This is a genomic window from Amycolatopsis sp. NPDC001319 (assembly GCF_042896185.1).
Classification (GTDB): Bacteria; Actinomycetota; Actinomycetes; order Mycobacteriales; family Pseudonocardiaceae; genus Amycolatopsis.
Genome location: NZ_JBIAWY010000001.1, coordinates 836,941 through 894,107 on the forward strand (window position 1 = coordinate 836,941; position 57,167 = coordinate 894,107).

The window sequence follows — 57,167 nt, forward strand, 5'->3', positions numbered from 1 at the left end:
AACGCCAGCCAGAACACGAACGCCAGCCAGAACACGAACGCCAGCCAGAACACGAACGCCAGCCAGAACACGAACGCCAGCCAGAACACGAACGCCAGCCAGAACACGAACGCCAACCAGAACACGAACGCCAACACCAGCCCGAACCCGAAGACCAGCCATACCCCCGCCCCGAAATCCGCTGGCCGCCACACTCCCGCGCAGGCGCCGAAGCCGAAGCGGGGCACCCCGGCGGCCCTCGCGAGCACCAGTGCCAACGCCAGCAACACCGGCACCGGCCCTGGCCCGAACGTCGGCAAGGTCCCGCCCGTCACCGGCGGCAAGGACGATTTCAAGCAGGCGCAGAAGAACTTCCAATTCAAGACTGTCCATGAGACCGGCATCATCGGCACGGTCGGCAACCGCAACGCCGGCAATCAGAACAGTGTGGGCGTGGTCGCGACCGTCGCGGCGACCACCGGCGATGATCTCATCGATCTCGCGAAGAAGTACTCCGGCGGCTTCGACGGGGATTCCCACGAGGGCCGTTTCGGGTTGGTCATCGGCCTGAACGGCGTTGGCAACGATGCGGCGATCTCGCAGAAGATCCAGGATTTCACGCAGAACTGGGACAACCGCTTCCCGGTGGCGGTGGTCGGGTTCACGTGGAAGAACCCGACGACCGACATCATCGATCAGAAGTCGATCCCCTACGGCGGGATCCGGGAAACGATCGTCCGCAACCCCGTCACGGAGAGCCTGGTCCAGCAGATCCGCGAAAACGGCGGCGACAACGAGGTTTACCTGCACATCGGCGACGCCGACGTCAACTCGCTGAACACCAAGAACGGTCCGCTGTTCGATGCGGTGAACACCACCGTCAGCAACAACCCCGAGGGCCCGCCGGAGGTGATCAGCGGCGGCTACGGTGTCCGTCCCGGCGATGGCGTCAATGCCAACAATGCCGCGCGGCTCGACCTCGACGTCCGCAACGCGATGGCGAAGGTCGACTCGCGCAGCGTCTACTTCCCGGAGCCGAACACCTTTGTGCGGCTCAACGGCGGCCGCCTGGAGAACGACGCGACGTTCGGCACGAAGAACCCGAACACGGGCAACTTCGACTACGGGGCCAAGGAAGGCCAGGGTCTGGTCGATTCCGTTCTGGCCCAGCGCAAAGCGGGTTGGGACTACGACGGTCACCTCACCGACATGGCGAAGTTCGACTCCGATCTGGCCGTCGAGACCGACGGCACGCGCATCGCGGGAAAGGTCGGTACGAACCCGGCGAACGTCACCAAGCTGACGCAGAGCCACGCCAACGAGACGACGTGGGCGGACCAGGTCGGTCACTACCTGGAAAACCACACCAGCCTCGACCCGAACCTCGCGAAGACCGCCGCGAAGGTGGCGTTCGACGGCATCAACCCACCCGGGCCCATGCCGAAGGCGCCCACGAAGTTCGGCGACCTCGGAGCCAACCTGCCGCCGGCGGAGCGCAAGGCGTTCATGAAGGGCGTGCAGCAGAACGCCGAAGACGGCAAGAAGCTGCTCGGCCTCACCCTGGGCACCCGCCAGGCCCTCATCCGGAACCTCGGCGGGCACCCCGGTCAGACCTCGTCCGAGGCGCCGCCGAACCGCACGACGACCGACACGCAACACCAGGCCAACACGTCCACGAAGAACCTTCCTGGTCCGAAGGAATGGGGTGGTCGACGCGACACCGCCCCGCCGTCGCGATTGGTGTCGGAGCGGTTCGACCCCAAGAAGGCCATCGCGAACCAGTTCGACGGTGACCGCGAAGGACTCAAGGGTGGCCAGCTCGAAGGCGCCGTCACGCACATCCGCTATGACGTCCGGCGGTTCGAGACGTCGCCGGGCAACTGGGTGCGCGAGTTCACCGTGCCGCTGGACCTCACGTCCTCGACGGGTTCCGTCTCGCTCGACACCCGCAACCAGCTCGCGCAGAACCTGCAGAACCACCTCGACGAGACCGTCAACCAGCAGTACACCCTCCCGAACGGCGACCAGTTCCACGTCACGGTCGACGCGCACGCGAACGACAACGTCGACCCGAACGACGACAGCTGGACCGCGGATCCGAAACGCGGAGTCCCCGTCAACGTCCACGATTCCACTGTGGACAAGAACCCGCCGTCGACCAACCAGACGAATTGGGACGTCCACGACGAGAACACGGGGCTGACCCACGAGGTCATGCACTTCCTCGGCCTGGGGGAGGGCTACCGGAACAGCGACCTCCTCTTCAACCGTCAAGACCAGCCCGGCGTGATGGGGCCCGACGCCTGGACCGATTCGACGCTGACGAAGGACAACCTGGCCAAGATCGAGGAGATCTCCAACCAGGCGAACATCCGCGACCACCACCTCGGCGCCGAGCGCGGCCCGACCCCGAACGACAGCCGGTCGGACATCGGGCAGCACACCGCCGTGGGCCAGAACCGCCACACCCCGGCCGCGGCCCCGAAGCCGAAGAACACGCCGGCTCCCGGCCCGGGTTCGGGGAACAACGCCGGCAAGGTCCCGCCCACCACCGGCGGCAAGGACGATTTCAAGCAGGCGCAGAAGAACTTCCAGTTCAAGACCGTTCACGAGTCCGGCATCATCGGCACGGTCGGCAACCGCAACGCCGGTAACCAGCACAGCGTGGGCGTGGTCGCGACCGTCGCGGCGACCACCGGCGACGACCTCAACGCCCTCGCGAAGAAGTACTCCGAAGGCTTCGACGGTAACTCCCATGAGGGCCGCTTCGGCCTGGTCATCGGCATCAACGGCGTCGCCGGCCACGATGCGACGATCACGCAGAAGATCCAGGACTTCCAGCAGAACTGGGACAATCGCTTCCCGGTCGCAGTGGTCGGTTTCACCTGGAAGAACCCGACCACTGACGTCATCGATCAGAAGTCGATCCCCTACGGCGGGATCCGCGAGACGATCGTCCGCAACCCCGTGACCACCGACCTCATCACGCAGATCCGCGGCAAGGGCGGCGACAACGAGGTCTACCTCCACACCGGCGACGCCGACGTCGACTCCCTGAACACCGACAACGGGCCGCTCTTCGACGCGGTGAACACGACCGTCAAGAACAACCCCGAAGGCCCGCCGGAAGTGATCAGCGGCGGCTACCGCGTGCGCGACAACGACACCGCGCTCGCGAAGTCCGCGGCCGAGCTCGACCTCGACATCCGGAAGGCGCTGGCCGACGTCGACTCGCGCAGCGTCTACTTCCCCGAACCCAACACGTTCGTCCGGGTCAACGGCGACAAGCTGGAGAACGATGCCACGTTCGGCACCGAGAACCCGAACACCGGCCGGTTCGACTACGGCGCCAAGGAGGGGCAGGGCCTGGTCGACTCCGTCCTCAAGCAACGCAAGGCCGCCTGGGACTACGACGGCCACGTTCGCGACATGGCGAAGTTCGATTCGAGCCTGGCGATCAAGACCGACGGCACCCGGATCGCGGCCAAGGTCGGCGCGAATCCGGCGAATGTCACCAAACTGACCCAGAGCCACGCGAACGAGACGACGTGGGCCGACCAGGTCGGGCACTACCTCGGCAACCACACCGATCTCGACCCGAACCTCGCGAAGATCGCCGCCAAGGCCGCGTTCCACGGCCTCGACCCGGCGGGCCCATTGCCGGCGAAACCGAAGAACATGTCCGACGTCGCCGCGAACCTCTCGAGCGACGAGCAGAAAGCCCTCGTCAAGGGGATGCGGACGAACCCCGAGCAGGGCAAGAAGCTCGCGGCCATGACGGTGGGCACCCGCACCGCCCTCATCGACGGTCTCGGCCGGATGAACACCCGCACCTCGGTCCAGGGCACCGCGCAGGCACCGCCGCGCAACCTCCACACCCCGGCCCAGGCGCCGGCCAGGAACACCGACACCGGCTCGAACACCATGCCCGGCACGTTCACGAACTCGAACACCGACCAGAACGTCCGCGGCCCCGAAGTCCACCTGCCGAACGTGGGCGAGGTCGGGCTCGTCGAGGCGGCGCTGCGCAGTTCACGGTTCCAGGGCGTCGACGTCGACAGCGCGAAACCGTTCCTCACCAAGGCCGAGGTGAAGACCGCCACTGACGCGGTGGTCGCCGAAGTCGAGGCGAACCCCGGCGGTTTCGAATTCACCTCACTCACCGACAAGGGCCTCGGTGACTGGGCGGCGAAGCAGCTCACACCGAGCCAGCTCAAGGACGTCGCCCCCGAACTCGAACCCGAGCGCGGTGACAACGACGACGCCGGCCACGTCCGCAACTGGCGCAAGGCGCTCGCGAACCAGCTGGCGAGCCCGTCACCGCAGCACTGGCAGAGCGTCCGCGCGGCGCTCGACACCGATGCGTCCACTGTGAACACCGGCGACCGCCAGGTCCTCGACCACATCGTCGACGAGGTCACGGGGAAGGGTGCTCTCCCGACCTCGGCCGAGCTGGTGACGAAGGGCCTGCAGACGCCGTCGTGGCAGGACTCCCACGTCGGGAAGCGGCTGCCGGACACCGTCGCGCGAGCCCTCGACGTGCGTCTGATCGTGGAGCGCGGCGGGCCGGGCCGGCGATCGGAATACGGGCCGGCGGGGCGTCCCGAGGTGCGGGTCCGCACGCAGAACGGGCAGTACGGCGCACTCGGCGGTCCGTCGCGCCAGGACTTCGTGAGCGGGTTCGAGGCCTCGCTGAGCGACCTGAACGTGGACCAGGTCCGCGACGTCGTCGTCGACCTCAACACCAGTCGGCAGGACCAGGAGCTCGCGAGCATCGCGGACCGGGCGCTGCGGCTCAAGCAGGCGGTGGCGCACGAGGGCGGGCCGGAGGCGTTCGCGAAGGAGCTGCGCGACAAGTACAACGACGTCCGCACCCGGCTGCAGCAGGCGCGGGCCGAGGGCACCATCGTGCCGAAGATCCTCCAGAACAAGGAACAGCAGCAGCGGGAACACCTACGCCGGCAGCACATCAAGAGCCTGGAGACGGTGCAGCAGGACCTCGGTGAGCGGATCACGGCGCTCGCCAAGGACGCGAACGCCCTCGCCACGATGCACCTGCTCGACAACCACGTCGCCGGGCCGAACGCCGACAACCTCGCCAAGCTGACCACCGACCAGCTCAACCGCCTTGACACCCACCTGCAGCAGCGGATCGCCGCCGCGGACAAGGCCGGGTTCGACACCACGCACTTGAAGATGCTGCAACAGCGCGTGCAGAACGAGCCGGAGGTGCGCCGGCTGGCCGGCCTGGTCGCGGCCAAGGGCGTCGACCAGTTCGAGCAGATGATGACCAGCCTCGACGAATCGCTCTCGGAGATGCGCCAGGTCCAGGCCGACGTCGCGCTGCCGACAGGGGTGTGGAGCTTCCTCGGCTACTTCGACTCCACCGGGAACGCCGAGTTCCGCGCCGACCTCGACACCAAGATCCACGAGGGCGAGCAGCACCTGGCCGATGTCCAGCGCAAGATCGGGCTGATCACGCACTCCGATTACCGCGACCGGTTCCACCGGGCCGCGCGGATCTTCACGAACATGCAGAGCCTGGAGGGCAAGACCACCGCCGGCAAGGCTGCGCGGGCGGCGGCCGAGCAGGCGCACGACGGCGGACCGCGCCCCGACCCCGGGCCTTCGCGCACCGGCCACGACTCGGACCCGACACCGGACACCGATACCTCGCCGGACACTGAGACTTCGCCGGACATCGGGACGTCGCCGACTCCCACCCCGGCGCCGAATCTGACTCCGCGCCAGGAGCACGACGCGTTCGTGGCCTCGCTCTACGGCATGGACCAGTCCGGGCTGGAGGCGCTGAAGATCATCCACGGCGATGATCCCGACCGCCTGTCCGCCGTGAACAAGATGCTGGACCTCGACCGGATCGCGCTCACCGGCGGCTTCGACCAGCGCCGCGACGACCTGTCGACCATGATCCACGAGGCGGCCCGCAACCTGCAGGAGCTCACGAGCATCTCGGACTACCTGCCCAAGAGCTTCAAGACCGGCTCGATGGTGCACGACCAGGAGATCCGCGAGTCGAAGCAGGACTTCCTGACTCGCCGGCTGCGCCGCCTCCAGGACCAGGTCAGCCAGCTGGAACAGGACAAGGCCGCAGCGCTCACCGTCTACGGGCTGCACGTGGGCAACGACCCCCAGGCGCACGGCTGGACCTCGGTCACGCCCCACGACCTGCTGTCCATCGAGAGCCACCTCGAGCAGCAGATCCACAACGCCCGGCTCGGCGGCCACCCGACGGAGCACCTGACGAACCTGCTGAACACCGCGAAGAGCATGCGCGTCAGCGACGTCGGCCCCGCACCGCACTCACCGACGGACCCGACACCGGCGCAGCGCAACCGCCACACCCCCGCAGCCGCTCCGACACACAACTGGGACCCCGGCTACGGCGGGTACCACTCGCCGTACGTCACACCTCAGACCTCCTACGGCCCGCCGCCCAGCCAGTACGCGCCGCAACAGCAGCCACCGGGGTGGGTGCAGCCGCAGCAGCAACCGCCCGCGTGGCTGACGCAGAACCACCTGCCGCCGCCGCATTCGTGGGGCCAGCAGACGCCCGCGCCGCCGGCGTGGCACGGGCAGCAGAACCGGTTCCAGCACTACAAGCCCCACCAGAGCACGGAATCGGACGACGAGTACTCGCCGAACGCACAGCCGCTGCCGTTGCCGCCGGTCGTGGACCCGAACCCGATCCCGTACCTCGGCCCGGGCAAGAACAAGCTGTACCACAAGGCGATTGCGATGCCGGGCGCTCCGGGGTCGCAGCGGCTGAGCCCGCACCTGCGAGTCCGCCCGCTCGACTACGACCCGTTCGACGTGCAGACGCAGGCGAACTTCGAAGCCTCCGGAAGCCTGAACAAGAAGGGCCGCCACCACGCGACGGCCCAGGTGTTCGACGACGCCACCCGCCAGGCGGTGACGCCGCAGACCATGTGGCGCAGCGGTGACGACCCGACGTCGTTGGGGATGTCGCAGTCCGAGCGGCGCAACATCAGCCACACCGAGGCGAAGATCATCCGCGACCCCGACGTCCGCGCGACGTTCGGGCGCGGACGGACGTTGGTGATCAGCGGCGAATCGGAACCGTGCACCTCGTGCCGGACCTTGATGACGAACTTCGCCGCGCAGAACGGCGGCCGCATCGACTACGTCTACCGCGACAAGGTGACCGGGGAGAACCGGCGCTGGAGCTCGGCCGACTACATCTCCACACCCGCGCAGTTCAAGGACTACTACGGATACCGGCCCGGCCAGTACCCCGGCGGTCACGCGTCGGCGCCGGATCGCGACTCGACGACGACGTCGCAGACCACCCGGCCCGCAGATCTGCCCGGGCCACAGACCTGGGGCGAGCGCCGAGACACGGCCCGGCCGTCGCGGTTCGTGTCGGAGCGGTTCGACCCGAAGAAGGCGATCGCGGACCAATTCGACGGCAACCGCGAGGGCCTGCGCGGAGGCCAGCTCGAGGGCGCCGTCACACACATCCGCTACGACGTGCGCCGGTTCGAGACGTCGCCGGGCAAGTGGGTGCGTGAGTTCACCGTGCCCGTGGACCTCACTTCCGCTTCAGGCTCTGTCTCGGTCGACGCACGCCACAACCTCGCGCAGGACCTGCAGGAGCACCTGGACCGCACGGTCAACCAGCGCTACACGCTGCCGAACGGCGACCAGCTCCACGTGCGGATCGACGCGCACGCGAACGAGTCCGTGGATCCCGACGACGACCGCTGGACCGCGGAGCCTTCCCGCAGCGTCCCGGTCGACGTCCACGATTCCACTGTGGACGATGGCCCGAAGGACTCCCACGGCTGGCTGCCCACGAACCAGCTGAACTGGGACGTGCGCGACCCGCGCGGAGGCCTGACCCACGAGGTCATGCACTTCCTCGGTCTGGGCGAGGGTTATAAGGACGGCGCCCTGCTGTTCAACCGCGAGAACCAGCCCGGGGTGATGGGCAAGAACGCCTGGTCGGACTCGTCGCTGACCCCGGACAACCTGGCGAAGATCCACGACGTCTCCACGGGCGCCCTGATCCACGACCACGGGCTGGCCGCCCAGGGCCACGATTCGGACGGGCCGGCCCGTGACACCGCCGGGCCGTCGACTCGCACTCCGGAATCCGGCAAAGGGCCGGGCCTGCACACGCCGTCGTCCGCGCCGGCGCACGGCTGGGGCACCGACCCGTACGGGAATCCCTACGGCCCGCCTCCCGCGTGGGCGCAGCAGGGGCCGCCGCCTCCGGCGTGGGCACAGCAAGGCCCGCCGCCGCCCGCATGGCACAGCCAGTCGGACCCGTTCTACTACTACAAGCCCGACCACAGCTCGCTCAACAGCGCCAAGTACTCGCCGAACCCGCAGCCGCCACTGCCGTTGCCGCCCTCGCCGGACCTGAACCCGATCCGGTACCAGGGGCCGTCGAGCAGCGACCTGTACAACCAGGCGCGGATCATGAACCCGGCGCCGTCGTCGGCGCGCCTGAGCCCGCACACGCGGATCCGGCCGCTCGACGACGACCCGTTCGACGTCCAGCTGCCCGTGAACTTCGAAGGCGGGGGCGGTGGCAACAAGGCGGGCCGCCACCACGCGACGGCCCAGGTGGTCGACTCCTACTCCGGTCAGGCCCTGACACCCGCCACCACGTGGCGAAGCGGCGAGGACCCGACCTCGCACCACCTGCCCGACCACATGCGGCGCAAGATCAGCCACACCGAGGCGAAGATCATCCGGGATCCGTCGGTGCGCGCGCTGATGGGCAACGGCCGCACGCTGCGGATCAGCGGCGAGTCGGAGCCGTGCGTGTCGTGCCAGTCACTGATGATGGCGTTCGCCGCGGAGACGGGCGGGCGGATCGAGTACCTCTACCGGGACAAGTACACGAACGAGAATCGGAAGTGGTCGTCCGACTCGCACATCACGGCGCCGAAGCAGTTCGAGAGCTACTACGGCTACCGGCCGTCGAACGCGCGCCCGCGCGGCAGCCGGCACACACCCGCGTCGGCCCCGAGCCGACCGACCGGCGCCACCACCGGGCCCGCGAATCACGCCACGCTCGTTCCGCGATCGGCGCTTTCCCCGGCGCAGAACACCCAGCTGAACAGCCACGGGCTCGAGAGCGTGCTCGTCGGTGGCGCGCACGGCCCGGAGAACTTCCGGCTCGCCGTGGCCGAGAGCATCTCGCAGGACGCGCCGGACGAGCACGCGCGGATCACCACCGCGCTCGAAAACGCGTCGGCTCTCACCGACCCCGACGCGATCGCGACGGCAGGTGGCGTTCGCGTCCACGTGCTCGGCTCCGACGGTACGTGGACGAGCCACGGCCCTGAAACCGGTCGCCCGGTCCACGTCGTCAAGACCGAAGTGGACGGTCGCGAGACCTATGTCGGTACCAGGAAAACCGTCGAGACGTTCGGCGAGAAGCCGGGCTTGGAGGGGACCGCGGAGCAGGAGCGTGTCGTCACCGTCGCCGACGACGATCCGGCGCCCGACACCCGCTCGCTCACCGACCGGCTGCCCGAGTACGCCAAGAAGGGCCAGGCCCTCGGCTCGCTCGTGCCGGTGAACCCGCAGGGCGTGAAGCAGGTCGGCGACACCATCAAGCGCCTGGTCACCTCGCTGGACTCCCGCCGGAACCCGCCGGATCCGGTGGGCATCGACGCCATCACCGGCACGCTCGACAGCGCCGCCTTCGAGTCGTTCCTCGGGCCGGGGCGCAAGTCCATGGTGCGCGTCGGCGAGAAGTGGTACGAGGTCCACGTGCGGGCCGAGCTCGACCTGGACGCGGTGCCGGCCGACGCGATCGCGAAGCAGCCGCACGCCACGATCAGCGACGTCAACGACCAGACGCAGGCCACGCACGCCCAAGGCCAGAACGACACGATCGCGCGGACCGTCGGCACGTCGTACTTCGCGCTGATCCCGCCCGGCGCCTACGTGTCCGTCGCGCCCACGGTTCAGCTCGCGACGGCGGCGCAGACGCACACGTCCACCGTCACCGGTACCGAGCAGCGGGTGGTGCGCTCGGCGGGCGACGTGGACGGCGCCGACGTCAACGTGAAGTACTCGATCACCGTCACCGACCAGGTCGGCGGGCTCACCGGCTCCACTGTGGACGGCAAGGTCTCGCTGCTCTGGTCGCAGGACCTCGGCAACCTCAAGCCGGACGCCGAGGCCAAGGGCGACCCGAAGCCGGACTGGGCCGAGAACATCGAGCTGCTCGCGCCCGAGGCCGTGCTGCTCGACGAGCAGGCGCTGTTCGACAAGGTGGCCAAGCGGCTGCACCCGTCGGTCACCAAGTTCGGCGCGCCGGGGCGGCAGGCGTTGCGCGAGTTCGTCAGCGGCGGCGGCATCCGCGGTGTGCTGGGCACCGCGCTGCAGGGTGGCCCGGTCGTGTCCAGCGACTTGCTCAGCCCCCACGGCAGCCACCGCGACGCCGTGCAGCTGCAGGCGCGGCCGAAGGACGTCGACCTCGTCGGCGTGGTGCCGGGCGACAGCGAGCTGCGGTTCAACGACTCGTCGGTGAACGGCGGGGCCACGGCGGCGGCGTCGAAGTCCGGAATGGACCTGGCCGTGACGGTCGGCGGTGGCTCCTACCTGCCGGGCACGGTCAGTGGGCTCGTCGGCGTCAGCGGGACGGTGTCCTCGAAGGTCACCGAGACGGCGACGGGCGGCACCGGCGTCACGGCGAAGAACACGGTCGAGGCCAAGGGCGACATCGGGATCTACAAGGTGAAGGTGGACGTCGACGTCGTCACCTCGGCCGGCGAGGTCGAGACCGTCGAGGCCACCGCGTACGTCCGCATGGGCCTGCCCGAGGCGAAGGCCCAGGGCCTGCCCGTGCCGGGCGACACCCGCGACAAGCTCACCGACGTCGGCAAGCGGTACGAGCCGCCCTACCTCGCCGCGGCCGCCGCCGCGGGCCACGTGCGCACGGGCTCGTTCAGCCCGGCCGCGAAGGTGCAGCCGCAGATCGAAAGCGCGCTGCGCGACCGGCCCGGGATGGAGAAGTTCCTGCCGCGCTGGGACAAGTTCCAGGCCGACGACAAGAGCTCCAGCCGCGACATCGCCGAGCGCTTCGCCAACCTGCGCAAGCTCACGGCCACGTTCTCGCCGGCCGCGCTCAAGGCCAAAATGGACACTCTGCTGGGTCCGGGTGTGTCCGTGCAGCTCAAGCGGCGCGGCCTGTTCACCGACGAGTACATCAGCGTCACGGTGAAGGCCAAGCTGTCGCCGGGCCGGCACCTCGGGCAGGCCACCGGACGCTCGGTCAAGGGCTCGGTCGCCACGGCGCCGTCGCTGAGCAGCGCGACCACTGTGGACAAGAGCTGGTCGGTCGGGCTGGAAGGCCGCATGGTCATCCCGCAGCCCACGTCGATCGCGACCTCCAGCCTCAGCCCCGCGGTCGTGCCGATCCAGTACTCCGACGCGTACACCTGGAAGAACTCCGGCGGCCCCACGGTCACGACCACCACGAGCCTTTCCGGCAGCCCCGACGCGCAGGTGTTCGAGCACGACGTGGAGTTCGACGTCGAGATCACCAGCTACACCCGCAACCGCCCGTGGGTGAAGCGCCTGACGCCCGGCTCGCCGTTCCGCGCGACGCCCAAGGTGTCCACTGTGGCCAAAACCGGCGACCCGGCGCTGCCGAAGATCTCCGGCAAGGTCGACCTGTGGGTCAACGACGGCTCCGCGCTGAAGAAGGACCCCGGCGACTTCCTGCCCGGCAAGCCCGGCACCACCGTGCTCAACAAGAACGACACCCCGACCATCGACGACCTGCTGGCCGGTCCCAAGCCCGACCAGCCGAAGTTCCTGCACGTCGAGGCGTTCACCAACACCGAGGCCCTCCGTGACGAGGCCCTGCGGCAGCTGGAACGCGCGTCCGACGGCGACGGCGTGCTCGGCCTGTCCGGCGGCGAGGCCCGCAAGCGCGTGGACCGCATGTTCTCGCCCGAGACGTTCCGCGGCGGGCTGCCGAAGTTCCTGCGCCAGGGCGCGCGGGCCGGCGGGTTCCGCTACGAACGGCGCGTGGCCGACCGCGTCGGCGGGCTCGGCATGAACGTGGCGCTCAGCAACCCGAAGGTCGTCGTGGCGTCCGACGCGGGCGGCAGCGAGACCACGTTCGCCGGTGGCGCGAAGGCCGCGTTCGAGCAGACGCACAAGCAGGCGCTCGAGGGCAACGTGCAGCTCGGTGTCACCATCCGGCCGGACGGCAGTATGGCCACGGCCCACGGTCAGGGCCAGGTCTACGCGTCGGCCAAGTGGAGCCCGTGGACGCGCACGTCGGGCAGCTCCACGGAGGTCAGCGCGAGCGTCGACCACCTCAACCGCGCCAACGCCAAGGGCCGCACCGTGCTTGTGCAGTACGACGCCGACGTGCGGCTGGTCGCCGAGACCCGCCAGGAGAGCCTGGTCAACGGCTCGACCTCGCGGGCCGGCGCCGACGTGAAGCTGCCCGGCGCGGTGTACGTGCGCATGTCCGAGGACCAGGCCCGCGAGCAGGGCCTGCTGCCGGAGGTCGAGCCGCGCACCGCGCCGCCGGGCAAGATGGCGCCGCCCGCGCTCGTCGGCCGCGAGTCCAGCGCGCTGGGCGCCGCCGTGATCGAGGACGCGCCCGACCTGTCGCAGCTGGTGCGCGACGCCCGCACCGCGCTGGGCCGCACCGGCGACAAGCTGCTGCCGAAGTCGGTGCTCGACGACTCGATGACCAACCTGCAGCGCACGCTCGACCTCGCCTCACCCGACGCCGTCACGTCCCTTGTGGACAGTGCGCTCGACGGTGGCGCGCCGCTGCTGCTGCACGACGCCGGCGTCTTGTCCACCGACACCTACCAGGTGCTGCTCAAGGCGACGATCACCGACACCGAGTTCCTCGACGTCGTCCACGACGGTGGCGAGATCGACCACGTCGTGAGCGCCGCCGAGACGGACAAGGAGAACGCCGGCCACGGCTCGTCCTACGGCGGCCAGTTCCGCGGCGCCGGGCGCGGCCTGTTCAGCGACACCAAGCCGGACGTGAGCGGCTACGAAGGGCTCACGCTCGGCGTTTCCGGTTCCAAGACGAAGACCGACCAGACGGTGTCGGCCACCGCGACGACCAAGGGCAGCAAGGCTTCGCAGAGCGGCCCGGCCGTGCGTTACCGCCACCAGCTGAAGTTCGAGCTCGTGGTGCAGCGCGGCGGCAAGACGTACCCGGTCACCGAGCAGAACGCGAACGTGACCGTGCGCTCGGCGGCCGACGACCACCAGATCAGCACCGAGGGCCAGGCCCCGAAGGCGTACGCGCCGCGAACCACCGAGCTCACCGCCGCCGACACGACGCCCGAGAAGCTCGCCGAATGGCAGGCGCAGGGCGTGGGCAAGCTGCCGCCGTCGGCGCACACCGAGGGCGTACGCGGGTCGGCTGCCGTGCAGGCCGGGGCTGTGCGTGCGTTGCGGCTCGCGGGCGCCGGCAGCGGCCTCACCGGCCCGGGCACCGGCGCGAACAACACGCTGGTCACGTCGCTGACCAACGAGGTCCTCCAGGGGCACCTGCCGGCCATGCTCGACGGCCCGCTCGCCTCGCCCGACCTGCACGAAGCGTCGCTGATCAAGAACGGCCACGGCAGCGTGAAGGTCTACTCGCGCCTGGTCAACCCGGACCTCACGGCACTGAGCGACACCGTGAAGCTGGAGCGCACCGACCAGACCACGGCCACGTTCACGGGCGAGGCGAAGGAAGCGCTCAGCGGCGAGAACCAGTACATGCCCGGCGTCGGCGGCATCACCGACCCGAAGGACAACTCGCATTCGTGGAGCGGCGCGGACATCCGCAACCCGGCGGCGATGAGCGATCCGACGGCGACTGTCGCGGGTGGACAGCGGTCCACCGTCGCGAAGCCGAAGGGCCGCAGCGGGCTCGTCGGGTTCGACGTGGAGTACCGCGTGGTCGCCGACCTCGGCCGCGGCCGCACGGCGGCGGTCGAGGTGAAGGTGCCGGCGTCGGCGCTCGTGCGAATGTCCGATGTGGACCTCGAGAAGCTGCTCGGCGAGGCGCTGCCGGACGCGATCACCAAGGCGCAGGACGCGGTGAAGGACGCGGCCGCGAGCTGGCGCAAGGCCGAGGAAGCGGTGGAGACGGCCCAGCACGAGGCCGACGACCGCTGGCTCGACGGGCGCGACCGCGTCAAGACGTTGGCCGAGGACGCGAACGGCCTGGCCGTGGAGACCGACGCCGACCCCGCGCGTGAGCTGCGTCAGGCCCTGACCGACGCGGAGAACGACGCCAAGGACGCCGGCCGTGAGCTGCGCGAGGGCAATGCGGAGATCACGCGGCTGCAGGACGTCTCCGAGCAGGCGCTGGCCCTGGCGGCGGTCACCGACGAGGGCTCGCCCGAGCGGCAGCAGCTGCTGGACCAGGTCGCGCGTGCCGAGCAGGGCGTGCGCGACATCCGCACCGCGCAACCCGCGCTCGTGCAGCGTCGCCAGGACGCGCAGGACCGTGCGGAGCAGCTGGCCGACGTCCTCGACGCTTACCGCAACGACAATTCCGACTTCACCTCCCGCCGCGAAGACGCCCTGCGCGACGTGCGCGAAGCGCGGGAGAAGGCCGACGAGGCGCGCAAGAAGTGGTGGCAGGCCAAGGAAGAGGTCGACTGGCGCCTCGCCACGCACGTGTGGCCGGCCAAGAAGGTCGAGTCCCGCTTCGACCCGCGCTCGGCCGAGCACGTCGTCGAGGCCCCGGACACCGCACCCGACACCGAGCCCGCGACGATCTCGGGCTGGGACGTCAACGCGGACCGGCCGTACGACTTCGACGTCGACGAGGTCCAGCTGCACCAGGTCACGGACCGCTCGGGCAAGGTCGTCGCCGTGTCGTTCCTGCCGGCCGCCGAGCAGACGTCCGCGGTCGAGCACGACTGGGTCGCCGACAACTCCGGTGAGGTCTCCTCGCTCGACGAGGGCGTGACGTCCAAGACGCTCGACCCGGTGGTCGCCGAGGCACGCCGCAACGGCACCACGCCTGACCTGGGCGGACGGAGCTTCGGCGACTGGGCGGCGAAGTCCGCGGCGCCGTGGGGCAGCGACACCGGCGACACGTTCTTCGTCTTCGCCCACGGCAAGCCGCAGTCGGTGAAGCTGACGCTGCTCGGCGGGCAGACCGTTCGGGTGGACGGCAAGACGTTCGCGCGGATCGTCGCGAGCTCGGCGCCGTTCGCGCAGGCCGGGCCGAAGTCGTCGGTCACGCTCATCGCCTGCAGCACCGGCCAGACCGACGGACCCGGCGGCGTCGCCCACGACTTCCAGCGCGCGCTGAGCGACCTCGGCGGGCCGACGACGGTGCACGCGCCCACGAAACCCACCCTGTTCGGCCGCGACACCACAACGCTCGGCAAGGCGCTCGGCTCCACCGGCGCGTTCACGGCGGTCACGGACGGCGGGCACTTCCGGACGTTCGGCGGCCGCCCGGGTGACGAGACGATCGTCGACCTCGTCCGCGAGCTCGACACCAGCCCCCGCACCGAACCACCGGCCGGGCCGATCTCGCCGGCCGACCACGACGGCACGTTGGCGCTGGCGTCCACTGTGGAGCGCCAGCTGGCAGACACCGCCGCCCGCACCGGTGAGCTGCGGCTCACCGACGTCCACGACCTCGTGGCCCGCCACGAACGGCCCGATGTCGTCTACTCGGCCGTGCTCACCCACCTGGCCTCGGGTGACACACCGGTGCACGCCGTGGTCGACGTCCGCCGCGACCCGGACACCGGCGAGTGGACGCGCGTGCCGCTGCCGCCGATGGCGCGGGGCCTGATCACGGTGACCGGCAAGGGCACCTGGAGCGCCGACGAGCTGGCCCGGCCCGCGCGGCTGATCCCCGCGTGGACCGAAGGCCCGGCGCGCGAGACCACGCACACGCGGCCCGACGCCACCCACTACGCCGAGACGCTCGCCGAGCACCACCTCGACGGCGAGCCACTGCCGCCGGTCACCGTGCCCGCGGACCGCGTGGACCAGTTCAACGCCGACGTCACGCGCCTGCTGGGCGAGCGCGGCTTCGGGGACCTGGCGTTCGGCCACCTGGTGCGCGCCGACCACACGCGCCTGACCGGCGAGGTCGTCGGCGAACCCGGCGTGACCGTCGACTTCGCGCCCGGTGCTGTCACCACGACCGTGCTTTCCGACCACACCGGCACCGCGCGCGGGCTGACGTTCCTCGACCCCGCCGAGGCCACGAAGGTGCAGACCTGGCTGCAGCAGACCCGGGGCGAGAACCTCGTGGTCGAAGCCGACCCGGACGAGATGCGGGCCTTCGCCACCGGCGCGACCAACGACCTGCGCGGCCGTGGCCCTGGCGACGGCGGCATTCCCGTGCGCACGCCGTGGGCCGACGAGCTGGCCGAGGGCCGCACGTTCCTCGTCACGGGCCACGGCGAGGAAACCCGGGTGAAGGTCGCCGTGACCGGCCCGGACGGCACGCGGCGCGAGGTCTACGTCGACGGCGAGACGCTCGCGCGGATCGTCACCGCGTCGCCCGAGTTCGCCGATGCGCAGCCGGAGTCGGTCACGCTGTTCCAGTGCGCGGCGGCCCGGCGGCTGGGCCCCGGCGGGGTCGCGCACGACTTCCAGGCGGCGCTCGAAACGCGTGGCGGGCCGTCGATCGTCCACGCGGCCACCGACTCCGTGCTGGCCAACCACCGTGACGACAGCCCCGATGACGAACCGTCGGCCCCGCTCTTCGGCGCCCGCGACGACGCGTTCACCGCGGTGGTCCGCGGCGGTCACTGGGAGACTCTCGGCCGTCCGCTCGACGCCGACGCCGTGGTCGACGAGCTCACGAACGCGCTGCTCAAGAACTGGCGCTACGCCCGGGTTCCCGCCACGGCCGGCCCGATCCGTCTCGCCGACCGCGCCCGCACGCTGTACCTGACGGCCGAGGTCGTGAACGCCGTCTACGACCGCGCGCCCGACGACGAGGTGCAGGCGCTGCTCGGCCGACACGAGGATCCCGAGCTGCTCGCCGCCGTGGCCAACGAGTACCTGCGGGCAACGGCCGCGCCCGATGAGCTGCCGCCGTACGACTCCGCCGCCGAGCTCACGCAGGACCTGCGCGCGACCTCGGCCGACCACGGCCCGGCGCCCGCCGGCGCGCCGCTGCTCGGCCCCGACCTGTTCGGCTTCTACCGCGCTCCGGAGCCGCCCGACTTCCTGCGTGGCCACGACTATTCGAACCTCACCGCGGGCCAGGGCCTCGCGCTGCTGGACACGCTCGACCTCACCCGGGGCGTGCCGGTGCTGCGCGACTTGGCCGACCCCGCGAACCTGCCCGACCTGCGGGACTGGACCGTCGAGCACACGCGCGCCGACGACCGGCTGTCCGCCTGGGCACCCGGCGACGTCGAGCCGCTGGAAAAGACCACCTCGACACCGCTGCTCATGCATGCCATCTGGCTCGGCGGGCCACTGCGTGACGCCGGCACGATGAGCGCGTTCCGCGACAACTTCGGCGGCGCGGCTTCCCGGCTGCACGACGGCGTGGTGCCGGTGCTGTGGACGGACGTCCCGCGTTCGCAGATCGAGCTCGCGCTGACCACGGAGCCGCCGGCCGAGGGCCCCGACCCGCTCGCCGACGTGCGTGACTTCGTGAACTGGGCGCAGCAGCACCACGTGCGGCTGGTGAACGTCGACGAGGTGTTCTCGAGCGAGAACCCCATGCTGCTCAACGAGTTCTACCAGTCCGAGACCGGCAAACTGACTGGTCCGGGTTACGCGGCGGCCAGCGACATCCTGCGCATGGAGCTGATGAACCGCTTCGGTGGCCTCTACACCGACGGCGACAACGTGGTGGAAAGCCTCGAGGACCTGTTCCACGCGGCGACCTCGCGCGAGGGCTACGCGACGCACCGCATCGGCATGAACGTGGCCAACTCGGCGTTCGCGATGAGCAAGGGCCACCCGTTCGCGCGCGTGCACCTCGACGTCGTGCGCGAGAACTACGGCAAGACGCAGCGCAACCTCATGCCGCCCGAGGCGTACGACCTGCCGCCGGTGTTCTTCCAGATGCCGCAGGGCCGCGTGCACCGCAACTCGATCATCGTCCGCACCGGGCCCTCGGCGTTGTCGGGCACCGCGCGGCGCATCGGCCTGCCGTCGGCGTTCGACCTGCCGGAGATGACCGACATCCGGATGAACAGCGACGGCAGCTGGCTCAAGCCGCCCGCCGCGGGGACGCGACCGGTGTCGGGGCGCGACGAGACGCTGGAGCTGACCCAGCACGTGGTGCAGAGCCTGGTGCGCGGGCTGTACAACCGCGCCGGCGACCTGCACCTGACCGCGGTCGAGCCGGCCGTGCGCCGCCACGCGGACCCGGACCTGGTGTGGGATGCCGCGTTGTCGTTCCTCGCGGCGGACCCGGAGCTGGCGCCGCTCGTGCGCACGGTGACCGACGGGCACACCTACACCGCAACCGACCACGACGTGCAGTTGCCTGCTTCCGCACGGGCTCTGCTGGACATCGATCCGGGCCGGGTGCACCGCGCGCTGGGCGAGGTGCAACACGGGGCCACGCTGCGGAACCCGGACGACGCGGTGCTGGTGTCCGATGTGGATAGTCCACTGGAGACCGGCGCGCGCGAGCTGGCGCAGGCGTTGCGGGCCGTTGAGGGTGAGCTGCCCGCGATCCACGTGACCGGTGGTGATCGCGCGCGGGCCCGCGAGGCCGCGCGGGAGCTGGCCGGACACCTCGGCCGCGAGCTGGGCGACCGCGACCTGCTGGCGCGGGTGCCGGTGAAGATCCGCGTCGCCGACGGTTCGGGTGTCACCGTCTCGTTCCGGCCGACGCAAGGTGCCGCGGTGGAGTTCTCGCTGGACGCGCCGGCCGTTTTCAGCGGTGTCGACGGGAAGCCGTACGCCTCGGAGTCTGCGCCGTTCGCTGGCTACCGCGGTGCGAAACCCGGTGTGGTCATGAAGATCGACGCCGCGCCCGGCGGCAGCGCCGAGCTGACGCAGGCGGCGGACCGGCCGCCCACGCTCGTGCTCGCGTCGGGCGCGCTGGCCGCCGAGTTCACGCAGCACGTGCGTTCGTCCGGAATGGACCTTCCGGTGCACGCCACCCCGAAGCCGTCGCCGGACAACGTCGTGGACACCTTCCCGGCCGTCTCCTACCTGGTTTCGGGTGACCACGCGCTGACCGAGGACGATCGCCGCACGATCGCCGAGCTGGGCCAGGCTGCCGAACACGGCTGGTGGTACCGGCCGTCGATTCCCGTCGGCCCGGTGCGTCTCGACGACCGCACCGGCACGCTGGCGCTGCTCAGCGGCGCCGTCAGCGCGTTGCGCTCGGGCGGGACGGCGCTCGACCTCACGGCTGCCGCCGACATCGTGGCCCGCCACGAGCAGCCCGATCTCCTGTGGACGGCGGCACTGGAGCTGGCTTCGCACAACGCCGACGTGCAGCACGTGATCGACCACCGGCTCGTCGACGGACGCTGGCAGCAGGTCCGGCTGCCGCAATCGGCGCGCGAGCGGTTCACGGTGACGGGCAAGGGCGTCTGGCGCGACGGTGCGGTTTCCCGGCCCGTGCGCCTGAACACCGGACCCGGTCCTGCGAGCGACTTCGGCGTTGAGCCGGTGCCGTTGCCGCTCGACGACTCCGTCGCGCAGTGGATCGCGGAGTCCACAGTGGAACGCACGGCGGACGGACTGCCCGCGCCTCACGTGCAGGTCAGTGGCCCCGACGACGTGCGGGCCGAGTTCGTCGCGCAGGTCCAGGCCAAGCTGACGGAGCTGACGCCGGCCGGTGTCACGCCGCACGCGGCGGCCTCGATCGTCACCCCCGGTCCCGGTACCGACGCGCTCGCCACGATCTCGCTGCCCGCCACCGCGGCACCGGCCACGCTGTCCGCCGCCGAAACCGCCGTCGCCGTCGGGCTGGCCGAGGAGTACACGCTCCTGCAGCTGCACGGCGTCGCCGACACCCTGCTCGCCAAGACCGGCCGTGAGGCCTTGCTGGACCTGGCCAACGAGGTCGCCCACGGCACGGACGTCGGCCGGGCCGCCGACGCCGTCGAGGTCCTCGACCGTCATGGCGCCCTCGACGCCGCGCTGGACAACGGCCTGTTCCTGGGCCAGTTCCGCAAGATCCTGGGCCACGCGGACGCCGAGTCCTACGCGCGCGACCTCGCCACGGCGATCCGCGCGTTCGCCTCGGAGAAGTTCGCGCCGGACGTGCTGAAGGAGGCCGTGCGCGGCGCGCTGGAGGGCTGGCGCGGCGGGCCGGGTACGTTCGAGCAGCGCGTGGAGCGGACCCGCGACACGCTGTGGGTGATGCGGCGCCTGCACCTGAGCAGCCTGGCGTGGCTGAACCGCTGGCGTACCGCCGAGCACATCCGGCAGTACGCCGCGCGGATGAAGGAACAGGCAGCGAAGCAGGACGCGATGCTCGCCAAGGTGAGCGAGTCGGAGGACGCGTTCCTCGCCTCGGTGGGCGAGCCGCACGCGAGCGGAGGAGGCGCCGGCGATGGCGAATGACCAGTGGGTGCTGCTCGTCGACCCGGCGTGGACGCCGTCGTCGACCGAGGACGGCGCCGAGGTCGCGGCCCCGCCGCTGGCCGCCGTCGTGGGTGGCTGGCTGGCCGGTGAGGACGGCGCGGTCGGCCGCTTCGAGGCGAACCCCGCCTACGAACCGTCGGGTCCGGGTTCGCCGAGCGACCCTCTCGACGCCGTGCTTCGTCTGGTCGCCCGCGGTGACGCCGACGCCGGCCGGCTCGCCGCGATCCTGCGCGAGTCGACCGTGTCGGTCGCCCTCGACGTGGACGACGAGCCGCTGGTGGCGCCGTCGCCGGACAACATCCCGTGTGTGCTCGCCACCACCGCCCCGGCGCACCGCACCCGCGTCCGGGCCGCCGGCTGGCTGCCTGTCGCGGCGCGCGACCTGCCGGCGTTGCTCGAAGGTGGCGTTGACCTGCTGCTCAACCCCGGCGCCCCCGGGTGCACCCGCCTGCTGGCCGACACCGTCCGGGACGCGCTGGCGGGTTGACCGTGTCGCACTCGAGGTGATGGCTGATCTCCGGAACCGGGTGGCCCTGGTGGCCGGCGCGACCCGCGGCGCCGGGCGCGGCATCGCGGCGGCCCTCGGCGAGGCCGGCGCGACGGTGATCTGCACCGGCCGCAGCAGCTGGGAACGCGACGGTCACTCCGACTACGACCGCCCCGAGACCATCGAGGAGACGGCCGCGCTCGTCACCAGCCTCGGCGGCACCGGCGTGCCCAGGCAGGTCGACCACCTCGACCACGAGCAGGTGCGGGTGCTGGGCGAACGCGTCCGTCGTGAACACGGCCGGCTCGACGTGCTGGTCAACGACATCTGGGGCGCCGAGCGGCTCAAGGGCGGCCCGGCCGACTGGAACACACCGATCTGGGAGCACGACCTCGACGACGGCCTGCGGATCCTGCGCCTCGGCGTGGAAACGCACCTCGTGACCTCGCACTACCTGCTGCCGCTGCTCGTTTCCCAGCCCGGTGGGCTCCTCGTCGAGATCACCGACGGCACGCTGGCGTACAACGCGTCCCAGTACCGGATCTCCGTGTTCTACGACCTCGCGAAAGCCTCGGTGAACCGGCTGGCGTTCTCGCAGGGCCACGAGCTCGCGGCGCACGGCGGCACGGCCGTCGCGATCACGCCGGGCTGGCTGCGTTCGGAGATGATGCTCGACAACTACGGCGTCACCGAGGAAAACTGGCGCACCGCGCTGGATTCCGACCGCCCGGGCGGCCTCCCGACCGCCCCGCCGCCCTTCGCGCAGTCCGAGTCGCCCCGGTACGTGGGCCGCGCGGTGGCGGCGCTGGCCGAGGACCCGGAGCGCGCACGGTGGAACCAGCGGTCGGTGAGCTCGGCGGAGCTGGCCCGCGAGTACGGCTTCACCGACGTCGACGGCACACAGCCGGACAGCTGGGCTTGAAACGCGTTTCGCGTTTTCCGGCCCGGGAGTCCGTGAATTTCGGTTCTATCGGGCACATTTGAGAATGGCTTGAGGTTCGCAGCTCAAATCAACCCTAAGTTATCGCCGCTCCCGTTGCGGTCGGATGCGGTCCGACCACATCATGATCTGGCACGACACAGTGGTCGGCCGACCCCTGCGTCACGACACGCACTTTGTTGTCAGAACAGGGGAATCACATGTCGCCCTCGGATCAGACGGCGGTCGCCGAGCCGCCGGAAACCTCGTTCAAGCACGAGGAAACCGGGTACCACAAAGGACTGAAGAACCGTCAGGTCCAGATGATCGCCATCGGCGGCGCCATCGGGACCGGCCTGTTCCTGGGCGCCGGCTCGCGCCTGCACAGCACCGGTCCGGCGCTGGCCGTCGTCTACGCCGTGGCCGGGATCATCGCGTTCTTCGTGGTCCACGCAATGGGCGAACTGGTGATGCACCGGCCGTCTTCCGGATCCTTTGTGTCCTATTCGCGAGAATTCCTCGGCGAGAAAGCCGCGTTCTTCGCCGGCTGGATGTACTTCCTGAACTGGGCCACGGCGGGCGTCGCCGATGTGACCGCGGTGGCCAAGTACACGCAGTTCTTCTGGCCCGACCTGCAGCAATGGATTCCCGCGCTCATCGCGTTGTTCGCGATCCTCGCGGTGAACATGGTGTCGGTGAAGCTGTTCGGCGAACTCGAGTTCTGGTTCGCCGCCATCAAGGTGCTGGCGCTCGTGGTGTTCATGGTCGTGGCGATCTTCGTGCTGATCAGCCGGACACCCGTCGACGGCGTGGTGACCGGCCCGAGCCTGATCACGAGCAACGGCGGCCTGTTCCCAACCGGCGTGCTGCCCGCGCTGCTGATCCTGCAGGGCGTCGTGTTCGCGTACTCCGGCGTCGAGATGGTCGGGGTGACCGCGGGCGAGACCGCCAACCCGCGCAAGGTCATCCCGAAGGCCGTCAACTCCGTCGCCTGGCGCATCGGCATCTTCTACGTGGGTTCGGTGCTGCTGCTGGTGATGGTGCTGCCGTGGACGGCGTACAAGAGCGGGGAGAGCCCGTTCGTCACGTTCTTCTCGAAGCTCGGCATCCCCGCGGCCGGCGGCATCATGGACGTCATCGTGCTCACCGCGGCGCTGTCCAGCGTGAACTCGGGCCTCTACTCCACCGGACGCATCCTGCGCTCGCTCTCGATCGCCGGCTCGGCCCCGAAGTTCACCTCGAAGATGAGCAAGAGCGGCGTCCCCTTCGGCGGTGTGCTGCTGACCGCCGCGGTGTACGTGCTCGGTGTGGTGCTCAACCTCGTGGTGCCGGGCGAGGCCTTCGAGGTCGCGCTGGAGTTCTCGGCGCTGGGCATCATCGGCATGTGGTCGATGATCGTGATCTGCCACCTGGCGATGACGCGCAAGGCCGCGCGCGGCGAGATGTCCCGGCCGGCGTACCGCCTGCCGGGCGCGCCGTACACGAACTACGTGACGCTGGCGTTCCTCCTGCTGGTCCTCACGATGAGCTGGTGGGGCGGCACCACCGGGCGGATCCTGATCTACAGCATTCCCGTGCTGGCGCTGGTGCTGGTCGCCGGCTGGCTCGGGGTCCGCGGCCGCGTCCGCCGGATCGCGGCGGAGCGGCAGGATGAGCTGACGTAGGGTCGATCCCGATCTCCTGGGCCTCCGGCGTGGTTTCTCCGCCGGGGGCCCAGGTTCAGTTCGCCAGCACCTCGTCCGTCGTCCTGACCTCCACCAACGGGCCATAGAGCCGCAGGATCGCCAGCGTCTGCTCGTGGCTTTCGTCCGAGACCCCGGCGCACGCGTCGGACACCACGGTCACCGGGACGCCCGCGTCGCCGGCGGCCAGGGCGGTGGACAGGACGCAGCAGTCCGTGGAGACGCCGGCGAGCACCAGGCCGCCGTCGCCGACCAGCTGCGCCATCTCGGGCGTCCACTTGCCGAACGTGTAGGCGTCCACAGTGGACTTCACGGGGAACTCGTCGACCACCGCGTACGCCCGTGAATCCGGTTTTTGCAGCGCGAACGGCCACTGCTGGTAGTACTTCACCCAAGCCCCGGCCGGTTTCTCCGGAGCCAGGAACCGCGTGAACGCCACCCGCGGCCCGAATGCGTTCACCAGCCGCCGCACCTGGGGCAGGATCGACGCGAAGCCCGGCGTGAACCAGTCGCTCGCCGGGTCGGCGAAGATGTTCTGCAGGTCGATCACCCCGAGCAGCGGCTTCACGCGGCAGCCTCCTGCGCGCGCACGCGCGAGCGGCTGACCAGCAGCGTCACCACGAACCCGAGCGCCAGTGCCACCAGCACGCCGAGGTTGGCGAACGCCCACGAGCCCTCGCGGCCGCCGAGGCCGAACGGTGCCAGCAGATAACCCTGCCAGTGCAGCCAGCTCGCGGACGCGTTGGTGACCAGCCCCCAGCCGATGGCCGTCGCGACGACGATCAGGGCGATGGGGCCGAAGCGCACGTCGCCGTAGCGGCCGCGGCGGTCGTAGAGGTCGGCTTCGGCGTAGTCGCGGCGGCGCAGCAGCACGTCGGCGAGCATCACGCCGCACCACGCGGCCACGGGCACGCCGAGCGTCGTGAGGAAACCCTGGAACTGGCCGAGGAAAGTGCCGCCGAAGAAGACTATGTAGACGGTGCCGGCGATCATGATCACGCCGTCGATCAGCGCGGCGACGTAGCGCGGGATCCGCAGGCCGGCGGACAGCAGCGACAGGCCTGAGGAGTAGATGTCCAGCACCGCGCCGCCGACCAGGCCGAGCACGGCGACGATCGCGAACGGCACCAGGAACCACAGCGGCAGGATCGTGGTCAGCGCCCCGATCGGGTCGGCCGCGATGCTCGAGTTCAGCTCCGGCGACGAACCCGCCAGCAGCAGCCCGAACACCAGCAGCACGAGCGGCGCCACGGAAGCGCCGAACGTCGTCCAGCCGATCACGCCGCGTCCGGACGACGAGCGCGGCAGGTAGCGCGAGTAGTCGGCCGCCGCGTTGACCCAGCCGAGGCCGAAGCCCGTCATCAGGAACACGAGCGCGCCGATGAACTCCTGCGCCGAACCCGCGGGCACCGCGCTCACCGCCGACCAGTGCACGTGGCCGGCCACGAGGATCACGTAGACCACGGTGAGGACGCCGGTGATCCACGTGATGATCGTCTGGAGCCGCATGATCAGGTCGAAGCCCATCACGCCGCTGAGCACGGTGAGCCCCGCGACCACGATCAGCGCGATCACCTTGGTCGTCGTGCCGCCACCCCAGCCGAGCCGCTCGAACACGGTCGCGGTGGCCATCGTCGCGAGCGCGGTCAGCACCGTTTCCCAGCCGACGGTGAGGATCCACGAGATCGCCGACGGCAGGTGGTTGCCGCGCACGCCGAACGCCGCGCGGGAGAGCGTCATCGTCGGCGCGGAGCCGCGTTTGCCCGCCACCGCGATGAAGCCGCAGAGCAGGAACGAGAACACGATCCCGACGACACCGGCGACGGTCGCCTGCCAGAACGAGATCCCGAACCCGAGCGCGAACGAGCCGTAGCTGAGCCCGAGGATCGACACGTTGGCGCCGAACCACGGCCAGAACAGATCCCTTGGCCGGCCCCGGCGCTCGGCGTCGCCGATCACGTTGATGCCGTGCGTCTCGACCTTGAGCCGGCTGCCTGTTTCCGGTGCCCGTTGTTCGGTCCTGGCCATGGTGCCCGCCTATCTGAACCTGTTCATATTTGGTCGGTGCGACGGTAGAAGTCGCCCGTGTTGCCGTCAATATTTCGACAGAACTCGTTCAGTTCCGCACGCGTTGGCGCCGTGGCGGGCCCGTGTCGGGTTACGGACATCGCGGCGGCGGCGTTGGCGCGGCGGGCCGCGTTCGGCAGGTCGGCGCCGCGCAGGAGTTCGGCGGCCAGGACGCCGCAGTGGGTGTCGCCGGCGCCGTTGGTGTCGACCGCGGTGACCGGGAAGCCGTCGATCCGAATGCCCTCGCCGCCGTGGTGGATCGTGCAGCCGGCGGGGCCGTCGCGGACGATCACGGTGGTGGTCTCGGCGAGTTCGGCGACGTCGAGGGACTCGGCTTCGCGGGAGTTGCAGCTGATGATGTCTACTGTGGACAGCAAGGTCGCCAGTGCCGGTGCGTCCAGTTCGGACACCAGTGGGCCGGGATCGAAGAGCACCCGCGAACCCGGCAGATCCGGCAGCCAGTGCAGCAGGGCGTCGCGGTTGGCGGCGTGCAGGAGGCTGTAGCCGGTGACGTACACGAGGTCGTCCGGCGTGGCGGCGACTCGCGCGAGCTGGTCGGCGCGCAGCCGTCCCTCCGCGCCGGTGCCCGTGGCGAACGTCCGCTCACCCGACGGGTCCACGAGCGCCACGACGACGCCGGTGTCGCCGCTGGCCGTGGGTTCCTGCACGGTCGTGATACCCTCGGCCTCCAGCGCGGCGCGCACGAGGTCGCCGAAGCTGCCGGTGCCGTGCGTGCCGGCGTAGACGACCTCGGCGCCCGAGCGCGCGGCCGCGGCCATCACGTTGAACCCGCCGCCGGGCAGCAGGTTCGTGGACGTGGCCAGCACGTCGCCGCCCGGAGCCGGCAGCCCCGGCACGGTGAGGACCAGGTCGACGACGACCTGTCCGGTGTGGATCAAGCGGCTCACGGGATGGTCCTGCGCACGGCGACGAGGCCGTCGACGAGCGGACCGAGGTCGAGGCCGTTCACCCGGACCACGGTTTCGCCGAGCTCGGCCGGGATCTCCTCGCCGCAGGCGCCGAGCAGCGCCCCGCAGATCGCCGCGACAGTGTCGGTGTCGCCGCCCAGCCGCGCGGCCGTCGTCAGCGCGTCGGCCGGGTCGAGCACCTCGGCCAGCGCGAACGCGGCGACCACCGACTCCTTCGCGGACACGGAAGTGCCGATCACGTCGGCCACGGCGTCGTCCAGCTCGGTGCGCCGCAGGCCCCGCACCCAGTCGCGCGCCCAGTGGATGCGCGCGGCGACACTGCCGCCCGCGCTCCAGTGCGCTTGCGCCGCACCGAGCGCGGCCGCGCGTTCGGCCAGGTCGAAGGCGGCCATGCGGTCCGCGCCGTCGACGCCCGCCGACACCGCGGCGGCGACGGCGGTCGCGGCGGCGAGGCCGACTGAGGTGTTGTGGGTGACGCGCGCGGTCTCGGCCACGGCGTCGACGAGCGTGGCCAGGTCGTCGACCGGGGTCGCGATGCCGACCGGGGTCACGCGCATGGCGGCGCCGTTGGTCGTGCCGCCGCGCCCGGCCTCTTCCGGGGGGACGCCGCTTTCCAGCAGGGCCAACGCCTTCTTCGTCGACGGCCCGAGGAGGTCCGCCGAGCCGCGGCGGACCATGTCGGCTTCCCAGGCCAGCAAGGCGTCGGCGAACACGCGTGGCTCGACGTGGCCGCCGCCGTCCACGAGCAGGCGCGCGAGCAGGAGGGCCTGCTCGGTGTCGTCGGTGATCGTGCCCGCGGGCAGGCCGGGTGCGATGGGCTGGCCGGCGATCGCGTCGCGGAACCCGTCGACCGTCCCGTACGCGGCGCGGATTTCGGCGCGGCACATCGACTGGGTCGGCATGCCGAGCGCGTCACCCACGGCCAGCCCGGTCAACGCGGCGAGCGCGCGGTCGCGGGGGCTCATCGCCGGCCGAAGGTGAGGTGGAAGCTGAAGCGCGCGGGGTCGAGCAGGCTCACGACGTGCTCGACGAGCCGGGAATCCGCGTCGAGCGACGTGCGCGTGGCCTTGAGGAACAGCTCACCGGCGGGGCGGCCGAGCAGCGCGGCCGAAGCGGCGTCGAGCGGCTGGGCGGTGATCCACTGGTCGCCGCCCACGGGGTGCAGGCCGGCTTCGCGCAGGGTGGCCGTGATGGAGCCGTCGACCAGGCGCAGCTCGGCCAGCGGCCCGACGGGCGGCAGGGTGGCCTCTTCGAGCGAGACACCGCGGCCGGTGTCATCGCGGCGCAGCCGTTTCACGCGCACGAACTTCGGTGTGGTGAAGCGGCGGGTGAGCTCGGCGTCCTCGACCTCGGTGATGCCGAGCAGCTCGGTGGTCACGGGCGCGCCGGAGTCGGCGAGTGCGCGGGCCCAGCCGACGCCCTGGTCGAGCGTGACCCCGTCGAACGTCACGAACGACCCGACGCCGGCGTGTGTGGAAATGAGCGCCTGGTGTTGCAATTCGGACAGTGCGCTGCGCACCGTCCCGCGGCTGACCTGGTACTGCTCGGCGAGCTGGTGCTCACCGGGCAGCTGGTCACCGTGGGCGAGCCGGCCGGAGCGGATGAGCTCGGCGAGGTCGCCCACGAGCTGCTGTTTCTTTCCGCCCATGGACATGTTCATACCTGTACACCGGGTGGTGGCCGTCTGACAACTCCACACTGTGATGTGCGTCAAACGGGAACAACTAAGTTGAGTGTGTCGTTGTCAACTTTGTAAGGTCCGGTCAGCCGCCCAGGAGCTGATCGAGGCCACCTGAAGGAGGAACGCAGATGTTGATCCGGACCGACCCGTTCGCCCAGTTCGACCGCCTGACCCAGCAGTTCTTCGCCGGCCAGCCCACCAGCTCGCCGCGCACGATGCCGATGGACGCCTACCGCAACGGTGACGAGTACGTCGTGCAGTTCGACCTCCCGGGCGTGGCCCGCGAGTCGATCGACGTGAGCGTGGAGCGCAACGTACTGACCGTGAAGGCCGAGCGCGCCGCCGCCTTCGGCGAGGACGCCCGTGTGCAGGTCTCCGAGCGTTCGCGCGGCAAGGTTTCGCGCCGCCTCGTCCTCGGTGACACCCTCGACACCGACCGCGTCGCCGCGGAATACGTCGACGGTGTGCTGACCCTGCGCATCCCGGTTGCCGAGAAGGCCCAGCCGCGCAAGATCACCGTCGGTGGCGAGCCGCAGCAGCTCGAGAACTGAGTTCCAGGCTCATTTCCCGGCCCCGTCGCTCCTCTTCGGAGTGACGGGGCCGAACCATATCCGTCCACAGTGGATTTCGGGCGGGGATTCTTCCGGGCAAGTACGTTGCCCTGTCTCACCTTCACCGGGTGATGTGGCCGCCGTCACATCAAGATCGTGAACCGTTCACCGGACGGGACCCGTGTCTGCGGGTGTCCGGCACCGAGGTGCGGAGCCGGGAAACCCGACAAGGTTCTGGAGAATCCCATGCTGCGCAAGACTGTTCTGTCCCTGGCTGCTTTCGGTGCCGTCGCCGGCGCGGTGCTCGGCGGTGCCGGCATCGCCTCCGCTTCGCCCGCCTCCTCCGGCGCGAGCGGCATCCTCGACTCGGGCATCAACTTCTCGGAGCCGCAGGGCTCCCAGGGCATCGGCGGCGACGGCGGCGAGTGCATCACCGTCAACATCCCCGCCACCGGTTCGCTGCAGAGCTTCGGCGGCACGATGACCCTGTGGACCGGCGCCGACTGCAAGACCGGCGACGCCGCGGTCCTCACCGACAGCGTCTCGAACATCCCGGCCACCTTCGGCGCCGGCTTCGCCCACGTCCAGTCGATCTTCATCGGTGACAACGCCCCCGCGAAGCCGCCGGTCGCCGGCGCCAGCGCGATCATCGACTCGGGCAAGAACTTCTCCGAGCCCCAGGGCTCGCAGGGCATCAACGGCAACGTCGGCGACAAGGTCAACATCAACATCCCGGCGACCGGCTCGATCCAGTTCGTCTCCGGCACCTTGACGCTGTACACCGGCCCGAACCTGACGGGCAAGTCCCTGGTCGTCACCCACGACGTCGCGGACCTCGCCGCCCTCGGCTTCGGCCAGGTGCAGTCGGTGCTGATCGGTGCGGCTGCCTGATCCTGCCCGCTCGCGTGAAAGGCCACTCCGGCGTTCGGAGTGGCCTTTCGCGTTTGTCCACAGCTCCCTGTGGACAACCTGGGGACAGCTTGTGGAGAACGGATGAAATCGCAGGTCAGAGCTTGATCCCGCCGGCGATGATGCGGTGGGCGGCCATGAGCGGCTTGAGCTGCGGGCCGTCCGGCCACCAGCGCACGAGCTGGGTGATGCCCGGCTCCACCATCTCCAGCCCGTCGAACAGCTTCTCGACCTGTCAGTAGTCACGCCGGGGCAACTCACGGGGCCGTGGGGCGGGTCGCGTTCAGCCCGGCGAGCACGACGCCGAGCGCGTAGCGGAAGTCGTCGGCCGGAGTGGCGCCGGCGGCTTGGCGAGCGCGCAAGCCTTGTGCCATCAAGGGAAACGGGATCTCTACGGTTTCATCGGGCCTGGTCTGGTCTTCGACCGCACGGCCGAGGACGAAGTGGACGAACACCCCCGCCGCGCGCGTCGCGTCGGCGAGCGGGAACCCCGCCCGGTGCAGGACCTCGACGGCGCGCTCCGCGAATTCACCCAGCGACCGGGCCACGCTCAGGTCGGCGCCGATCGCGATGCTCGGCCCGTCGCGGTGGCCCAGGAGCGCGGTGTGCAGCGCGTTGCCCGCTTTTTCCAGCCACTCGAGCCAGGGCGTGGTCTTGTCCGGCAACTGGTTCAGCACCGGCTCGACGATCGCCCCGGTCATGTGGTCGAGCAGCGCGCGTTTGCTGCTGAAGTGCCAGTACAGGGCGGGCGCCTTGACGCCGAGCTCGTCTGCGAGCCGCCGGACGGTGAGCTTGTCGAGCCCGTCTTGCTCCAGCAATCGCAGCGCGGTGCGCACCGCGGCCGGCACGTCGATCGGCATGCTTCTTGACTCCTTAACTAGTTCAGGAGCAGAGTAGCACTTAACAAGTTAAGGAGGCTTCTCATGGATGCGGACGTCATCGTCGTCGGAGCCGGCCCGGTCGGCCTCCTCCTCGCCGCCGAAGTCCAGCTGGGCAGCGGCCGCGCTTTGGTGCTGGAACGACTCACCGAACCCTCGCGTGATCGCAAGGCCCGCGGCATCGGCCCCTGGCCACCGAAGCCTTGTGGCGCCGCGGCCTCGGCCCCCACCTGTCCGCCGCGGATCCCGCCGGTGCCCGCGACTTCACCCGTGACCACGGCACCGAACTCGGTCACTTCGCGAACATCCACAAACTCACCCCAGACCCCGGCCGCCCCGGCACCCGCATCTGGCAGCCGGACCTGGAACGGCTCCTCACCACCCACGCCGAGACGCTCGGTGTCCGGATCCTCCGCGGCCACGACGTCGTCGCCCTGGAACCCGGCGCCGACAGCGTCACGGCCATCACCCACACGTCCACCGCCGAACACCGCCTGCGCGCCCCCTACCTGATCGGGTGCGACGGCGCACACAGCCGCGTTCGAAAACTCACACCGTTCGCCTTCCCCGGCACCGCACCCCTGCTCCGCACCATCGCCGGCGCGGTCTCCTTCGCCGGCCCCGCCCCCGCCCCCGGCCGCTACCCCACGGGCACCTTCCTCCACGGCGGCTCGCTCGCCGGCGTCACGGAACTCGCCGACGCCGCGCCGCCTGCTCCAGCCGCCACGCCCGGCGCCGTCGCCCCGATCGACAACGCTCAGCCGGTCACCTCGGTCGGCGCCACCGCACCTGTCGTCTCGGTTGGCGATGGCCGCCTGCCCACTCCAGTCGACAACGCTCAGCCGGTCACCTCGGTGGGCGTCAGCGCGCCAGTCGTCGCGGCTGGCGAAGGCCGCCGGTCCACTCCGGTCACCGGCGGTGGCACGGTCGTCTCAGCCGCTTCGCCCGGAGGAGATCCCTTTGGTGCTCCGGCTGTCTCGGCCGAAGTCGCTACCTCCACGCCGGAGAGGCCGACCGACCATGCCGCTCCGATCGCCTCACTCGGCTTGACCGGCGAAGGTCACCCGGCCACCGCCGTCGCGACGAACGGCAGCCGTGGTCCGGTCACCGCGGCCGAGCTGGCCGCCGCCATCCGTCGCGTCACCGGCGCCGACGTCGCCATCGAAGGCCTCCGCGAACCCCGCGACTTCACCGACCAGGCGCGCCAAGCCGACACCTACCGGCACGGCCGAATCCTGCTCGCGGGCGACGCCGCCCACGTTCACTCGCCCAGCGGCGGCCAGGGGTTGAACCTCGGCCTGCTCGACGCGATGAACCTGGGCTGGAAACTCGCCGCCGTAGTCCGCGGCGCCGCGCCCGAGTCGCTGCTCGACACCTACACCCGCGAACGCCACCCCGCCGCGGCAGCCGTGCTGCACAACACCCGTGCGCAGTCGGCGCTCCTGGCTCCCGGGCGCCATGTCGACGCGCTGCGCGACATCGTCAGCGACCTCATGGAAATCCCTGCGGTGAACCGGTATTTCAGCGCTCTACTGTCCGGTGTGGACTATCGCCACGAGCTGCCCTACCCTGCCGCCGAACCCGTCGGCCTGCACTCGTCCGATCTCGACCTCACCGACGACCACGGGGTGCGCTCCAAACTGCACGAACACCTGCACTCCGGCCGTGGCCTGCTCCTGCTCACACCCGAGACGCAGGCTTTCGCGAATTATGCGACAAACCGTGTTGAAATCCTCCCCGTGACCAACACCGGCGCACTCCTCCTCCGTCCCGACGGCATCATCGCCTGGGCAGAAGGGGACAACCAATCGTTGCAACTCACACTCGACACGTGGTTTCCCGCGCAATAATCAGGTCAGCGAAGCGCGAAAGTGCTCACTGGCTGCGAATTATGCGACAGTCCCTGTTCGAATTCCGTCGGCAACCAACACCGGCGCACAAAGCCAAAGCCCGCATTCCCAAAGCCCCATGCCCGGGCTCAGCCGCCCGAATGCATGTCCTCGGCCTCGGGCACACAGTCGTCGTCCGGGTCGTCCAGCCACCCGTGCGGCAGCGTCACCTTGCCCGGCGAACCCTGCCGGCCCCGCGGACCGTCGGCGTTCTCCGGGAACGGCGCGTCGAAGTCGAGGCGGGCGATGAGGTCGTCGAGCTCGTCGAGGCTCGACACCATCGCGAACCCGCGCCGCAGCTCGGACCCCACGGGGAAGCCCATGAAGTACCACGCCATGTGCTTGCGCAGGTCACGCATCGCCTTGGTCGGCCCGTCGTGCGCCACCAGCAGCTCCGCGTGCCGGCGCAACACCCGCGCGACCTCGCCCAGGTTGGGCCCGGCCGGAATCTCGCGCCCCGCGAACGCCGCCTCCAGCTCCCCGAACAGCCACGGCCGCCCGAGGCACCCGCGCCCGACGACCACGCCGTCGCAGCCGGTCTCGTCGACCATGCGCAGCGCGTCGGCGGCGGAGAAGATGTCGCCGTTGCCCAGCACAGGAATGCTGGTCACGGCCTGCTTCAGCTCGGCGATCTTCGACCAGTCGGCCTGGCCGGAGTAGCGCTGCGCGGCCGTGCGCGCGTGCAGGCTGACCGCCGCCGCGCCCTCGGCCTCGGCGATGCGCCCGGCGTCGAGGAACGTGCGGTGGTCGTCGTCTATGCCCACGCGGAACTTGACCGTGAACGGCACCCCCGCCTCGGCGGCGGCCGCGGCCGACTCGCGCACGATGTCCGCGAACAGCTTCCGCTTGAACGGCAGCGCCGCCCCGCCGCCCTTGCGCGTCACCTTCGCGACGGGACACCCGAAGTTCGAGTCGATGTGGTCCGCGAGCCCCTCACCGGTGATGATCTTCACGGCCTCGCGCATCGTCTTCGGATCCACGCCGTAAAGCTGCATCGACCTGGGCTTCTCGTGCTCGCCGAAGGTCATCATGTGCATCGTCCCGGGGTGCCGCTCCACGACGGCCCGCGCGGTGATCATCTCGCACACGTAGATGCCCGCCCCGTACTCCGCACACAGCTGCCGGAACGCGACATTCGTGATCCCCGCCATCGGCGCCAACACGACCGGCGGATCGACCTGATAGGGGCCGATCCGCAGGGCGGGCTTGCTCAAGGTGGCGGTCACGTCCTCCATTGTCGCTTGTGGCGTCGATCACGTCGACCAGGGGCCTCACCGAGGCTGGATCGAGCCGTACAACGCCTGCGCGATGGTCGCCGCCCGGATCTTGCAAGTCTCCGTATCGCCTCGATCGGCATTCCGGTTGTCGATGCCGACCTTGAACGTCGCGTTGCTGTCCAGGACGGCCAGCGTGCACGCCTGGCCACTGGGCAGCAGGCCCCACGCCGCCTTCTCGCCCAAGTGAAGCGCCGGATCCACCACATACGCCCCGGACGATGTGTCGACGTCGAACCCCGCATGCTGCCGTTGCACGGTGTTGACCTCAAGATCGAGGCGCACCGACGTCGCTGCGTCGGCGAAGGTGCACAGCCATCCCTTGCTTCCCTGGAGTGCCGTCTCGGACGTCTTCGGAGGCAGGTTCCCGACTCGCGCCGCGACCTCGTCGCACCTGGGCAGCGGCGCGGTTCCGTACTTGCTGTCCGCTTCGTCGTAGCTGCCGCCACTGCTGGACAACGTGACCGCTCCCAGCGCAACCCCAGCCACGACGACCAATCCGCCGACCACGATCGCGATTATCCAGCCGGCGCCGAGCCCTCTCTTGGGCGGCCGGGGAACCGGGACGCCGTGCTGCGGAAAGCTCTGGGGAAACGACGCGTTCACAGCTGTGTCTGTGTAGTCACAGGTTTACCGCCTGAGGCCACTGCGCACCAGGGAGTCGGGAGTCATTCATCAACCCCTTCGCGTCTCGAATGCTACCGACGGTCTCCATGATCTGGTTGGCGATATCGGCGAGTCTGTTGATCGCGTTGGTAACGAGCCCACCGATCGCGCCGGCCAGATCTTTGACGGTGAAGGGGAGTTCGACGACAGTCGCGGCTTCAAGGCCAGCTGCCACGAGAGCGCCGAGGAAGTCTGCGACCATTTTTACCAGGCCGGTCATGAACTGGACGTTGAGTTTTGCGATGCTTATCAGCCAACTGCTGATTGCGTCAGCCTTTCCGCCTTGGCCGCCGATGGCCTCGACGGCGTCCCTTTGCGTCTTGGCTCGCTTCCAGTACTCCGCCGCTCCACCACCTTCCCAGTACGCGAGGTTTGGGTCAGCGGGGGTTTCAACAGAAACCGCCAGGGCGGAGACGTCCTTCTGAATGTGGTCCTGCCAGTTGAAGCTCTGGATGATCAAAGACACGACTGGCACGTGGTGCTCCACGGCATACTGCACCAGCTTCACAACCTTGTCCAGGCCGTCCCGAATCTTCTGGAGCGCGTCGGATATCCAGATCATGGCCGGGCCGAGTAGGTATCTCCAGTCATTGATGTGGTGCACGGCCGCATTGTACTTGTCGATGATTTCGTCGACCTTGCCCTCGACTTTACCGAAAAGCTCATCGAGTATTCCAGTCAGTTCGTCGGGCCCGGTGGGATTGCCCATTCCTTATCCCTGTGCCCTTCCGTAGATCTGGTTAAGATCGATTTCAGTGATAGCCTCGGCCTGGTCGTACAGCTGTGCGGTCCTCTGCAATGCATCATCGATCTGATCGAACTCGACGGCAGCCCCAGCGACAGCGTCTTCCACGTAAGAACGCAAAGATTCATAGATGTCGCCAAGAATTTTCGCGTTGAACGCTCCGGCCAGTAGTGTTATCGGGTCGCCGACGAAAAACGCTGTCTCGCCAAGTGTTGCGTTCTTCACGACGGGACTGACCTTGTTCATAGTATCGGCGAACCCGCGCCATTTCGTTCCTTCAGCTCGCACAGCCGAGGTGATCACTTTGTAGCCAGCCATCTTCTCCCCCTCAAGCGTCGTAACGGAACTCGAATGGTTCTTCGTCGTCTTCCTGGCCTGCATCCCGTGCGCGGCGTCTAGTCGGTGAGTTTGTCAGGGTGCCCGGCGCGGTCAGGCCGGTGGCAGAGAACACGTCGAGGAAGTCCTTCCGCAATCGGTCCAAGCCGGCCTTTGCCAGGATGTCGACCGACCCCGTCAACCCGGCGGGGCTGCCGCCCTGCAGCCGTAGTACGAAGAACCCCAGAGGGCTTCTCACGTCGGTCTCAGCAGAAGGCGCCCGTCTCTCTTCGAGGCGCCGGATGCTTTCCAGTTGCGTGTCGATATCGCTGATCCGGGCCCGCATGGCGATGATCCACTCCTCGTAGGGTTTCGCGCCTATTTCGTCGGGCTGGGTGTCTGCGACGGGGTGATTCGAACGTGAATCTCCGTCATTTGCGAGCTGAACCACCATTGCGCGCTGGATCGCCTTGACGTACGTGTCGAACAGGACGCTAGTGAACTGAGCTGGCGGTATGCGGGTCGCCCAGCTGTGTCGGATGTCGACATCACTCAGACGGCGATCGGAATCGACAACGACTCGGATGGTGCCGCTCGCGTCGCACGCCTCGTACTTGGCCGAGATTTCTACTCTCTCGCCGCCGGGTCGTAGAAGCTCGTTGAGCCGCTCATTTATCGCTTCAGTGCGCGGAATCTGCAGCTCCGCGAGCACGATGTCACCACGATTGCCCCCAACGGTCCTCCCCTTGCGGCATGGCTGGTCACACCGTTGGGTGATGATACAGGTCGCACGAGCAATTCGCGATTTCATGATCGAGCAGCGCAGGGTGTACGAGCAGATCACGTGCAGGACCCCAGTACGATGCACATAGTCGACGCGGGGTAGATCAGGGCGAAACCACCACCTTGATCGACGCCCCCGTGTCCCGCTGCGCCTCGAACGCCGCCGTGATGTCGGCGAGGGCGAAGCGGTGCGAGATGAGCGGCCGGACGTCCACCCGCCGTGACACGAGCAGGTCGAACGCCTCCTGGCAGTCGCGGGGGGTGTAGGCGAAGCTGCCGAGCAGGCGGAGCTCCTTCTGGACCAGGTCGTCGACCGGGACGCTCAACGGGTGGGCCGCGAGCGCGATCGCGGCGATCGGCGCGGCGGCGCGGGCCAGCGAGAACGCCAGCGGCAGCACGGGAGCGGCACCGGAACATTCGAACACCGACCCGATCGCACCCGAACGAGGTTGGTAGGGCGACGAAGTCGTGCCGCGCGAAGCGAACAGTGAGGCGCCCACGTCGTCGGACGAGGGGTTCAACGCCTCATGCGCCCCGGCGGCCAGGGCGGCCTCGAGGCGGCGGTGTGAAGTATCCACCACGATCACATCACGGGCGCCCGCCGCGAGGAGGACTTGCACCACGCACTGTCCGATTGTTCCCAGGCCGAACACCACGATCGGCTCGTCCAACGGCGGCGCGGCGTGGTGCACGGCCCGCACGGCCACCGACAGCGGTTCGAGAAAACAGGCTTCCTCCAAGGGAAAGTCGCTGGGCAACACGAACAAGTGCTGCCCGGGAACGGCGTTGCGCACCAGCACCTCGTCCCCGAACCCGCCGGAGTGGCCGGACCCACCGGAACACAGGTTCTGCCGCCCTTCCGAACACCGCGGACAAGAACCGCACGGCGCCGCCGGGTTCACCGCGACCCGGTCGCCGACCCGCAAGCCGGCCACCTCGGATCCCACTGCTGTCACCGTTCCCGCGTACTCGTGCCCGAGCGGCACGCCGGGCGCGATCCACACGCCCTCGGTGTAGGAGTGCACATCGGAACCGCAGATCCCGCACGCCCCGACGGACAAGACCACATCGGACGGTCCGCACACCGGTGCGTCGACCTCGTCCAGGGAAAGGGTTTCGATCGCCTGCCAAGTGACTACGCGCACAACAGCCTCCTAAATGGAACACCAAGTCCTTTGTGGCCGGGAAGAAAACCCCGGCACCCCAACAAACCCCGAAACGCCGACCAACGGTAACCACGCATTGCGCCGCACGGGTGAATCCCGAAAGATCAAGAAACCTCTTGCTGCACAAGAGCTTTGTCCTGAATCGAGAAGCTCCGAAGTGGCGCTTGACACACTCTGAAGCCGGGCGCAAGCTGTCTCGAACCGACTAGTCGGTCGGGAGCACTTCGGCTGAGGCACCTGTTCCGCCTCCCTATCCACCACCTGCATCCGCACCCCTGTGTCCGGAGGGTCTTTCATGTCGTTCCCCGCACCGGTAATCCGCCCCAAGCTCTTCATGGGCAAACGCGGGCTGATGCTCGCGAGCATCCTGATCGTCAACTTCGTGGTCTGGCTGGACAGCGCGAAGTTCAGCCTGCTCAACCCGTTCTGGTCCACCGACCTGCACCTTTCGCCGAGTCAGATCTCGAGCGTCACGGCGAGCTACCTGCTGGGGTACTTCCCCCTGCTGCTGCTCGCCGGCATCCTCGCCGACCGCATCGGCGCCAAGCTGATGCTCATCATCTGCATCTCCGGCGTCACGGTGCTCTCGGCGACGATGGCGTTCGTCCACACCTACAACGAGATGTGGTGGCGGAACCTGATCTTCGGCGTCTTCTTCGGATTCTCCTGGGCTCCTTCACAACGGCTCCTTTCCGTGTGGTTCCCGGGCGCGCTCGGCGCCAGGGCGACGTCGACGTGGATGAGCTCGACCCTCATCGCCGGTGTGCTCGCGCCGGCGATCGCACTGCCGCTGGCGAACCACCTGTCCTGGCGGGACGCGTTCATCGTCGTGGCGGCGCTGGGTGTGCCGGCGCTGGTGATGCTGGTTCTGTTCACCGCCAACAAACCCGAGAAGCTGCGCGGGATCACGCCGGAAGAGGTCGCGCGCATCCACGCCGAACACCGCGGGGTCGAGGTCCGCGAGAAGCTGAGCTTCCGCGAACTGCTGCGAGCGCTCAAGAACCGCAGCATCCTCACGATGATCATCGCGACCGCACTGGCGACGACCCCGACGTGGCTTTCGGGTCCGTGGCTGCCCTACGGCCTCATCACGCTCGACAAGGTCAATCCCGACACGGTGGCCTGGGTCAGCCCGCTCATCGCGGCGATCCCGGTCCTCTTCGGACTCGTCAACGGCACGCTGGTCACCCGCTTCTTCGGTGGCCGCACGCGGCCGTGGCTGGTGGCCGGGCCGGCCTGCGGTGCCGTCGGGTTCCTGATGGGTGTGCTGCTGCATGATTCGACGTGGGTCCTGTGGGGATTCTTCATCGGGGCCTTCGCCTTCCTCTGCGATCCGATGTTCTGGGGCACGGTCAACAGCTACTGGGCCGGCATCGCCCGGCCGGAGGTCACCGGCACGCTCAACGGCGCGTCGGCGGCCATGCAGGTCGCGGTCGGCTGGATCATCACCGACCAGAGCGGGAAGTGGATCGACACGTCGGTGTCGGGCCGCGGCCAGCTCGACACCATCTGGATCGTCGGTGCGATCCTGTTCGCCGTGGCCATCATCCCGGTCCTTCTGTCCAAAGAGGTACGGGTGCACCAGGCCGTGGCGGGCGACCTCGAACCGACGCTGCCGGCCCGGACCACCGATCCGGTGTCCTGACGCACAGGAGCTGAAGAAGGGGCTTCCCCGCACCGCGCGGGGAAGCCCCTTCGTCGTTCAGCCCGCGGTGACCGCGGAGGGGAAGCGTTCCGCGATCCGCTGCTGGCTCACCTTGGGCGTCCAGCGGTCCTCGAGCCCGGCCCAGATGTCGCGCAGCTTCGGGATCACCTGCGTCCCGAACAGCTGGTTGTTCATCGCCGCGACCTCTTCGGGCAGGTTGCCGACGTGCATGCACGTGATGAGCTGGCCGATCCGCAGGTCCGTCACGAGGTCACGCACGCGCTGCTCGACCCGCTCCGGCGTGCCGGCGATGATGTAGCCGAGCTTGTCGTACTCCCAGAAGGACAGTTCGCCGTTCTGAGCCTTCATGCGTTCCTCATTGGACATCGTGCGCGCCCGCGTGAGATTGGCCCGGATCGACGGCAGCGAGTTGTAGCCCGGTGGCGTCGCGAACTCCAGCGCCGTCGGGTTCTGGCGGTAGAAGTACTTCACAGCGTCGCCGTAGAGGCGCTCGGCCTCGGCGTCGCTGTCGGCGCAGCAGATGATCTGGGTGAACGCCATGCGGTTCGGGTTAGTGTCGGCACCCTGCTGCTCGGTGTAGTCCCAGAAACCCTTCACGATCGGCTCGGCGCTCTGCTTGCCGCTGAACGAAAGGTAGCCGTAGCAGTAGTTGAAGGCGTTGACCACGTCCCAGGTCTCCACACTGCCACTGCCCGGGATCCACACGGGAATCTCGTCCTGCACCGGCCGCGGCCACGTGTTGACGTAACGCAGCTTGGTGTACTTCCCGTTGAACGCGAACGGTTCCTCGGCCTTCCACGCGCGCGTGATGAGGTCACGGGCCTCGTGGAAGCGATCGCGCAGCTCGATCGGGGGCACGCCGTAGGAGAAGGCCGTGTCCATCGGGGTGCCGAACACCATGCCGGCGATGATGCGGCCGCCGGAGATCGTGTCGAGCATCGCGATCTCCTCGGCCACGCGGACCGGCGGGTTGTACAGCGCGAGCGAGTTGCCGCACAGGGCGATCGCGGAGTTCTGCGTGGTCCCGGCGAGGATGGCGGCGATCAGGTTGGGCGACGGCGTCATCGCGAGTGATGTTTGGTGGTGTTCGTTCAACAACAGGGAGTCCCAGCCGAGGCCGTCGGCTTGCTGCATGAGGCGCAGGTAGGTGTGGTAATCCTCGTGCACCTGCGACGGGTCGGCCACCGACGCCGGCGGCGTGACCCACGAGCTGTGCACGGTGCTGCCGTAGTCGTCGGGGAGCTTGGTGTAGTACTGCTGTGCGAACCAGTGGAACTTCACGTGCGTACCTGCCTTTCGAAGGAGTAGGGGTTCAGCCCGCTGCCATGGAGCCGCCGTCGACGCGGTAGGTCTCGCCGTTGACGAACGCCGACTCGTCGGAAGCCAGGTACAGCACCATGTTCGCGATGTCGGACGGCAGCCCGGCGCGCGGTGACGCGGTGCCGGCCAGCGACTGCTCCGGGAGGTCGGGCACCGCGTCGAGCAGCTGCTGCGTCTGGATCACGCCCGGGGCGATCGCGTTGCAGCGGATGCCCTGGCGTCCGTGCTGCGCCGCGATGTACCGCGTCAACCCGACAACGGCGGCCTTCGTGGTGCCGTACGCCGTGAGCCCGGTGCTCCCGCGCAGTCCGCCGATCGAGGCCATGTTCACAATCGAACCGCCGTGGCCGGCCTCGACCATGTGCGGAAGTGCGAATTTGCACACCAGGAAGATGCTCCGCACGTTCGTGGCGAACGCCCGGTCCCACAGCGCGATGTCGGTGTCGATCACCGTGGTGTCACCGAACCACGCGTCGGGCCCGACCAGCGCGGCGTTGTTGTGGATCACGTCCACGCGCCCGTGGCGTTCGATCACCGCGGCGACCATGTCCTCAATGGACTGCTGATCGGTGGCGTCGAAGCGCACGGCGCTCGCCGTGTCCCCGATCTTCTCGGCCACCAGCTTGGCGCCGTCCTCGTTGATGTCCGCGACCACCACGGACGCGCCTTCACGCGCGAGCGTGTACGCGGTCTCGCGGCCGATGCCCGCCGCGCCTCCGGTGACCAGTGCGACCTTGCCGTCTACCCTGCCCATTTCGACGTCCTCTCAGGAATCCAGGAAAGCGGTGACCACGGACACGAACTCGTCTTCCTGCTCGACCATCGGGTAGTGCCCGGCCTCGTCGATCACGGTGACCTTGGCGTCGGGCACGAGCCGTGCGAACTCCTCGGCGTACGCGGTGGTCACGAGGCCGTCGGACGCGCCGTTGACCACCAGCGTCGGCGCGGAGATCAGCGGCAGCCGGCGCCGGAGGCCGCGTTCGGCGATGGGCCACATGAACTTGGTGGCCGAGCCGAGGTTGCGGGCGGAGAACAGGATTCCTGCGTGGGGGTCTTCGGGGTCGGGCACGAAGTTCGTCGGCTCCTGCTCGGGCGGGCCGGCGTGCCACTTGGCGGCCTTCACGTCGGCGGCCGCGCCGAACGGGTCGAGTGAAGGCTGGTCGTCGAGCCAGATTCCGAACGGATCCACCAACACCAGCCGTCGTACGAGTTGGGGAGCGATCACGGCGAGTTCGGCCGCGAACATCCCGCCGAGCGAGTGCCCGACGACGTCCACCTGCTCCAGACCCCAAGAACTGACCAGTGCGCGGTGGAACAGGGCGACGTCGAGCACGTCGGTGAAATGCTCGAACCCGGTCGACTTGCCGTAGCCCGGCAGTTCGGGCGCGAGCACCCGCCGGGATTCGGCAAGGCGCTTCAGGAAGCCGGCGGCGCCGGGGTGGCGCTCGTACCCGTGCAGGTACAACAGGGGCGATCCGCTGCCGTCCTCCCAGAGGTCGACCTCGAACCGCCCGATGCCTGCGATGTCCAGCGTTGTCATGCGGGAACCTCCATTCCGCTAGTCGGTGAACTGGCCGCCCGCCGGGTGCAGCATCTGGCCGGTGACGAACGACGATTCGGCGGACGCGAGCCACAGCACCGCGTTCGCCTGCTCTTCAGGGGTGCCGAGGCGGTTCATCGGCGTGATGCTCATCGCCGAGGAGTAGGCCGCCTCGTTGTCCTCGATGCCGGCGATCATCGGCGTCGCCGTGTAGCCGGGGCCCACGGCGTTCACGCGCACGCCGGTGGTGGCGAGCTCGAGGCCGAGGACCTTGGTGAGCATCCAGACGCCGGCCTTCGACGTGCAGTAGGGCGCCGCGCCGGCCAAAGGGATCTTCGCGGCGCTCGAGGCGATGTTGATGATCGAACCCCCGTCACCCTGTTCGAGCATCTGCCGGGCGAGCGCGCGGTCGGTCATCATCACGCCCAGCACGTTGACGTCCAGCACCCGCCGGAACGCCTCCGTCGCCAGGTTCACCACGTGTGTCGCGTCGCCGTTCTGCGCGCGGGTCTCGACGTTGCTCATCCCCGCCGCGGTCGCGATGCCGGCGGCCGCCACGCCGACGTCGACCCGGCCGAACTCGGCCACCGCCGCGGCGACGAGGGCGTCGCAGTCGGCTTCGCTGGTGGTGTCTGTTCGTTTGTACACAGCCTTTTGGCCGATTTCTTCCACCAGCCGTAAGGTTTCGCTCGCATCTTGCACGTCGCCGATCACCACGTGTGCGCCCTCGCGCGCGAAGCGCACCGCGGTGGCCCGGCCGATGCCGCTCGCGCCGCCCGTGACGACGGCGATCTTGTTCTCCAGTGCCATGACCATGGGCTCGACTGTGACCTGCGGCACGAGGGTGCGACAACGGAAGTTCGTGCGCGCTGCGGGCCCGCGGCATGTGCGGATTCCCATTGCCGCCGTGCCCGGGCGCCGCTGACGATGAAGTGGCCAAGTCAGCGCGAGTGACGGGTGGTGGGTCGTGGAACGAGCTGGACAGCTGCACATCGTGGGCCTCGGGGGGACCGTGCGCCCCGGATCGTCGAGTGAGCAGTCGCTGCGGATCGCGTTGCGGCACGCGGAGGAGCTGGGCGCGATCACGCACGCGTTCGCCGGGGCGTCGTTGGCCCAGCTGCCGATGTACGCGCCGGGCGGCGACGGCGGCGCGGTGGCGCGTGAGCTGGTCGAGCACCTGCGGCGCGCCGACGGCGTGATCATCGCGTCACCCGGCTACCACGGGTCGATGTCGGGGCTGGTCAAGAACGCTCTGGACTACGTGGAGGACATGCGTGAGGATCCGTTGTCCTACCTCGCCGACCGGGCCGTCGGGCTCGTCGTGGCGGCGCACGGATGGCAGGCGGGGGTGACGACGCTGGGCGCGTTGCGGGCGGTGGTCCACGCGTTGCGCGGCTGGGTCACGCCCTACGGCGCGGTGGTGAACTCACTGGAGACGCAGTTCGCCGACGGTGTGTGTGACCAGCCACGGGTGGTACAGCAGCTGCACCTGGTGGCCGACGAGGTGGTGCGGTTCGCGGGTCTTGTCGCCGGGGCGCGGGTCGCCTGATGGAGCTATCGTTCGAACCCCTGACGCCACTGTCCTATCTGGACCGCGCGGCGGCGGCGCACGGCTCCCGGGTCGCGGTGGTCGACGGTGCTTCTCGGTGGACGTACGCGGAGCTGCACGACCGGTGCCGTCGGCTGGCGGGGGTGCTGGCGCCGTTGGCCGGCGGGCGTCCGGTGGCGGTGCTGGCGCCGAACACGCACGTGTTGCTGGAGGCCAACTTCGGTGTGCCCTGGGCGGGAGTGCCGCTGGTGGCGGTGAACACGCGGCTGTCGGCGCGCGAGGTCGCGTACATCCTGGAGCACTCCGAGGCGTCGGTGCTCGTGCACGATCCGGTGTTCGACCCGCTGGTGGACGAGGTGCTCTCGAGCGTCGGCGGGGTGCGGCGGATCCGGGCCGGGGAGGAGTACGAGGCGCTGCTCGCGACCGCTGCTCCGCTGGCGTTGACACCCGACGACGAGCGGGCCGTGCTGTCGATCAACTACACGTCCGGCACCACCGGCCGGCCGAAGGGCGTGTTGTATCACCACCGCGGCGCGTACCTGCAGGCGTTGGCGATGGTAGGTCACGTGGGATTGTCACCATCTTCTGTGCATTTGTGGACACTCCCGATGTTCCACTGCAACGGCTGGTGTTTCCCGTGGGCCGTCACCGCAGCGGCGGCGACGCACGTGTGCCTGCCGAAGGTCGAGCCCGACGAGGTGTGGCGGCTGATCCGCGAGGAGGGAGTCACCCACCTCAACGGTGCGCCCACGGTGTTGTCGATGTTGGCTTACGCACAAGAAGCTGTGCGAGTCACACCAACGGTGCGTGTGGCGACCGGCGGTGCACCACCGTCTCCGGCGATCCTGCGGCGCATGGGTGAGCTGGGGTTCGACGTGACGCACCTGTACGGGCTCACGGAAACCTTCGGCCCGGCCATGATCTGCGACTGGCGTCCGGAGTGGAACGATCTCGACACGACGGCTCAGGCGCGGATGAAGGCGCGCCAGGGCGTGGGGAACATGATCGCGTGTGTCGTGCGGGTGATCGGGACCGACGGGGTGGACGTGCCCGCCGACGGCGTGACGGTCGGCGAGATCGCGTTGCGGGGCAACAACGTGATGCTCGGCTACCTCAAAGACCCCGAGGCGACGCGCGCGGCGGCACCGGACGGCTGGTTCCGCACCGGTGATCTGGGCGTTCTCCATCCCGACGGATACGTGGAACTACGCGACCGCAGCAAGGACGTGATCATCTCCGGCGGTGAGAACATCGCGTCCGTCGAGGTGGAGCAGGCGATCGCGGACCACCCGGCCGTGCTGGAGGTCGCGGTGGTCGCCGCGCCGCACGAGCACTGGGGTGAGGTGCCGGCGGCGTACGTGACGCTCCACGCCGGCGCGTCGGCGACGGAGGAGGAGATCGTCGCCCACGTGCGGTCGCGGCTGGCGCGGTTCAAGGCGCCGAAGTCGGTGGAGTTCGGTGAGCTGCCGAAGACGTCGACGGGGAAGGTGCAGAAGTTCGTGCTGCGGGAGCGGGCGCGGCGGGGTCCGGCATGAGCCGGTAGAGCTGCAGGGCGACCTGCAGGTCGAGGGTGTTTTCCGGATCGCGCCAGCCGGCACCGTCGAGCACGTGGTCGATGCGGTCGAGGCGCTGGTAGAGCGTGTTGACGTGGATGCCGAGCGCGCGGGCCGCGGCGGGCGGGCTCTGGCCGCGGTCGAAGTAGCACTCGACGGTGGCGAGCAGGGACGAGCGGTGTTCGGCGTCGTAGTCGAGCAGCGGTCCCAGGGCGCGGCGGACGACGCGGCGCAGTTGGTCGGGGCCGACGTTGTCGAGCACGACGCCGACCACGCCGAGTTCGTCGAGGCCCGCGCCGCTGCCTTCCCGGCCGAGGGCCAGGAGGAGACGGTGGCAGCGCAGGGCCTGGTGGTGGGTGGTGCGCAACGCCGGGAGGTCGTGAGCTGGGCCGGCGGCTCCGGCGGTGACGGGGGTGCTCGAGTCGAGCTCGGTCGCGACGGCCCGGGCGATGGCGCCGGCGTCACACCCGGGGAGGATCAGGACGAGGTGACCGTCCACTTCGCTCGCGAGGCCGCCGCGCCGGGTGGCGACGCATTCGGCGGCGGATGTGAGTTCTTGCGCATCGCCTGAGACCACCACGATCACGTGCGGTTCGTTTTCCACCAGAACCGTGAATCTTTTCGCACGCCGTGTGATGGAGTCCCAGTCGGGTTCGCGGTCGCCGAGGAGGTCTTCCACCAGCTCGTGGCGCAGGTCTTGTTCGACTGTTGCCGTTTGGCGTTCGAGAAGTACCAGGAGTGTTGCGGTTTGTGCCGCGCGTTCGAGGGTGCCGAGTTCGGTTTCGGTCAGGGGCTGGGTGCGCCCGAAGTACAGCCGCCCGTGTGTTTCGCCGCCGGCGCGCAGCGGGACGACGGTGCCGGCGCGGAACACGGCCTCGACCGGGATCCCGCCGGGCGCGGTGGCGGCGACGCGGTCGGTGCCGGTCTCGAGGGCGACGGTGCCGTCGAGCAGCCGTGCCATCGTGTCGGCGACTTCGCCGAGGCCGGCGCCCGCGAGCGCGAGCGGCACCAGGAGCTCGTGGGCGGCGCCGGCGAGTTCGAGCGCGTGGCGTTGTTCGGACATCTGCGCGTGGGTTTCGCGCAGCTCCTCCGTCGTGCTGCCGAGCTGGCCGAACAGGCGCGCGTTGTCGATCACCACGGACGCGTGGTGCGCAAGCGAGGTCAACAAAGCGATGTCGTGTTGATCGAATGTTCGCTCGTGGCGATCGGCTGCGAACAAGGCGCCGATCACGCGTTGCCCGAGTTTCATCGGCACACCGGCGATGCTCACCACGCCGTCTTCTCCGACGGCGCTCGCGACGTGCGTTTCGCGGTGGATGCGGGGGTCGGTGAGGTAGTTGGTGGTGGCGAACGGACGTCCAGTGGCGATCACCCGGCCGCCGACGCCCGAGCCGGGCCGTTGGCGCACTGAGCGGATCGGCGCGGTGACCGTGCCGGAGGTGACGCGCATGTAGGCGTCGCCGGTATCGTCGTCGATGAGGGCGATGTAGGTGGAGTCGGTGGCCAGGAGCCGGCGGACGCGGTCGACGATGGCACTGAGCACCTCGTCGACGTCTCGCAGCGAGGTCAGGTCGCGCGCGGTTTCGTACAGGGCTTGGGTTTCGCGTTCGCGTTGTGCGCGGCGGGCGAGGATGCCGCGGACGGTCCGGGCATCCGCAATCGCTTGCCGCAGCAGGTTCTTCCGGCCGCCTTCGGGAAGCGCCCGGACGTGGGCCTCGACCGCCTCGAAATCAGTGGCCGGCGCCTCTTCGGCGAGCAGGAAGGTGAGGTGGGCGAGGGCTTCGGCAGGGTTGTCCACTGTGGACCTGGTGAGCGCTTCCGCTGTCATGACACCACCACCGGGATCTGGTCGATTACGCGCCGGAGCTGCAGGGCGATGCGTAGCGTGAGGGCACCCGCGGGCTCACGCCAACGGCGGTGCCCGAGCACCTGGTCGACGCGGTCGAGGCGCTGGTAGACGGTGTTGGCGTGCACCTGCAGCCGGCGCGCGGCGGCGCGGGGGTTCTCGCCGGCGGCGAAGTAGCCGTCGAGGGTTTCGGCCAGCAGAGAGCCGTGTTCGTCGTCGTAGCTCAGGATCGCGCCGGCGTTGTCCTCGACGAGGCGGCGGACGTGTTCGCGGGAGGCGCCGTCGAGCACCAGGCCGAGCACACCGAGGTCGGCCAGGCTGGCGGCCGTGCCCGCTCGCCCGAGCGCGACGAGCAACCGGTGGCAGCGCTCGGCTTCCCGGTGCAGGCTCCGCACGGCGGGCGCGGTCGCGGCGGGTCCCGCCACGCCCGCGGTGACCGTGCCGCCGGTCGCGCGCTCGAGGTGCCTCCGCGCGGCTCTCACGGCGGCCGTCGCGTCGGCGCGGGGGAGCACCAGCACGACGTGCCCACCGTGCTCGGTCGCCACACCCCCGTGCGCCCGGACGTAGTCGGCTGCGGCCCTCAGCAGCCGCCGCCTGGTGGTGCCGCCGGCCGAAACCACGAGCACCGTCTGCCGCACGGCGAAATCGATCGCACCCGACACCTTCGCGCGCCGCCGCAACGCCGCCCAATCCGGCTCGCGTTCGGCAAGCAACTCGTCCACCACCTGCCCGCGCACCTGCTGTTCGGCCGCGGACATCTGACGTTCGACGAGCAACAACAACGCCGCCGTCTGCGCCGACCGCTCGAGGATCCGCTTGTCGGTGTCCAACGGCTCCGCGCGCCCCGAGAACACCAGATGCCCGAACGTTTCACCCCCAGCCCGCACGGGCACCGTCCACGCGCGCCGCCCCAAATCCCGCACCCGGCCAGGTCCGGGTTCGTTGGTCGGCCCGGATTCACCGATGCTCCTGCCCTGCTCGCTTCCGGACTCCGTCGGCAGCGCGGCCCGATCGGCGGGGCCGTCCACCAGGTCCGTCCCGGCAACCTCCGCGGCGACCGGCGGCAGGTCCGGCAGCCGATCCAGCAGCTCCGCCGGGCCGGCCTTGGCCAGCGGCGTCCCGTCGGGTTCGGCGGCGAGGACCGCGCCGTCGAGGGTCTCGGCGACGGCGGCCACCAGTTCGGCCAGGTCGGCGCGGCGCAGGACCATCGCCATCAGCTGTTCGTGGGCGGTCGCTGCCTGTTCGAGGGCTTTGTTGTGGCGGGCGAGCTGGTCGTTGGCGACCGTCAGCTCCTCGGCGGTGGCCTTGGTGGCTGCGAAGAGGCGTGCGTTTTCCAACACGATCGCCGCGTGATCCGCGAGCGAGCCCAGCAGGTCGATCTCGGATTGTGCGAATGTTCGCTCGTCGCGGTTGGCTCCGAACAGCACGCCGATCACTTCCGAACCCACGCGCATCGGGACGCCGAGGATGCTCACGATCCCGTCCTCCGCCACGGCCGACGCGACGGAGTGCTTGCGGCGAATCCGGTTGTCGCGCAGGTAGTTGGCGGTGGCGAACGGGCGGCCTTCCTGCGCGACCCAGCCGCCGACGCCGTACCCGGGCGGCTGCCGCAGCGATTCGATGGGCCGCGTGATCGTGCCGAGCGTGACGCGCATGTACGCGTCGCCCGTCTCCGGATCGACGAGCGCCATGTATGCGGCGTCGGTGCCGAGCAGCCGGCGCGCGCGGGCGACGATCGCGTCGAGCGCGGCGTCGACCTCGCGCACCGAGGCGAGATCACTGGCCGTGTCCAGCAGCGCCTGCATCTCGCGCTCGCGGCGCTTGCGGTCGGCGAGCAGTCCGCGGATGCGCGCGGCCCTGGTCAGCGTGAGGGCGACGAGCTCCCCATCGCCCTCGCCCGCCAGGTCCTCGCCGAGCCGGTCGAACTCGCCCGTCGCGCCGGTTTCGTCGGCGAGCAGGTGCAGCAGCCTGGCCAGGTCCTGTTCCGTGGTGGTCACACCGCCGTTGGTGTTGTCCATCTCGTCTCCTCGGTGCCTGTTGACATCTTGACCACAGATGTCCGGCCCCGTCGACCAAAAGCCGCTGGATGGCGCAGTGCGTGTGCGTTCACCCACGTCCGATGTGCGGCTCGTGTACATCCTCCTGTTGTCGCGCGACCCGGCGCGGCCGGATGCTCGTGTCTTCGAGAGGACGGTGCACCTTGGCGACAGCGACCGTGAACGGCGTGACCCTCCGCTACGACACCGCGGGCGAAGGCCCGCCACTGCTGCTCATCGCCGGCCTCGGCGCCAACTCGAGCGCGTGGGCGGGCGCGGTGCCCGAACTGAGCCGCCGGTTCACCGTGATCACCTTCGACAACCGGGGTGTCGGCCGCAGCGCCGTGCCCCCGGGTCCGTACTCGGTGGACACGCTGGCCGACGACGCGGCCGCGCTCGTGGAGTACCTGGACCTCGGCCCGGTCGCCGCCGTGGGCTGGTCGCTGGGCGCGTCGGTGCTGCAGTCGATGCTGATCCGCCACGGTTCGGTCCTGTCGAAAGCCGTGCTGCTCAACGGTTTCCCGTCGTACACCCCCATCCAGCACGCGTGGCTCGACGCCGGCCTCGCGCTCCGCCGCGCCGACGTCGACCCGCTGGCCGTCGGCGTGATCGGCATGGCGTGGGCCTTCACCGCCCGAGTGTTGTCGGACCACGAAACCCTTGCCGCCCAAGCGAAACTGGCCGCGGAAGACCCGTACCCGACGTCGCTGGAAGGCTTCGAAGCGCAAGCCGCGGGCCTGCGCGTCTACGACTCCCGCCCGGACCTGCCGTCGGCGCTGACCCCGACGCTCGTGCTGGCCGGTGCCGAAGACGTCCTGACGCCCGTGTCGCAGTCCGTGGAAATGGCTTCGCTGCTGCCGAACGCTTCCCTGCGCGTCCTGCCTCGGGGTGGCCACGCCATGCTCCTGGAGTACCAGGACGACACCCTCGCCGCGATCACGGACTACCTGGGCTGATGAGCCTCGCCGCCGATCTGGACGTCGGAGCGCTCGCGGCCCTGGGCCGCGGCGAACCGGTGCGGCTCGACGACTGCCTGGTCCTCCCGGCCGAGCTGGTGACCACCGCGTCGATGGCCTTCCTCATCCGCTACACCAGCGGGTTCGCCTGCGTCGCTCTCCCACGCGAGCGGTTGCGCGCGCTGCGCATCCCGCTGCTGCCCGCCGACGACACCGACTGCCCGCCGTTCGCCGTCTCCGTGGACGCCGCCGACGGCATCACCACCGGAATCTCCGCCCACGACCGGGCCCTGACCGCGCGCACCCTCGCGGCTCCGGCCACGACGTGGACCGACCTCACCCGGCCCGGCCACGTCGTTCCGATCCTGGCCCGCACCGGCTGCACGGGCGTGGCGGAAGCGGCGGTGGAACTGTGCCGACGAGCCGGCCTCGCCGAGGCGGCCGTGCTGGCCGCGGTCGAGGACGACGAGCCGGCGCTCGCCGGCCTGCCGAGGGTCTCGACAGTGGAGGTGTTCTGACTTCGCGCAGGTCAGGCCGTGAAGTCGACCTCCTCGGTGGTGACCGTGCCGGCCTTCCGGCCGGGTGCCGCGTGGTAGTTCCAGTACAGGTTCGTGTGCGCGATGACCTTGTCGGGCGTCGGCGCGCCGTACTCGGAGAGGTCTTCGGTGGTGTGCGCGTCGCCCACCAGGGTGGCGTCGTAGCCGCGCGCGATGGCGCCGTGGAGCGTCGAGCGGATGCACTCGTCGGTCTGCGCGCCCGAGACGAACAGGCGCCCGATGCCGCGCTCAGCCAGCACGGACTCGAGGTCGGTGTCCTCGAACGAATCCGGGTACGCCTTCTGCACCAACGCTTCCGAGTCGTTCCGGACGAGCTCCGGCACGTACCGCCACTTCTCGCTGTCGCGAGGCATCTGTTCGCTGTTGTGCTGCACCCACACCACGTCGACGTCGGCGGCGCGCGCCTTGTCGACGAGCGCGCCGATGTTGGCGACGACCTTGTCACGCTCGTGGGCGTGGTCGACCACGCCGTTCTGCACGTCGATCACGAGCAGGCCGGTCTTCGGGCGGTTGGCGAGCGTGGTCATGGCGGCTCCTCCGTTCGGTGGGGTCGATGGTATGTCTTCGGTCCGACAGTTTCGGGCGAGAACGTGGAGGACGCATGCTGCGCTGGGGAATCATGGGTACGGGCGGCATCGCCGGTGCCTTCGCGGAGGACCTGAAGCTCACGGATTCGGGTGTGGTCTCCGCCGTCGGCTCGCGCAGCCGCGAGACCGCCGACGCGTTCGCCGATCGCCTCGGCATCCCCACCCGCCACGGCAGTTACGAAGCCCTGGCCGCGGACCCCGAGGTCGACGCCGTCTACGTCGCGACCCCGCACCCGATGCACCACGACAACGCCATGCTCGCGCTGTCCGCCGGCAAGCCGGTGCTGGTGGAGAAGCCGTTCACGATGAACGCCGACGAGGCCCGTTCGCTGGTCTCCTTCGCCCGTGAACGCGGACTGTTCCTGATGGAAGCGATGTGGACGCGCTTCCTGCCGCACATCCACCACGTCCGCAGCCTGCTCCCGGAGCTCGGCGACATCGTCACCGTCTCCGCCGACCACGGCCAATGGTTCGCCGAGGACGCCGACTTCCGCCTCTTCGCCCCGGCCCTCGGCGGCGGCGCACTGCTCGACCTGGGCGTCTACCCGGTTTCGTTCGCGTCGATGATCCTCGGGACGCCGTCGCGCGTGGCCTCGATCGGCTCGCCGGCCTTCACCGGCGTCGACGCCCAGACGTCCATGCTCTTCGGCTACGACAGCGGCGCCCACGCGGTCCTCAACTGCACCCTCCGCGCCGCGTCGGGCACCACCGCCTCCATCGTCGGCACCGACGCGCGCCTGGACATCGAAGGCGCCTTCTACGCCCCGGCTTCCTTCACCGTCACCCCACGCGGCGGCACCCCCGTCCGCCACACCCACACCGACCCCGGCCGCGGCCTGCGCCACCAGGCCGACGAGGTCGCCCGCCTCCTGGCGGCCGGCGCGCTGGAGAGCCCGCTGATGCCGCTCGACGAAACCATCTCGATCATGGCGACGATGGACGAGGTGATCGCTCAGGCCGGCTGACGGTCGCTGGGCTACCCGCCGGCCCGCGTGTGGCGGGTAGCCCGGGGCGGCTTGTGTTCGGGACTCGGACGGCGGCCGCTGCTGCGCCTTCGCCTCTATTCGCGAGGAAGCTGCTGTCCGGTTGGGGCTCGTGTTGGTGCTCGGTGGTCCAGATCGCCACGGCTGCCCCCGATGGCCGCCTGCCCGGCTCGCAGGCCGTGCTCGGCCGATGTCTCCACGTTCCCTGCACGGGAAGAACGCCAGCGACTCGGCCAGGTCCGGCGTGGTCTCAGCCTCTCTTATCCGCCGCCCGCGTCCGGGATCAGCGGCGGTCCAGCTCCTCACGAGCCTGCCGCGCGACCGCCGCCCGGAGTTCCTCCATGCGCGCGTTCTCGGGCAGGAGGTCGCCGTGGTCGTGGAGGGAGACGTCGTTGAAGCTTCCCGCCGCACCGCGGAACAGCCCGAGCAACGACCTCAGCGCCCGTCGCCGCTCGAGCCGGGTCGGCGCCTGCACGAGCCGTTCGTGGTGCGTCCGGAGGAACGTCGCCACACCCGGCTTGTGCGGCCGGAGCACCTCGGCCAGCTCGGCGAGGTCGTCCAGCAGCTGATCGTCCACGCCACTCCTCGTCGCTGGGCCTGCGCCGCGAAGACTAGCCCGGGGTGATCGCAACCGTCCCGTGTCCGGGGTTGAGTAGTGCTACGGATCCGATCACCGCCACCCATCCCCGACCCTGACCGCATGACCACGGACGCCGCCACGCTTCACCGCCTCGCCGACGCCCTCGACGCCCTCGGCCGGCACATCGCCGCCGTCGGCACCGAACTCCGCACAGCCGGAACGCCCGCCACGCCGCCCCCGGACCCGGCTGCGCAGGCTGGGCCGGTGAACCCGCTGGTCAAGCCCACTTCCCAGCCACCGGTGCCGCCGGGGCAGCCGCCGACGCCCGCCGAGGCACCGCAGCCCGAGGCCGCACCGGACTCGGACCGGCCACCCTCTCCGTCGACCGCCACGCAGCCGCAGGTCAGCGCGCAGCCGGCCACATCCGCGCAGCCCAGCATGAGCGAAGGCGACCTACCGGCACACCTCACCGGCGCGGGCCCACAGCCAGCTCCGCATCGTGGCCAGCCCGACGCGCCGTCGGCCACCGCCGCCGCTTCGGCGGCGACTCAGGCTGCGACAAACCCGGCAGGCCCGACGGAATCCCACGCGGCCGCGGACTCAGCGCACCCCGAGTCAGGGCATCCCCTACAGCCCGGCACCCGGTCTGAGGCAGGTCCGGACCAGACCTCGCCCGTGGCAAGTGGCCGGCTGGAACCTCAGTCCAGTCCGCAGCAGCCAGGTGGCCAGCCGTCGCACGCTCGGCAGGCCTCGCACCCGGCGTCACCCCAGGCAACTCCGCAGCCGACCCACCGAGCCGCAGGAGACGAGTCGCCGCAGGCCAGCTCGCAGCCGACCACGGAGGCCGCTACGAGCACGGCGTCGCCTCATGTGGGCGGCCAGCAGCCCCAGACCGGCTCGCAGCCGTACGCGCCCTACGGCCCCATCTACCAGCCGTACCCCGGCGCCTACGCCTACCAGACGCCGCCCGAACCCCAGCCGTACGCGCAGCAGCCTTACCCCCAGACCAACCCCTTCCCGACCTACACCCCGCAGCCCACCCTGAGCGAGCGGCTCGGCAAGGAGGGCGCCGGGTCGCGGTTGCTCGCGTGGGTCGGTGGGGCCGTGACGTTGCTGGGTGTTGTGCTGCTGCTCGTGCTCGCGGTGCAGCGCGGGTGGCTGGGGCCGTTGCCGCGGGTGCTCGTGGGGGCCGTGTTCGGGGCCGCGCTCGTCGGGACGGGCGCGTGGCTGCATCGCAAGCCGGCCGCGCGCACTGGTGCGTTCGCCCTTGCCGCGACAGGGATCGCGACGCTCTACCTCGACGCGATAGCCGCCACCTCCCTGTACGAGTTCCTGCCCGTCCCCGCCGGCCTCGCCGTCGGGCTCGTGACCGCGGTGGGCGGGCTGTTGCTCGCCGTCATGTGGAATTCCCCTCTGCTCGCCAGTTCCGTCGTCGTCGCGTGCGGCGTGTGCGCACCCGTGATCACCCAGGGCTTCACGCCGGAACTCGTGACCTTCTTGCTCATCATCCAGATCTCGACGGTGCCCGTCCAGTTGCGACGGTCGTGGTGGTCCCTTTCGCTCACTTCGGCGATTCCACCCTTGACAGCGTCGCTGATCGGCACAGTGCTGCACACGCAGAACGCCGGCGTCGCCGTGGCCACCGGTTTCGTGAGCGCCGCCATCTCGTTGATCATGTTGCGCCGCAAGGAAAACGATCCGACCTTGCTGGCCGTGCTCGCCGTCGCGCCACTACCCGTGTTGGCCGCCGCGATGGTGCTTCCGAAGACGCAGGCGGCACTTTTGGCGGGTGCGGTGGCGGTTGTCCTTGTCGCGAAATGGCCGTTCGTGCGCGGTCAAGCCGGTACGGTCGCAGGCGTCGCCGGCCTCGTCGCCGCTTTGCAGGCCACGGTCACGGAATTCGACGGGGGTGCGGTGCTGCTGGGTGAAGCGCTGGCGCTCGCGTTCGCCGCTCGGTACACGAAGAACCGTTTCGTGCTAGGGGGTTCGCTGGCTTTCGCGGTGATCGGCGGGCTCGTCGCGATCGTCGTGGACGTGCCGCCCGCGATCCTCGTTGTCCCACGAGCGCACACGACCGCGGACCTGCTCGCCGCACTCGCCGCGGCCGCGCTCATGCTGGGCGCCGCGATCGCGTTGACCTGGGCCGCCGTGCGGCTCGAAACCCTCAATCCCAGCAAGCTTTTGCCGTGGCTTCCGGGCGGCCTCGCCGCGCTCTACGGCGCAGCCGGCCTGGTCCTGTGCGTGGCACTGCTGGCGGTTCCCGGCCGGTCCGGTTTCCTGCTGGGCCACGCGTTGATCACCGTCTCCTGGACGGTCGCCGCCCTCGTCCTGCTTCTCCGCGGTATCGCTGTCGTCGCGCTTCGCGTGGTAGGTCTCGTGCTGGTTGCCGCAGCGGTCGCGAAGCTGGTTCTGTTCGACCTCGCGGCGCTCGACGGGCTCGCCCGAGTGGGTGCATTTCTCGGCGCCGGTCTCGTTCTTTTGCTTGCAGGGAGCCGATATGCGCGAATGGTCGCCTCGCGCTAGCGGAAACTGTCGGTGGGTTGTGGTTCTCTTGATCTCACCACTTCCGAGGGGAGACCGAAGATGCAGTACACACCCGACCCGAACCTGATCAAGCGCGCCGGCGAGCCCGTGGGCTGGCTGACCACCATCACGCCGAGGGGACGTCCCGCACCACGTCCGGTGTGGTTCGTCCTCGACGGCGACGACATCCTGGTGTTCAGCCAGCCCGACACCGCCAAACTCCGCCACATCGCCGGCAACCCGGAGGTGAGCTTCCACCTCAACAGCGACCAGAACGGCGGAAGCATCCTCGTCGTCAACGGCCGCGCCCAAGTCGACGAGGGCAAACCCTCCGAAGCGCCGGGCTACCTCGAGAAATACGAGCCGTCCTACGCCGGCGTCGGATACGCCGACGCGGCCGCGTTCGACGCGTCGTTCTCGGTGCGCGTCCGCATCGTCCCGGAGCGCTCTTGGGGGTTCTAGGTCAGAAGGCGACGTCCAGGCAGGCCAGCCGTGCGCCTGCGGTTCCGGCGTGACCGGCGTCGGTGTGCGTGTGTGTTTCGTGGATCACCACGGAGTGTGCGCGTCGTGAGCCGAACGTCCAGTCCACAGTGGACTTGGCGTGGCCCGTGCCGAAATGGTCGGTGGTGAAGTCGAGCCAGATCTCGTTGCGCGGGTTCGCGTAGGTGGGGTCCACCGACGGCTTCACCGGGTCCGGTGTGTGCTGGAAGTGCGGGCCGGCGTCGTCGCCGCTGGGGCCGCACGCGTTCGCGTGGGCGTGGGCGCCGTACTGGTGGTTCGGCAGCAGGCCGGTGACCACGAGCGCGGTCGTGGTGCCGGTGGTGTGCGCGGACGTGCCGAACACGTGGGCTTGTGCGCCGCCCGGGACGAGGTCGGTGCGGTAGGTCACGGCGTGGGCGCCACGGGAGTACCCGGTGAAGGTGCCGTGCACGGAGGTGAAGTGCACCGGGGTGGCCGCGTCGGCGGTGGCGCCGGAGAGGCCGGCCAAGCCGGCGACGAGAGCAGCGGAAAGGAGTGTGGGAGCGATTCGCATGGTCATTCTCTAGCCAGCGCGTGGACCACGACGCCATGGGCGCCACCCGAACGTGTGATCACTTCCCCCGTCGTGGACAGCGTCGGGTGAATCCTCCACGGGCCGGTCGGCCAGGTTCGGGGCAGGGCGGAGCCTGGTGGGTCGGGCTTAGTGTTTCGGCACGAAGCCGACTCTGGAGCACACCGATGACTGACCCCGACGAGCAGCGCCGAGCCAACCCGCCCTCCGCCGACCCCGCAGGAGCCGAATTCCGCCGTGGGGAAGGCCTCGGTTCGACCACCGGCGGTGCACCACCGGTGGAGGCCGACGGGGCCATCGACAACGTCGACGTGGAGCACACCGGGGAGACACGCAACCAGAAGCTGCAGCGCAACGTCGGCGAGCTGCTTCAGGAGCTACGCGTCGCGCAGGCCGGGGTGCAGATCCTGCTGGGGTTCCTGCTGGCGGTCGTGTTCACCGACCGGTTCCAGGCAGCCGGCGGGCTCGTGAAGGGGCTGCACCTGGTCGCGGTGCTGCTGGCGGTCGCCGCCACGGCGCTGCTCACCGCGCCCGCGGCGTGGCACCGCCTGCTGTTCCGCACAGGCCGCCGCGACGAGATCCTGCGCGTCGGCAACCGCGTCGTGCTCGTCGGCTTCGGCTGCCTCGCCGGCACGGTCACGCTCACGGTCGCCCTCATCGCCAAGGTCGTCTACGGCACCCCCGCCCTCATCGCCGCGGGCAGCTTCACGGTCCTGCTGTTCGGCCTACTGTGGTTCGCTGTACCCCTCCGCCTCCCCAAGGACGACCCGGTCGCGGCCAACCCACCTGAGCCGGCGCGCAACCGACAGGCCTGACCAAGCGCGACGGGCGGGGCTGGCCGGGGCGGTTGGTTGGTGGGGCTGACCAAGCGCGACGGGCGGGGCTGGCCGGGGCGGTTGGTTGGTGGGGCTGACCAAGCGCGACGGGCGGGGCTGGCCGGGGCGGTTGGCTGGCGGCGCTGA

The 57,167-nt window shown here is 69.8% G+C and carries 39 protein-coding genes and 1 pseudogene; 17 read left to right on the forward strand and 23 right to left on the reverse strand.

The window, feature by feature from the left end; genetic code table 11:
• On the reverse strand, positions 1-416 hold a 416-nt coding region (locus ACFY1H_RS03975), incomplete at its 3' end, for a hypothetical protein (protein WP_386944419.1).
• 16 nt (positions 417-432) lie between these two features.
• Between ACFY1H_RS03975 and ACFY1H_RS03980 the strand changes: the two genes are divergently transcribed.
• The 4 genes from ACFY1H_RS03980 to ACFY1H_RS03995 all read left to right on the forward strand — a co-directional run bounded on the left by ACFY1H_RS03980 (position 433) and on the right by ACFY1H_RS03995 (position 23,587).
• Entirely contained in the window at positions 433-20,496 is a 20,064-nt protein-coding gene (locus ACFY1H_RS03980; RefSeq protein ID WP_386944421.1) for a TcdA/TcdB catalytic glycosyltransferase domain-containing protein, read from the forward strand.
• The gene (locus ACFY1H_RS03985) at positions 20,486-21,004 is read left to right on the forward strand and encodes a type VII secretion system-associated protein (RefSeq protein ID WP_366580527.1); all 519 of its coding nucleotides are present in this window, start codon (positions 20,486-20,488) and stop codon (positions 21,002-21,004) included. Before ACFY1H_RS03980 ends, ACFY1H_RS03985 begins: the two co-directional genes overlap by 11 nt.
• A gap of 19 nt (positions 21,005-21,023) precedes the next feature.
• Positions 21,024-21,926 (forward strand): SDR family oxidoreductase, encoded by a 903-nt coding sequence (locus ACFY1H_RS03990; protein ID WP_386944423.1) that lies wholly within the window; start codon positions 21,024-21,026, stop codon positions 21,924-21,926.
• Positions 21,927-22,144: 218 nt separating this feature from the next.
• Positions 22,145-23,587, forward strand: coding sequence for an amino acid permease (locus tag ACFY1H_RS03995; RefSeq protein WP_386944425.1), 1,443 nt, complete (start codon positions 22,145-22,147; stop codon positions 23,585-23,587).
• A 55-nt stretch (positions 23,588-23,642) separates the two neighbouring features.
• On the opposite strand, the gene ACFY1H_RS04000 is transcribed toward ACFY1H_RS03995, so the two are convergent.
• The 5 genes from ACFY1H_RS04000 to ACFY1H_RS04020 are packed head-to-tail and all read right to left on the reverse strand — an operon-like array spanning position 23,643 to position 28,255.
• Positions 23,643-24,173: a cysteine hydrolase family protein gene (locus ACFY1H_RS04000; protein WP_386944427.1), complete on the reverse strand. Its 531-nt coding sequence runs from the start codon at positions 24,171-24,173 to the stop codon at positions 23,643-23,645.
• Entirely contained in the window at positions 24,170-25,633 is a 1,464-nt protein-coding gene (locus ACFY1H_RS04005) for a cytosine permease (protein WP_366589814.1), read from the reverse strand. Before ACFY1H_RS04005 ends, ACFY1H_RS04000 begins: the two co-directional genes overlap by 4 nt.
• Before the next feature lie 23 nt (positions 25,634-25,656).
• On the reverse strand, positions 25,657-26,580 hold the full coding sequence (locus tag ACFY1H_RS04010; protein ID WP_386944430.1) for a PfkB family carbohydrate kinase: 924 nt from the start codon (positions 26,578-26,580) through the stop codon (positions 25,657-25,659).
• Positions 26,577-27,566, reverse strand: coding sequence for an ADP-ribosylglycohydrolase family protein (locus ACFY1H_RS04015; RefSeq protein WP_386944432.1), 990 nt, complete (start codon positions 27,564-27,566; stop codon positions 26,577-26,579). Before ACFY1H_RS04015 ends, ACFY1H_RS04010 begins: the two co-directional genes overlap by 4 nt.
• Complete coding sequence (locus ACFY1H_RS04020; RefSeq protein WP_386944434.1) at positions 27,563-28,255, reverse strand: GntR family transcriptional regulator; 693 nt, start codon at positions 28,253-28,255, stop codon at positions 27,563-27,565. Before ACFY1H_RS04020 ends, ACFY1H_RS04015 begins: the two co-directional genes overlap by 4 nt.
• A 155-nt stretch (positions 28,256-28,410) precedes the next feature.
• Between ACFY1H_RS04020 and ACFY1H_RS04025 the strand changes: the two genes are divergently transcribed.
• Together ACFY1H_RS04025 and ACFY1H_RS04030 are read left to right on the forward strand one after the other, a co-directional pair.
• Complete coding sequence (locus ACFY1H_RS04025) at positions 28,411-28,833, forward strand: Hsp20/alpha crystallin family protein (RefSeq protein ID WP_364051779.1); 423 nt, start codon at positions 28,411-28,413, stop codon at positions 28,831-28,833.
• A 246-nt stretch (positions 28,834-29,079) separates the two neighbouring features.
• The gene (locus ACFY1H_RS04030) at positions 29,080-29,724 is read left to right on the forward strand and encodes a hypothetical protein (RefSeq protein ID WP_386944436.1); all 645 of its coding nucleotides are present in this window, start codon (positions 29,080-29,082) and stop codon (positions 29,722-29,724) included.
• Between the two features lie 115 nt (positions 29,725-29,839).
• Here the strand turns inward: ACFY1H_RS04030 and ACFY1H_RS04035 are convergent, their stop codons facing one another.
• Together ACFY1H_RS04035 and ACFY1H_RS04040 are read right to left on the reverse strand one after the other, a co-directional pair.
• Positions 29,840-29,965: a hypothetical protein gene (locus tag ACFY1H_RS04035; RefSeq protein WP_386944853.1), complete on the reverse strand. Its 126-nt coding sequence runs from the start codon at positions 29,963-29,965 to the stop codon at positions 29,840-29,842.
• Positions 29,966-29,999: 34 nt separating this feature from the next.
• Complete coding sequence (locus ACFY1H_RS04040) at positions 30,000-30,602, reverse strand: TetR family transcriptional regulator (protein WP_386944438.1); 603 nt, start codon at positions 30,600-30,602, stop codon at positions 30,000-30,002.
• A 63-nt stretch (positions 30,603-30,665) separates the two neighbouring features.
• Between ACFY1H_RS04040 and ACFY1H_RS04045 the strand changes: the two are divergent.
• Both ACFY1H_RS04045 and ACFY1H_RS04050 read left to right on the forward strand, forming a co-directional pair.
• Positions 30,666-30,743 (forward strand): annotated as a pseudogene (locus tag ACFY1H_RS04045) (hypothetical protein); the annotation flags it as partial.
• A gap of 80 nt (positions 30,744-30,823) precedes the next feature.
• On the forward strand, positions 30,824-32,470 hold the full coding sequence (locus ACFY1H_RS04050) for an FAD-dependent monooxygenase (protein ID WP_386944440.1): 1,647 nt from the start codon (positions 30,824-30,826) through the stop codon (positions 32,468-32,470).
• 128 nt (positions 32,471-32,598) lie between these two features.
• Here the strand turns inward: ACFY1H_RS04050 and dusB are convergent, their stop codons facing one another.
• From dusB to ACFY1H_RS04080, 6 genes are all read right to left on the reverse strand, one after another.
• Positions 32,599-33,744: a tRNA dihydrouridine synthase DusB gene (gene dusB / locus ACFY1H_RS04055; RefSeq protein WP_386944442.1), complete on the reverse strand. Its 1,146-nt coding sequence runs from the start codon at positions 33,742-33,744 to the stop codon at positions 32,599-32,601.
• 36 nt (positions 33,745-33,780) lie between these two features.
• Entirely contained in the window at positions 33,781-34,389 is a 609-nt protein-coding gene (locus tag ACFY1H_RS04060; RefSeq protein ID WP_386944444.1) for a hypothetical protein, read from the reverse strand.
• Positions 34,390-34,405: 16 nt separating this feature from the next.
• Positions 34,406-35,158, reverse strand: a complete 753-nt coding sequence (locus ACFY1H_RS04065; RefSeq protein ID WP_386944446.1) for a hypothetical protein — start codon at positions 35,156-35,158, stop codon at positions 34,406-34,408.
• Positions 35,159-35,161: 3 nt separating this feature from the next.
• Positions 35,162-35,512 (reverse strand): hypothetical protein, encoded by a 351-nt coding sequence (locus tag ACFY1H_RS04070; RefSeq protein ID WP_386944447.1) that lies wholly within the window; start codon positions 35,510-35,512, stop codon positions 35,162-35,164.
• Positions 35,513-35,522: 10 nt separating this feature from the next.
• On the reverse strand, positions 35,523-36,221 hold the full coding sequence (locus ACFY1H_RS04075) for a hypothetical protein (RefSeq protein WP_386944449.1): 699 nt from the start codon (positions 36,219-36,221) through the stop codon (positions 35,523-35,525).
• Between the two features lie 175 nt (positions 36,222-36,396).
• On the reverse strand, positions 36,397-37,437 hold the full coding sequence (locus ACFY1H_RS04080; RefSeq protein WP_386944451.1) for a zinc-binding dehydrogenase: 1,041 nt from the start codon (positions 37,435-37,437) through the stop codon (positions 36,397-36,399).
• A 316-nt stretch (positions 37,438-37,753) separates the two neighbouring features.
• On the opposite strand from ACFY1H_RS04080, the gene ACFY1H_RS04085 reads away from it, so the two are divergent.
• A complete protein-coding gene (locus tag ACFY1H_RS04085; protein ID WP_366589790.1) occupies positions 37,754-39,103 on the forward strand; it encodes an MFS transporter in 1,350 nt (449 codons plus the stop codon).
• A gap of 57 nt (positions 39,104-39,160) precedes the next feature.
• Here ACFY1H_RS04085 and ACFY1H_RS04090 read toward each other — a convergent pair whose 3' ends face one another.
• The 4 genes from ACFY1H_RS04090 to ACFY1H_RS04105 are packed head-to-tail and all read right to left on the reverse strand — an operon-like array spanning position 39,161 to position 42,800.
• The gene (locus tag ACFY1H_RS04090; protein WP_386944453.1) at positions 39,161-40,405 is read right to left on the reverse strand and encodes an LLM class flavin-dependent oxidoreductase; all 1,245 of its coding nucleotides are present in this window, start codon (positions 40,403-40,405) and stop codon (positions 39,161-39,163) included.
• Between the two features lie 31 nt (positions 40,406-40,436).
• Positions 40,437-41,198, reverse strand: coding sequence for an SDR family NAD(P)-dependent oxidoreductase (locus ACFY1H_RS04095; protein WP_386944455.1), 762 nt, complete (start codon positions 41,196-41,198; stop codon positions 40,437-40,439).
• Between the two features lie 12 nt (positions 41,199-41,210).
• Positions 41,211-41,984 carry an alpha/beta hydrolase gene (locus ACFY1H_RS04100; protein ID WP_366589782.1) on the reverse strand — a complete coding sequence of 258 codons (774 nt, stop codon included), beginning with the start codon at positions 41,982-41,984 and terminating at the stop codon, positions 41,211-41,213.
• Between the two features lie 18 nt (positions 41,985-42,002).
• The gene (locus ACFY1H_RS04105) at positions 42,003-42,800 is read right to left on the reverse strand and encodes an SDR family oxidoreductase (RefSeq protein ID WP_366589779.1); all 798 of its coding nucleotides are present in this window, start codon (positions 42,798-42,800) and stop codon (positions 42,003-42,005) included.
• A gap of 151 nt (positions 42,801-42,951) precedes the next feature.
• Here ACFY1H_RS04105 and ACFY1H_RS04110 point away from each other — a divergent pair, with 151 nt between their 5' ends.
• Complete coding sequence (locus ACFY1H_RS04110) at positions 42,952-43,533, forward strand: NADPH-dependent FMN reductase (protein WP_386944457.1); 582 nt, start codon at positions 42,952-42,954, stop codon at positions 43,531-43,533.
• Entirely contained in the window at positions 43,533-45,068 is a 1,536-nt protein-coding gene (locus ACFY1H_RS04115; protein ID WP_386944458.1) for an AMP-binding protein, read from the forward strand. The genes ACFY1H_RS04110 and ACFY1H_RS04115 overlap by 1 nt, the downstream gene beginning before the upstream one ends.
• On the opposite strand, the gene ACFY1H_RS04120 is transcribed toward ACFY1H_RS04115, so the two are convergent.
• Together ACFY1H_RS04120 and ACFY1H_RS04125 are read right to left on the reverse strand one after the other, a co-directional pair.
• On the reverse strand, positions 44,965-46,914 hold the full coding sequence (locus ACFY1H_RS04120) for a helix-turn-helix domain-containing protein (protein ID WP_386944460.1): 1,950 nt from the start codon (positions 46,912-46,914) through the stop codon (positions 44,965-44,967). The two genes, ACFY1H_RS04115 and ACFY1H_RS04120, sit on opposite strands and share 104 nt — an antisense overlap.
• Complete coding sequence (locus ACFY1H_RS04125) at positions 46,911-48,950, reverse strand: GAF domain-containing protein (protein WP_366589768.1); 2,040 nt, start codon at positions 48,948-48,950, stop codon at positions 46,911-46,913. The genes ACFY1H_RS04120 and ACFY1H_RS04125 overlap by 4 nt, the downstream gene beginning before the upstream one ends.
• Positions 48,951-49,132: 182 nt before the next feature.
• On the opposite strand from ACFY1H_RS04125, the gene ACFY1H_RS04130 reads away from it, so the two are divergent.
• Positions 49,133-49,924 carry an alpha/beta hydrolase gene (locus tag ACFY1H_RS04130; RefSeq protein ID WP_366589766.1) on the forward strand — a complete coding sequence of 264 codons (792 nt, stop codon included), beginning with the start codon at positions 49,133-49,135 and terminating at the stop codon, positions 49,922-49,924.
• Positions 49,924-50,442, forward strand: coding sequence for a 3,4-dihydroxy-2-butanone-4-phosphate synthase (locus ACFY1H_RS04135; RefSeq protein ID WP_366589764.1), 519 nt, complete (start codon positions 49,924-49,926; stop codon positions 50,440-50,442). Before ACFY1H_RS04130 ends, ACFY1H_RS04135 begins: the two co-directional genes overlap by 1 nt.
• Positions 50,443-50,453: 11 nt before the next feature.
• Here ACFY1H_RS04135 and ACFY1H_RS04140 read toward each other — a convergent pair whose 3' ends face one another.
• Positions 50,454-51,008: an isochorismatase family protein gene (locus ACFY1H_RS04140; RefSeq protein ID WP_386944463.1), complete on the reverse strand. Its 555-nt coding sequence runs from the start codon at positions 51,006-51,008 to the stop codon at positions 50,454-50,456.
• A 74-nt stretch (positions 51,009-51,082) separates the two neighbouring features.
• On the opposite strand from ACFY1H_RS04140, the gene ACFY1H_RS04145 reads away from it, so the two are divergent.
• Positions 51,083-52,033, forward strand: coding sequence for a Gfo/Idh/MocA family protein (locus tag ACFY1H_RS04145; RefSeq protein ID WP_386944465.1), 951 nt, complete (start codon positions 51,083-51,085; stop codon positions 52,031-52,033).
• A gap of 301 nt (positions 52,034-52,334) precedes the next feature.
• On the opposite strand, the gene ACFY1H_RS04150 is transcribed toward ACFY1H_RS04145, so the two are convergent.
• A complete protein-coding gene (locus tag ACFY1H_RS04150; protein WP_366589757.1) occupies positions 52,335-52,628 on the reverse strand; it encodes a hypothetical protein in 294 nt (97 codons plus the stop codon).
• Positions 52,629-53,501: 873 nt separating this feature from the next.
• Here ACFY1H_RS04150 and ACFY1H_RS04155 point away from each other — a divergent pair.
• Positions 53,502-55,154, forward strand: a complete 1,653-nt coding sequence (locus ACFY1H_RS04155; protein WP_386944467.1) for a DUF2339 domain-containing protein — start codon at positions 53,502-53,504, stop codon at positions 55,152-55,154.
• 60 nt (positions 55,155-55,214) lie between these two features.
• Complete coding sequence (locus ACFY1H_RS04160) at positions 55,215-55,616, forward strand: TIGR03667 family PPOX class F420-dependent oxidoreductase (RefSeq protein ID WP_366589752.1); 402 nt, start codon at positions 55,215-55,217, stop codon at positions 55,614-55,616.
• A gap of 1 nt (position 55,617) precedes the next feature.
• Here ACFY1H_RS04160 and ACFY1H_RS04165 read toward each other — a convergent pair whose 3' ends face one another.
• The gene (locus tag ACFY1H_RS04165) at positions 55,618-56,187 is read right to left on the reverse strand and encodes a superoxide dismutase (RefSeq protein WP_386944469.1); all 570 of its coding nucleotides are present in this window, start codon (positions 56,185-56,187) and stop codon (positions 55,618-55,620) included.
• A 329-nt stretch (positions 56,188-56,516) separates the two neighbouring features.
• Between ACFY1H_RS04165 and ACFY1H_RS04170 the strand changes: the two genes are divergently transcribed.
• Complete coding sequence (locus ACFY1H_RS04170; protein WP_386944855.1) at positions 56,517-57,020, forward strand: DUF6328 family protein; 504 nt, start codon at positions 56,517-56,519, stop codon at positions 57,018-57,020.
• Positions 57,021-57,167 lie beyond the last annotated feature (147 nt).

Coding starts and splice junctions, on each gene's coding strand:
- ACFY1H_RS03985 (WP_366580527.1), top strand. CDS start 20,486: ATGGCGAATGACCAGTGGGTGCTGCTCGTCGACCCGGCGTGGACGCCG.
- ACFY1H_RS03990 (WP_386944423.1), top strand. CDS start 21,024: ATGGCTGATCTCCGGAACCGGGTGGCCCTGGTGGCCGGCGCGACCCGC.
- ACFY1H_RS03995 (WP_386944425.1), top strand. CDS start 22,145: ATGTCGCCCTCGGATCAGACGGCGGTCGCCGAGCCGCCGGAAACCTCG.
- ACFY1H_RS04005 (WP_366589814.1), bottom strand. CDS start 25,633: ATGGCCAGGACCGAACAACGGGCACCGGAAACAGGCAGCCGGCTCAAG.
- ACFY1H_RS04015 (WP_386944432.1), bottom strand. CDS start 27,566: ATGAGCCCCCGCGACCGCGCGCTCGCCGCGTTGACCGGGCTGGCCGTG.
- ACFY1H_RS04020 (WP_386944434.1), bottom strand. CDS start 28,255: ATGTCCATGGGCGGAAAGAAACAGCAGCTCGTGGGCGACCTCGCCGAG.
- ACFY1H_RS04025 (WP_364051779.1), top strand. CDS start 28,411: ATGTTGATCCGGACCGACCCGTTCGCCCAGTTCGACCGCCTGACCCAG.
- ACFY1H_RS04030 (WP_386944436.1), top strand. CDS start 29,080: ATGCTGCGCAAGACTGTTCTGTCCCTGGCTGCTTTCGGTGCCGTCGCC.
- ACFY1H_RS04040 (WP_386944438.1), bottom strand. CDS start 30,602: ATGCCGATCGACGTGCCGGCCGCGGTGCGCACCGCGCTGCGATTGCTG.
- dusB (WP_386944442.1), bottom strand. CDS start 33,744: ATGGAGGACGTGACCGCCACCTTGAGCAAGCCCGCCCTGCGGATCGGC.
- ACFY1H_RS04065 (WP_386944446.1), bottom strand. CDS start 35,158: ATGGGCAATCCCACCGGGCCCGACGAACTGACTGGAATACTCGATGAG.
- ACFY1H_RS04070 (WP_386944447.1), bottom strand. CDS start 35,512: ATGGCTGGCTACAAAGTGATCACCTCGGCTGTGCGAGCTGAAGGAACG.
- ACFY1H_RS04085 (WP_366589790.1), top strand. CDS start 37,754: ATGTCGTTCCCCGCACCGGTAATCCGCCCCAAGCTCTTCATGGGCAAA.
- ACFY1H_RS04095 (WP_386944455.1), bottom strand. CDS start 41,198: ATGGGCAGGGTAGACGGCAAGGTCGCACTGGTCACCGGAGGCGCGGCG.
- ACFY1H_RS04100 (WP_366589782.1), bottom strand. CDS start 41,984: ATGACAACGCTGGACATCGCAGGCATCGGGCGGTTCGAGGTCGACCTC.
- ACFY1H_RS04105 (WP_366589779.1), bottom strand. CDS start 42,800: ATGGTCATGGCACTGGAGAACAAGATCGCCGTCGTCACGGGCGGCGCG.
- ACFY1H_RS04115 (WP_386944458.1), top strand. CDS start 43,533: ATGGAGCTATCGTTCGAACCCCTGACGCCACTGTCCTATCTGGACCGC.
- ACFY1H_RS04120 (WP_386944460.1), bottom strand. CDS start 46,914: ATGACAGCGGAAGCGCTCACCAGGTCCACAGTGGACAACCCTGCCGAA.
- ACFY1H_RS04125 (WP_366589768.1), bottom strand. CDS start 48,950: ATGGACAACACCAACGGCGGTGTGACCACCACGGAACAGGACCTGGCC.
- ACFY1H_RS04135 (WP_366589764.1), top strand. CDS start 49,924: ATGAGCCTCGCCGCCGATCTGGACGTCGGAGCGCTCGCGGCCCTGGGC.
- ACFY1H_RS04140 (WP_386944463.1), bottom strand. CDS start 51,008: ATGACCACGCTCGCCAACCGCCCGAAGACCGGCCTGCTCGTGATCGAC.
- ACFY1H_RS04145 (WP_386944465.1), top strand. CDS start 51,083: ATGCTGCGCTGGGGAATCATGGGTACGGGCGGCATCGCCGGTGCCTTC.
- ACFY1H_RS04160 (WP_366589752.1), top strand. CDS start 55,215: ATGCAGTACACACCCGACCCGAACCTGATCAAGCGCGCCGGCGAGCCC.
- ACFY1H_RS04165 (WP_386944469.1), bottom strand. CDS start 56,187: ATGCGAATCGCTCCCACACTCCTTTCCGCTGCTCTCGTCGCCGGCTTG.